This window comes from Pseudoxanthomonas koreensis, from assembly GCF_041890415.1.
GTDB classification, from domain to species: Bacteria; Pseudomonadota; Gammaproteobacteria; order Xanthomonadales; family Xanthomonadaceae; genus Pseudoxanthomonas; species Pseudoxanthomonas koreensis_A.
Map to the genome: position 1 here is coordinate 2586766 of NZ_CP169056.1, position 56779 is coordinate 2643544.

Sequence of the window (56779 nt, forward strand, 5' to 3'; positions counted from 1 at the left end):
ACGGGCCTGGCGCTCGGCCTCGCGGTCGGTACAGGCAGCGGCGGCAAGCAACCCGGCGGCGGCCAGCAGGGCAGCAGCCAGGCGGGTCGGGCGCATCACGGCTCCGGCTGCCCGGTCGTTGCCGCGGCCGGGGCCGCAGCCGCCTGCGGGGCTGGTTCGGCGGCCTTGTCCAGCAATGCCTGCACCGACGCGGTGGTGATCGGGTGGTAGCCCGGGCGCGCCCGTTCGAACACCTCGCGGGCAAATGCCCGGCCTTCGGCGGTGGTGGCCAGCGCCTGGTAGATGGGCAGGATCAGTTTGCGCCGGCCCACCCGCTGGATGAACGCGCCTGCCGCTTCCTGCGCCGGTGGATACCCGCTGCGGATCGCCAGCGGATACCAGCGCATGGCGATCTCGCCATTGGCCGTGCCGGTGAAACCGTAGGCCTGGTCCAGCTGCTCGAGCTGCTCGACCCGCAGGGTGTCGCCCATGCTCTCCAGGAACCGCACCCACGCATGGGTGCCCCACTCGCTGGTGACCTGCGCATTGGGCAGGATCGCGCTGCCGCGCCAGGCGATGCGCGCGGTATCCACATTGGCAAAGGTGCGCGACCGCGCGATCGGGGCGGTGGGCGGGATCCCGGGCTGGTTGAGCCACTGCTCCAGCTCCTCGTCGCGCACCGCGCCGGGATGGGCGGCCAGCAGGTTCTGCTTCAGGTACGCGACAAACTGGTCGCCATCCACGCTCTGGAACGCGTGGTCATCGAACCAGCTGCGCAGGAACGCGTCGAAATTGGCGCGGCCCACGCGCTCCTCGATGAACTGCAGGAACCACGCGCCCTTGGCATAGGGCACTTCGCTGAGCGCTTCGTCCGGGTCGCGCCCGGGCAGCGGCGCAAGCGCCAGCAACTGGTCCTCGGGCCGCATGCCGGCCATCTCGTCCTTCAGCGTGTCGTGGTCGATCTGGCGCTCCATCTGCGCCATCTCCTCGCCATACAGCGCCTCGGTGATGCGGCCCTGGACGTAGGTGGTGAACCCCTCGTTGAGCCAGATGTCCTTCCAGCTCGCATTGGTCACCAGGTTGCCGGACCAGCTGTGCGCCAGCTCATGGGCGATCAGCGAGACCAGCGACTTGTCGCCCACGATCACGGTCGGGGTGAGGAAGGTCAGGCGCGGGTTCTCCATGCCGCCGAACGGGAACGACGGCGGCAGCACCAGCATGTCGTAACGCTCCCACCGGTACGGCCCGTACAGCGCCTCGGTGGTGGCGATCATCTTTTCGGTGTCCTCGAACTCGGCCACCGCCCGGTCGATCATCGCCGGCTCGGCCCACACGCCGCTGCGCGCGGAGATCGGCTTGAACACCAGGTCGCCCGCGGCAATGGCCAGCAGGTAGGACGGGATCGGCTGCGGCATGCGGAAGCTGTAATCGCCGTCGCGCGGCGCGGCCGGATCGTTGTCGGCGCTCATCAGCACCATCACGTCCGGGCGGCTGGTCACGTGCGCGCTGTAGGTGAAGCGCACGCCGGGGGTGTCCTGCAGCGGCACCCAGCTGCGCGCGTGGATCGCCTGCGACTGGCTGAACATAAAAGGCTGCACGCCGCCCTCGGTCATCGACGGCTCCAGCCACTGCAGGCCCGAGGCGGTCGGCGCGGTGCGGTAGGTCACCCGCACCCTGGCATTGCGCTGCGGCACCTCGATCGCCAGGCGGCTGCCGAACGCCGGGTCGGCCGCGTCCAGCGCGTGCTGCAGCGGCGTCCAGGCGCCGTTGGCGTCCGCTTCGACCTTCTCGATCGCAAGCTCGCGGGTATCCAGCACCAGTTGGGTGGCCGCAGGATCGGTCCACTCCAGTGTGTAGGTGGCGGTCCCGGCCAATTGCCGGGCATCGAAGTCCAGGGCCAGGTCCAGGGCCAGGTCGGCGATCCGGACCTTGTCCGGCTGCGCATGCGAATGCTCGTCGTGGCGGCGCTCGGACACGGTTGCGGCCTCGGGAGACTGGACGGCGGGCGGGGCATCGCCCGGGGCGGCTGTGTCGCCGGAGCAGCCGGCGGCGATCATGGCCAGGGGAAACAGCAGGGCAGTAAGACGCATGAGGGCTTGCAATGAACCGGGGGAAGTTGCAAGTGTAACCCCGCCCCGACGCGTCCGGACCGTTGCAGCAGGCGCCTAGACCCTGTAGCCGGTGTGCACCGCCACGATGCCGCCACTGAGGTTGACGTAGCCGCAGCGCGAAAGACCGGCCGCCTCCATCATCGCGCGCAGTTGCTCCTGCGGCGGATGCTTGCGGATGCTCTCGGCCAGGTACTGGTAGCTGTCGCCGTCACCGGCGAACAACTGGCCCAGCTTCGGCAACACCTTGAACGAGTGGAAGTCGTAGAGCGGCTTGAACCACTCCGCGCGCACTTCCGAGAACTCCAGCACCCGCGCCTGCCCGCCCACCCGCAGCACCCGCGTGATCTCGCCCAGGGCGGCCGCCTTGTCGGTCACGTTGCGCAGGCCGAAGGCCATGGTCACCAGGTCGAAGCTGGCATCCGGGAACGGCAGCTTCTCGGCATTGCACTGCACGTACTCGAGGCCGGCGACCACGCCGCGGTCGGTCATCCGGTCGCGCCCCACCGACAGCATGCCGGCGTTGATGTCGCCCAGCACGATGGTGCCGGCATCGCCCACCCGCCGCTTCAGCAGCGCGGCGATGTCGCCGGTGCCGCCGGCCAGGTCCAGCACCCGGTCGCCCGGCTTGACCTGGCAGGTCGCGGTGAAATAGCGCTTCCACGCGCGGTGAATGCCCAGGCTCATCAGGTCGTTCATCAGGTCATACCTGCGCGCGACCGACGTGAACACCTGGCCCACCAGCTTCTGCTTCTCGCCCGCGGGCACGTCGCGGAAGCCGAAGTGGGTGGTGCCGCTCTCGTAGGGGGACTGCGTGTCGGGGGTCGGGCTCATGCGCCGATTATGGCACCGCCTCCCCGGCGGCGTGGTTCCATACGGCCGCGTCATCGCGGGCCACGGCATGGCTGATATCGTGCTGGTCCAGCACCGCGACCGCCCGGGCCTTCACCCCCGGGCCGCGGAACAGGAGAACGGATGATCCGGGCAGGCATCTTTGTCGGCGTCGACCGCACCGGCCACCTGCCGTTGCTGCATGACGCCGCCGAGGGCGCCCGGCGCATGCGTGACTGGGCGGTCGGCACCGGCATGGTCGCCCCGGCCCAGGCCGTGCTGCTCACCGATGCCGACGGCGCCACGGTCACCCCCGACCAGATCTACGAGGCCATCGCCGGCATCGTGGCCGGCCCCGGGGTGGACCAGTTGCTGCTGTACTTCGCCGGGCACGGGGTCAATATCAACCGTGGCGAGGTCTGGCTGCTGTCCGGTGCGCCCGAACGCACCGCTGCGGCGGTCAACGTGCGCGGCAGCGTCGAGCTGGCGCGTTACTGCGGCATCCCGCACGTGGTGATGATCTCCGATGCCTGCCGGGTGGCGGCCGAAGGCATCCAGGCCCAGAACGTGGTTGGCCAGGACGTGTTTCCGAACAACGCCGCCAGCGACCGCAGCCATCCGGTGGACCAGTTGTTCGCCTGCCGGCTGGGCCGCACCGCCGCCGAGATCCGCGACCCCGGCGAGGCCGCGGCCGGCTACAGCGCGCTGTACACCGGCGAGCTGCTGCGGGCCCTGCACGGCGACGTGCCCGAGGTGCTGGCCGCCGGCTCCGACACCGCGGGCGCGGCCCGCTTCCTGTATCCGCGGCCACTGGCCCGGCACCTGGAAACGGCGATCCCGAAAATCGTGGCCGGGCGCGGCCTGATCGCGCGGGTCAACCAGGTGCCCGACGCCATCATCACCTCCGACGACCTGTGGCTGGCGCGCCTGCCACCTGCCGATGGCAACGATATGGCAGCGCCCGTGTCCGCCACGCCACGGCGCACGCGACCGACACCGTCCGGCAGCGCCCCGCCGCCGCGCACCAAGGGCATCCTCAGCGCCACCGGCGAGCGCGCTGCCGGTCAGGCCCCGCGCCACGCGCGTGCCCGGCGCGTGCAGTTGCCGGGCACGGCGGCCGTGCCGCAGCTGCAGGACCCCGACCTGCGCCTGGCCGCGCTCAAGCGCATTTCCGCAGCGTTCGGCCCGGACCGCTTCGGCTCGCGCTGCGGCATCAAGGTGCGCGGTGCGCAGGTGGCCGCGGCGGCATCGGCCTATGCCGAGGTGCGATGCCTGGAAGGCACGCCTGCGCAGGTCGAGGTGCGCGCCATCGACGGGCCGGCGGCCAGCGTGCTGCTGCAGTTCGCCGATGGCAGCGGCGCCCTGGTGCCGGTGCTGCGCAACCACGTGAGCGCGCTGACCTTCGTGGATGGCGAGCTGGTGGACATGGCCTGGGAGCCTTCGGCCAACCATGGCCGCTGGCCCGCGTACGCCGAGCATGCGGACGCACTGCGCGCACTGCGCGCGGTGGCCGCCACCGCCACCCGCAATGGCCGCTTCCGCATGGATGCGGCCGGCGCCGACCGCCTCGCCGCGGGCATCCAGTACCGCAGGCACCTGGACCCGGGCATGGCGCTGTACGCGGCCTACGCCTTCCACGAAGGCGACCTGGACCCGGTGACCCGGATCGGTGCGATGTCGCGCCTGCTGGGCGAGGACATCGACGCCACCTTCTTCGACCTGGCCATGCTCACCCGCCAGTTGCGCGGGCGCCGGGTGGAGCCCGGCGACATGGTGGTGCCATGCGTGCCGCTGCTGGCCCAGGGCTGGACCCTGATGCGGGCACTCGGGGTGAAACCGCATCCGGCACTGGAAGGACTGCAAGCCACCGTGCGCCAGTCGCCGTGGTCGCTGTACGACCCGCGCGGCGTGGACCGGATCAGGCAGGCTTTGACCACACGGGAGATCCGATGATGAGGCAGCTGGTGTTCGTGCATGGACGCGCGCAGGAGAACAAGGATGCGGGCGCACTCAAGGAAGAATGGATCCAGGGGCTGGAGGAGGGCCTGGCCAGGAGCGGCCTGGCGCTGCCGCTGGACCGCGACCGGATCCGCTTCCCCTACTACGGCGACACCCTGGACCAGCTGTCGCGCGACATCCCGCACGGCGAGGCGGACGAGGTGATCGTGCGCGGCACCGGAGCCGACGCCGACGAGCAGGCGTTCGTGCGCGCGGTGATCGCCGAGATCGCCCAGCAGGCCGGCCTGAGCGAGGAGCAGATCGTGCAGATGGCCGGCGACGAGGTGGTCGAGCGCGGCGTGCTGAACTGGAAATGGGTGCGGGCCGCGCTCAAGGGCATCGACCGCTTCGTGCCCTATGCCAGCGGCGCCAGCATCGCCCTGGCCACCCGCGACGTGTACCACTACCTGAAAAACGAGGCGGTGCGCAACGTGATCGATACCGGCGTGGCCTGTGCCTTCGACCCGGAAGCGGAGACCGTGGTGGTGGCCCACTCGCTGGGCACGGTGGTGGCCTTCAACGTGCTGCGCCGGCTGGGCACGGCATGCAAGTGGAAGGTGCCGGTGCTGATCACCCTGGGCTCGCCGCTGGGCGTGACCCGGATCCGCGATTCGCTGGGCAAGCCCATCGTCCGCCCGGACTGCGTGGGCCGCTGGACCAACGCCATGGACGAGCGCGACGTGGTGGCGCTGTATCCGCTCAGCCCCGCGCGCTTCCCGCTGCACCCGGCGGATTTCCGGATCGAGAACATGACCCACGTGCGCAACCACACCGACAACCGCCACGGCATCGCCGGGTACCTGGATGATGCGCAGGTCGCGCGCGCCATCCACGATGCACTCACTGCCTGATCGTCGGCGCCGACTTCCCCCGGCGCCCGCACGCGTTCCGGGTCGATGGCAACAAGGCGATCTCCGAAACCGACGGCCTGTCCGGCGCGCGCGCGCAGCAACTGGTCGCGCAGATCCGTGCCGGCGGCCGGCGCCTGCTGGTAGCCGGATACGAATGGCCCTACGACTTCAGCGTCAACGCCGAGTTCACCCTGGACGGCCTGGTCGGCAAACTCGACGAGTGCCGCGACGCGGTGCGCTGAACGCAGGCATCCCTGTTGTAGGAGCCGGTCTGGCCGGCGACCACCCAGGCTGGCGGATCTGCCAGGAGGTTGCGCATGGCGGTCGCCGGCAAGGCCGGCTCTACAGCCCGGCCGGCTTGGCCACCATCAGCCAGAAGATCGCCATCACCCCGATGAAGGCCGGCCAGCCGAGGATGAACCACCAGCGCATCACCACCCGGTACTGGCGTGGCAGCGACGTGCCCTGCGCGACCGCGGCGCGCGCCAGGTCGCGCGCGCGCACCTGCAGCCACAGCACCGGCAGCCAGCAGCAGCCCACCAGCACGAACAGCCACAGCGCCGCGCGCACCCATGAGTAGTCCAGCGGCAGGCCGAGGAAGCGCACCAGCCACCAGCCGCTGAGAAACTGCACCACCACCGCCGGCGCGGTGAAGCAGGCGTCTGCGATCACCACCGTGCGCGCGGTAGCGGCGATGTGCGCCGGGTCGCCGCGCAGGTGCGCCATCCACATGAAGAAGGCGATGCCCAGGCCGGTGCCGAACAGCAGGGTCGAAGACAGGACGTGGATCCACTTCACCAGCAGGTAGGCTTCCATCTCATCTCCGGTCCGAGAGTACCCACAGCACCGCCAGGGCGGGCAGCACCACCAGGTTCTTGGCCATGCCGCCCAGCGGGTCCATCCAGGTCCCCGGCCACAGCACGCCGAGCACGCAGGTATAGGCCACCACGCATCCCATCATCACCGCAACGGCCATGCGCAGGCCGCGGCCGGAAAGCAGCCACAGCGCCAGTACCAGATCGAGCACCGCGCAGCCGCGCGCCAGTGGAATCGCCACGTTCTCCAGCGCCGTGCCTGCCGCCATCGCCACGATCTCCGCGGCCGGGGTGGCCAGGCCCACCCACGCCGACAGCAGCCACAGCAGCACCACGGCCAGGTGCAGCGCCGGGGCCAGGAAGTACAACTGCGCGTGCCAGCGGTCCTGCACCTGGCTGGGATGTGCGCCCAGCACCTCATGCAGCGCACGCGGTGCGAAGCCGAAGTCGCGTTGCAACCCAACGTGCGCATCGGCCGCGGTGACGTTGCCGCGCCGGAGCATGCGCCACATGGTCTGGCCCACCGGCCCGCTGCCCAGCCGTTCCCAGCAGGCCACCAGCCGCGACACCCAGGATTCGGGCGTCGGCCAGGCACGCACGCCGGGGGTGCGCAGCCACTGCCGCCAGGTGAGCTGGTACTCGCGCAGGCTCATCGGTCGTGGCCCGCCAACCTCGTGGATGCCACGCACCGGCGCGTCCAGCGCGCGTGCTACCAGCCTGGCCAGGTCTTCGGCCGCAACCGGCTGCAGCGGCCAGCGCCCGTCGCCCGGCAGCAGCGTCGCCACCGGCAGCGCCGCCAGCGCGCGCAGCAGCGAGGTGCCGCCATAGGAGCCGGACGGCGCATAGACCACCGAGGGCCGCAACACCACCGCGTCCAGCGGCAACTGCAGCAGGGCGTCGTCGAAGCGGTGCTTGGAAGCGAGGAAGGGGCCGTCTGCCGGATCGCCCAGCGCCGACACCTGGACAAAGCGGCGGACGCCGGCGGCCACGCAGGCGCGCGCCAGCGCCAGCGGCGCGTCGTGGTGGATGGGGTCGAACCGCTGGCTGCCGGTCTCGCGCAGGATGCCGGCCACGTTGACCACCGCATCGACGCCATCGAGCACCGGCAGCCAGTCCTCCGGCGCGAGCATCGTCGCCAGGTCGCAATGCCGCGCATCGGCGGAGGCGCCAGCCGCGCGGACCCCGCGCAGCACCGTCCAGCCAGCCGCACGCAGCGCGGCGGCGATGTAGCCGCCAAGGAATCCGCCGGCGCCGACCACCAGCACCGTCGCCCCCACCTCCCCGCCTGCTGGCTGCATGCCGCGCCCCATTGGATGACCAGGGAACGCTAGCAGATCGGCCGACGGCGCTGGGTCCGGGCTTTGTGCGATCAGAGGATGTAGCGGCTCAGGTCCGGGTCCTGCACCAGTTCGCCCAGATGTTCATCGACGTAGGCGCGGTCGATGGATACCGACTGGCCGTCCCGGTCCGGGGCCTCGTAGCTGAGCGTGTCGAGCAGGCGCTCGAGCACGGTGTGCAGGCGCCGCGCGCCGATGTTTTCCTGGCGTTCGTTGACCTGTGCGGCGATCTCGGCCAGGCGCTCGATGGCCTCGCCGGTGAACGCCAGCGTCACCCCTTCGGTCGCCATCAGCTCCACGTACTGGCGGCTGAGCGCGGCCTTGGGCTCGGTGAGGATGCGCACGAAATCCTCCTTGCTCAGCGCGGTCAGCTCGACCCGGATCGGGAACCGGCCCTGCAGCTCCGGGATCAGGTCCGAAGGCTTGGCCAGGTGGAACGCGCCGGACGCGATGAACAGGATGTGGTCGGTCTTCACCGTGCCGTACTTGGTGGAAACGGACGAGCCTTCCACCAGCGGCAGCAGGTCGCGCTGCACGCCCTCGCGCGAGACGTCGCCGCCGGATACGCCCGAATCGCCACGCTTGGCCACCTTGTCGATCTCGTCGAGGAACACGATACCGTGCTGCTCGCAGGCCTCGATCGCCTCGGCGCGCACGTCGTCCTCGTTGACCAGGCGCCCGGCCTCCTCCTCCACCAACTGCGGCCGGGCCGCCTTGATGGTGAGGGTGCGCTTGTGGGTCTTGCCGCCGCCGAGGCTGGCGAACATCTGCCGCAACTGCTGGCCCATTTCCTCCATGCCCGGCGGAGTCATGATGTCCACCGATGCGGCATGCGCCGACAGCTCCAGCTCGATCTCGCGCTCGTCCAGTTCGCCATCGCGCAGCATCCTGCGGAACTTGGCGCGGGTGGAGTCCTCCGGCCCGGACACCTGCACCTCGGCCTGCCCCGGCCCGAAGCCCATCGACGGCGCGCTACGGCGCGGCAGCAGCGCATCGAGGATGCGTTCCTCGGCGCGCTCTTCGGCCTGCAGGCGCACGCGTGCCTTGGCCTGCTCGCGGTACATCTTCACCGCGGTATCGGCCAGGTCGCGGATGATCTGTTCCACGTCCTTGCCCACGTAACCCACCTCGGTGAAGCGGGTGGCCTCCACCTTCACGAACGGCGCATTGGCCAGGGTGGCCAGGCGCCGCGCGATCTCGGTCTTGCCCACGCCTGTGGGGCCGATCATCAGGATGTTCTTGGGCATCACCTCGTTGCGCAGCTCTGGATCAAGCTGCATGCGCCGCCAGCGGTTGCGCAGGGCGATGGCGACCGCGCGCTTGGCCGCCTGCTGGCCGACGATGTGGCGGTCCAGCTCCTGCACGATCTCGCGCGGGGTCATGGTGGACGACGTGTTGTTGCTCATCACAGTTCCTCGACCACCACGTTGCGGTTGGTATAGATGCAGATGTCGCCGGCGATGCCGATTGCCTCGGTGGCAATGGTGCGGGCGTCCAGCTGCGTATGTGCCATCAGCGCACGCGCGGCCGACAGCGCATAGCTGCCGCCGGAGCCAATGGCGATGATGCCGTCCTCCGGCTCGATCACATCGCCGGTGCCACTGATGACCAGCGAGGTCTCGCGGTCGGCCACCGCAAGCAGCGCCTCGAGCTTGCCGAGGCGGCGTTCGGTGCGCCAATCCTTGGCCAGTTCCACGGCTGCGCGGGTGAGCTGGCCATGCTTTTCGAGCTTGGCCTCGAACAGCTCGAACAGGGTGAACGCATCGGCGGCCGCACCGGCAAAGCCGGCCAGCACCTGGCCATCGCGGCCAAGCCGGCGCACCTTGCGCGCGTTGCCCTTCATCACGGTGTGGCCAAGGGTGACCTGGCCGTCGCCGGCGATGGCCACCTTGTCGCCGCGACGCACGCAGACGATGGTGGTGGCGTGGAACACATTGGGGTTGCGGCTGGGGTCCATGCGGCCTCCGGGGTGATACCCCACCAGTTGGGGGCCACCGCGCCCCGGTTCAAGCGCCGGACCGAATCCGCGTGATGCCAGTCAGGAATGGTGCATTGCCTGCAGCCGGCCGTGGCCGTCCATCCAGCGGCGGTGCCGGACGATTCCGGCCACGCCGAACACCCACTCGATTGCCGCACCGGCCGCAACCACCGCCAGCACCGGCGCCCTGAACATGCCGAGCACCACGCCCGCTGCGGCCAGCGCCAGGCCCAGCACCCAGTAGAACCGCATGCCATAGAGCGTGGCGAACACCAGGTAGCGCCCGCCGATGACCAGCAGCATGGCGGCGAAGAACCACGCCGGGTCCTGCAGCCCGAGCCCGTAGGCCAGCGGCAGGCTGAAGATGAGCCAGAAGGTGCTGGCGCCGGCCAGCTGCCCGAGCGGATTGCCCCGGCTGTGCGCACCCGGCGCACCGAACACGCGGCACAGCACCAGGCCGACCGGGTGGATGAGTGCACCGCCAACCAAAAGGGTCCATATGGCGCCCTGGGTCGACATCAACGCCGCCACGCCCGCGGCCACCGACCACGCCAGCGCCGAGGCCAGGATGCCGGGCGCCCCGCTGCAGTAGCCACGACGCATGTCACCCTGCGCCCCGATCACGCTCAACTCCATGGCACCTCCCTGTCGTGGCCCCGCGCGTGCGCAAACCAGCGCGGCCATGGAGCGGCGCCGGAACGATCGGGCCACATCCTACGCCAGCGCTGCACAGCCGGTCACAGCCACGCGCGCCGCAAGCTTCCCCTTGTTCGGCGGCCTCGCCTCACCCGCACTGCCACAACAGCCTGCCTTTGGCGGCATGCGTGTCGATGAATCAGCTGGCCACCAAACCTGGTTCGCGGCACTCCGCCCGGCACAGGCTCCACGCACCTCATCATCCTCCTGATGCCCATCACGCCACCTGCGCCATGACAGATGCGGCACGATGGCTCTTGAACAGGCTGGATACGGAACTGTCAGGACTCATGGTGGGTAATGACCCTGCTTGCCTCCAGCAAAGACGCGCCCGTCTGTCGACGACACGCCCGGATTGCCCGAACCCGCTTGCCAGCCCCAAGCAGGCTCAGGACATCATCCGAGGGGGCGGGAAGATCCGGCACCCGTCTAGGCTTTGGCTGGAGCGAGACTGCGAACAGAGCCAGAACCGCCACCAGCAGCATCAGCACTCCAGTCATGTGGACTCCTCCAAGACGAAAACGAGTTGGTCACGTCGGACCAGGTCAGGTGAGAACCTGAACTCCCGGCGAAATGTCAGGCCCTGCTCTCCTCTGGACGCATCCGGAGGAAACAACGACAGATACCCGGCCTCTATTGCTCGCTGCTTCATCTGCTCGCCCACGCCTTCTGCCACTTCGATATCAACGCGGATCAGCAACACCGATCCAACAAGACCGTTTACGGAAATGCAGTCTGGCAACGCTTCGAACACCCAATCACTCTGGCGAGTGGTACCGCAACACGCGACAAACCGGTTACAGCAAACGCCTGAAGCTCAAGGCAAGAGCGTCATGTACTCGGGGTTGACGGGAAGCTCCTTACGGAATTGTTAGGCGGCACGCGCGGAGGGCAGGCCTATTTGCAGATTGCCGGACACTCTCGGCCCGTGCCTCCGGGGCCTGAGTAGCAAGGTCCGCCAGGGCCTGCATAACAGGCGCCTCCCGGACCGGAATAGGCAGGTCCACCGGGGCCGTCATACGCTGGGCCGCCCGGGCCGTTGTAGCGCGGGCCTCCCGGGCCGTCGTACGCATCTCCGCCAGGACCGTCGTACTCACGACCACCCGGACCGGCGTAGCAGGCTCCGCCTGGCCCACGGTAAGCAGGGCCGCCTGGGCCGTCGTAGGCGGGACCGCCTGGGCCCGCATAACACGGGCCTCCGGGGCCAAAATAGCCCTTGCAGTTGCAGACATTGTTTGGAGCGGCCTGCCGATATTGCGCAGCAGCGGTACTAATGGTGCCGAGCATCAGCAGAACGAGAAGGAGCTTTATCGCTTTCATTGTGATCCCCCTTTTGCGCCTAACGCCTGAATTAAGCCGACCCGCGAAGCGGGTTCGGCTTGAATGAATTGTTAGGCCGCGTCCCCATTACTTGAGCATTGGCCTTGCGGTTTCCTTTGCGGCTTGCGCTACGTCGAACGCATGACCTGAAGCAAACGTTTCCTCAGACAGCGTTATCAAATGTATCGAAGGATTAGGCTTTGCCCGCTGGACAGTCAACTCTCCAAGTAGGCGCGCCACGCCAATGTTGTCTTGGAACTCACCCTTCAACGCGCGGCGGAAAGTGGAAGCTAGGAGATCGGCCACTTGAACTCCGGGTACGTCATGTGACCGAACAAACGAAAAATCTGACAAAACCTTGCCCAGATTGGACGCAGACTTGATCTCCGTGCCCGTCTCCTCCTGCAGGTACGTTGGAATTTCGTCTTCCCTGTACCCAAACGCGCGCTCATAGTGAGTGTAGTCAAATCCTTCTACAAAAATTCCTGGCTCCCGCAAAGATTTCGATTGAAGAAGAGCTGGTGCCATATGCCGCATTGTCTCCTCAAATAGAGGACGCGTTGAATTCTTCTCATCTATGCGCCAACGAAAGGCCCCGAGAGTCGCTGGGATGCGCTGGGAGTAGTACAAGGTTGTCGATCGATAGACTTGGTCCAACAAGTCGACCTGAACCACGAGTTGGGTATACAGCTGCGGCGAGAGCCGCTTGACCCTTGAAGCAAGGTCTTCAATAAGCGCGCGGCCTTCTGCGTAAAGCATCCGCGGCATATTGACGAGGATCTTCTCGACTTGAATCGCTTGATGTTGCGCGATTGCAGCCGATTTTTGCATGCCAAGATCAATGCCGGATATGAAAAGTGTCGACTCTAGCTCGCGCAGCCTATGAAGTAGCCGTTTGAGCTGCGGTTCCTTGAGGTCTTTGAGCTTTACCTCATCAGTGTAAGAACAGCCGCAAGCGAGCTTTAGATCCCGCAGAACCAATTCCACTCGCCTCCGGTCTGCCTCTGGAACAGCGTATGCAGCCACAATGTTTCAACTACCGACCGTTGGCGATAGGACGAAGCTTCCGGATTCGTCGATATAGATGAACAAGTGGCCTAACGCCTGAATTAAGCCGTGCCGCACAGCGGCGTCGGCTTGAATGAACTGTTAGGTGAATAGTCTATCGCGGAACACCCAAACAGTAGCCAAGGCCACCAATGCTACTGGCGCAACGGCCCGAGCGACAAAGGCCTGGCGGTCACCATTGAGTTTTGCCTTAATACCTTCATAAAGGCTGAAGGCAATCATAAACCCGCATCCCAGCACGATCCATGTTGCGCCGGATTTTTTCAGCGCGCTAGGTAGTGCGAGCGCTGCCAACCACGTAAGTATTGTGATGCGCCAAAAGCTGTAAGTCTGTGCATCCGTGCGATCTCTTTTCATGGTCACCTAACGCCTGAATTAAGCCGACCCGCGAAGCGGGTTCGGCTTGAATGAACTGTTAGGGCGCATCCGGAACGAGCCTAATCATATCTAGCACGCGCCATGCAATAAATGCCGCTACACCCAACGCTAGAAACCAGAACTGGGAACGGTAGTACCTGCTTGCAGAATTAGAGTTGTTCTCTATTGCTTTGCGAACGCCAGACATGGCGGCATGTGCAAGATGCGGGGGCGGTTGCTCGGGATGGAGGCCGTACTGCATTTGAAGAAGTGCGAAGTTGGCGTACATGGTTGATTGAGTCCAGGTAATACGCTTGCAGCCGCAGAAGAAGCTGATGAGCCAGCATCCGACAGCGAGTAGACCCGGAGCAGCCTGCCAAGACAATGGCAAGCCATCGAGTTTTTGCAGCGCGTATCCCATGGCAGCTCCCGCCGCTGCCAATAGAAAGTAAACATACTTGGACTGACTGTCCGAGTACTGACGGTGGAGTTCATGGAGTTCGGGGTGATCTGTCATGCGCTCTAACGTTTGAATGAAGCGGCCGGTACTCCGGTCCGCTTGCATGCTGGGTTAGACATCGCTGCTCCTCTGAACGCCATACGTTTGCATAGCAGACGCTACCTGCGATTTCTCTGTTGTTTCGGCGGTATAGAGGCGATAACTCGGGGCAATGATTGGCTCCACTGAGACGGCCTGAATGACGAAGACGGAGCGAATAGGAAACTTCGCACCGGCCATAGCTTCCAGCGGCGTAGACCACTTAGAGAAATCGGCGTCGGATCTTCTTATATTCCGCGCGGTACCGATGACCTTGAATCCCTTTTGAACAAAGATATCGACGAAGCTGATGCAAACACGAGAATTGACTTCGATGTTGCGTTCACTCGTTGGCGATGCAATGTTTGCAACTACGATGTGCTGAGAGTCGAAGGCAGCAAATATCTCCTTCGGGGAGACGTTCGGCTGACCCGTTTCGTCGACGGTGGCAAGCCAGCACAGCACGCTGCGACTGGTGTAATCCAGGACTTCAGAGGTGAGCATGAGGCGGCCGGATGTTTGGATTTGTGATGTCTAACACCTGAATTAAGCCGACCCGCGAAGCGGGTTCGGCTTGAATGAACAGTTAGGCCGCAGCATGCGACGACAGGGAGGGACCACGCAAGCCTCTGCTCTGGATGCCGCCGCAAGCTAGGAGCGCCGGCGCGCGGCGACGACCTGTCCGCCGGAACCCTGCCGAAGCCAGGGCTTGCCCCACGATGCCGGCCAGCCCACTGCATGGCCGGCGGCCCAGCACCCCAAGACGAGCAACCGGCCGGCGGATCTATCTCGCGCGGCGATCGACTGACCGAAGCAAGGATGCTGCGCGACGCCATGAGCCAGACGACCAAACGCAAGCACTACGGATTGCTCTTGCTCTTTGCGGCCTAACACCATTGCTCACGCGCGCGGGTCTCCCGCGTCGCGTGCAGCAATTTGTTAGGTCCTCCGGTCTCTAGAAACATAGCGCTCCGGTATCCATTGCGTCTCGGTTTGCCCATCCGTGTACCTAGCGTAGCATCCAAGGTCGTATAGGAACTGTGCAGGATCAGTGACTATGCGCTCGAGCAACTCGTTGAAAGAGTGCGCAAGCGGGGTGTCATCACCACCATCATGATCCGAATAGTAGACCGCACCCTTGTATAGAAATAAGTGATTGCCAGAGAAGGCCGGTTCACCGAATACAACACCTTCCCTCTCGAAGTCGTAGGCGTCATCGAGGCTCCGGCCCCAATCCGCCAACTCTTCTCTGAAGCGGTGAGTTGCCGATTCCCATTCGCTGATCGGCAGCCACACCAAACCGACATGCTCCGGAGACTGAACATATAAGTCGAAGCCATCGTGCTTCGCGTATAGCTCTTCAACCTCCACCGCATGCTGGCCGAGCAAGCTACGTAGCTTTTTAAGATAGGAACGTTCCGCTGGCGCGCCCAAGGCGTGCTGAACCGGTACTTCGATTCGCTTCGCGCTATCCGGACCCGCTGCGTAGCAGATGAACTTAGGGTCCAGTTCATGCAAGTGCGCTAGAAACCGAGTGACTGACACCGTTTCTCTCCCGACCTAACGCCAGAGTTAACGCGAGCCGCGAAGCGGCTTCGCGTTGAACGACTTGTTAGACCGCAGCCTAACCGGAGTGACGAAATGCTCGAACTGAACATGTGCTGGTGGATTGTTTCGCTGGCTGTGCTGGCGCTTTGCGGATTTGGCCTTGGTCTGATCTGTGAGCGCGCCAACCGGAAGGCGGAAATGCGCGCACTGCACCGCTATCAAGTTGCGTGTGCGTTGGCATGGCGTTGGAACGGCCAGTTGCCGAACTCTGCCGAGACCGCGGAATGGATACTGCAAGTCGGCGAAGGCGAGCGCGGCATGGACATTGAACAGTTCCGCGAACGACTGCGGTCTAACGCTTAAGTTAAGCCGAGCAGCGTAGTGGAGCCAAGCACATGGCAAGCTATACCTGCCATGTGCTTGGCGGAACGAAGCGGATTCGGCTTGAACGCATTGTTAGGCCCCGCCCCCTTATGTCCAGCCCAAGCATCATTGGTGGAAAGACGTGTCTAAGCGTCAGGGTAGGGCCGGTGCTAAGAACAAGGTCAAGCGCTGAAAGCGTGCCGTCACCCATTGAATCCCAGACCCGCAAATCATTGATCACCGCGGGAAGGAACCCATCTAGCTCCTTGGGCATTGCTACAGAATACTCCTCACCCTCTCCCCAGCGCTGAACTCCTGGCGAGCCTAACCAGTCACGTAGTTCGATGCCCAAAGCTGGGTATTTTCCCGCGATCGGCACCTCGCACGGGCAAACCTGTACGCAGGTAGCGTCCGCAAGTTCCAGGTTTGCCGCGTACGTCGCGATCTGGGGGGAAGAACTGTCTACCCAAGCAGGATGAGTTCCAACGCTCAGCAAGCGTATCGAGAGCAGCTTCTTCCCGGCGAGTGACTCGAACTGCATAGGCCTAACGCCTAGTAGACCCCAAAAGCGGGGTGTAGCACCGAGTATATTCATGCCGGCAAACCGGAGCAAGCAGGCCGGTTTCGGCACTGAACCACCTACCTTACGCGACGATGCCGTCATCCCCTGCCTTCTCCGCGCCCGGTGTTATCCGACACTTCCGCACCTTCCCGGCGATATCAGGCAGATTCGCCCGATAGCACGCCCACTTACTCCCCCCCACCCTTCCCCTTGCGCCTGGCCCGTGGGTGGGCGGCGTCGTACACCTTGGCCAGGTGCTGGAAATCCAGGTGGGTGTAGATCTGGGTGGTGGCGATGTCGGCGTGGCCCAGCAGTTCCTGCACGCCGCGCAGGTCGCCGGAGGATTCCAGCACGTGGCTGGCGAAGCTGTGGCGCAGCATGTGCGGGTGCACGTGCTTGAACAGGCCCTGGCGTGCGGCGAGCTGGCGCACGCGCACCTGCACGGCGCGCTGGCTGATGGGCCCGCCGCCGCGGCCGGGAAACACGGGGTCGTCGCTGCCGGCGCCGGTGGAGGCACGCCACTGGTCCAGCGCCTGGCGGGCATGCGAGCCCACCGGCACGTTGCGCTGCTTGCCGCCCTTGCCCAGCACCGTCACCAGGCCCGGCTGCGCCTGCAGGTCGCGCCAGCGCAGGGTGCACAGTTCGCTCAGGCGCAGGCCAGAGGAATAGAACAGTTCCAGCAGGGCGCGGTCACGCAGGCCCAGGGGTGCGTCGGTGGGCACTTCGACCAGGCGCACCGCTTCGTCCACGTCCAGCACCTGCGGCAGCTTGCGCGGGGCCTTGGGCGCGCGCAGGCCTGCGGCGGGGCTGGCCGGGATCAGGTTGTTGCGCAGCAGCCAAGTGTAATAGCTGCGGCAGGCCGACAGGCGCCGCTGCAGGCTCTTGGGTGCCAGCCCGCGGCGGTGTTCGGTGGCGATGAAGTCGCGCAGGTGGCTGGCATCCAGCCGGGCAAGGTCATCCATGGCGTGGTGTTGCGCCCAGTCGCGCAGCGCCTGCAGGTCGCGCCGGTAGGCATCGAGCGTGTGCGCGGAGACGGCACGCTCCACCTGCAGGTGTTCGAGGAAGGCCTCGATGCCGTGCTTCATGATCGCGGGTGCGGCGTGCCATCCATGCGGCGATGATGCGCGAATCGCGCCGCGTGCGCGAACCCGTGTCCGGGGCGGCCCGGCTCAGTCGGCGAAGCGTTCCACCGCCGCGACCAGGGCCTCGCCCATCATCCGCAGGAACAGGGTGCCCATGCCGGGATAGAAGCGGTTCGGGTCGTGGCTGCCCACGGCCACCAGGCCGGTGCCGGCCAGCGGCAGCAGTGCGCTGGATTGCACTTCGTCCTGGCGCTCGCCGTAAAGCAGTGCGTTCTTGTCCGCCTGCAGGCGCCCGCACAGTGGCTCGCCGGCGGCCAGCGCATCGCGGAACGCGGAAAGCTCCGGCGCATCCTCGGCAATCACCCGCAGCCACTCGGCATCGTCCAGCCCGTCCACCGGGCGGAACGCGATGATGCGCACCAGGTCGCCGTCGAAATCCTCGGCCAGCGAGGCGGCCATCGCCTGCAGGGTGGCGGCAAGGCTGTCCTGGCGCATGAGTGCCAGGGTGAGCTGGTGGGTGCGCACCGCCAGGCGCTCGTTGCCCAGCGCGGTGGCCGACAACTCGGCCAGGCGCCGCGACAGCTCGCGGTTCTTGTCGCGCAGCACTTCCAGCTGGTAGCTGGCCAGCGAGGCGGCCGGGCCATCCTCGCGCGGCACCACCAGGCTCAGGGCCAGGTCGGGGAACTGCTTGAGGAACTCCGGGTGCCGCCGCAGCCAGGCCGCGACCTCATGCGCACCCTGCCTGCCTTGCTGATCAGTCATGCCAACGTCCTTCGAACACGAATGCGGCCGGGCCGGCCATGGTGACGCCTGCGTCGTCGGACGGCCAGTTGATGCGCAGGTCGCCGCCGGGCAGCGACACGGTGGCCTGGCGCCCCAGCCGGCCGCGCCGCACCAGCGACACCACGGCCGCACAGGCGCCGCTGCCGCAGGCCAGGGTCTCGCCGGTGCCGCGCTCGTACACGCGCAGCTTGATGTGGTCCGGTGCCAGCACCTGGGCGAAACCGACGTTGCACTGCTGCGGGAATGCCGGGCTGCGCTGCAGCGCAGGGCCGAGCACGGCTACCTCGGCGGTGTCCACGTCGTCCACCTCGATCACCGCGTGCGGGTTGCCCATCGACACCGCGCCGAAGGCGACCTGCCGGCCGCCCAGGTCCAGCGTGTACTGGGCCTGTTCGTGCACGAAGCCGGACAGGGGGATCTGCGCCGGCGCCCAGCGGGGCTGGCCCAGGTCCAGGGCAAACCCGCCGTCATCCAGCCGCTCCACGGCGTGGGTGCCGGCGGGGCTGTCCACATGGAAGTGGCTGCCGGTCGCGGTGCCATCGCGCACCAGCCACGCGGCCACGCAGCGCGCGCCGTTGCCGCACTGGATCGCGCGGGTGCCATCGGCGTTCCAGATGCGGTAGGCGGCCACCGCCTGCGCGGTCTGCGCAGGTTCGATGGTGAGGATCTGGTCGCAGCCCACGCCCATGCGGCGGTCGGCCAGGCGCGCGGCCAGCGCGGCGTCCGGCGGCGGCATGCCAGCACGCAGGTCGAGCACGACGAAGTCGTTGCCCGCGCCATGCATCTTGCTGAAGCGCAGCGGCTCAGCCATCCGCGTCGGCCGGGGCGGCAGGCGCGGCAGGGGCCGGCTCGTCGGTGTCGGGCGCGGCCTGATCGGGCGCGGCCGGCGTGGTGGCGCCCGGCGGCGGGGCCGGCGTGGGCAAGGACATCGGCACCGGCTTCTGCGGCATCACCAGCGGGCCCTTGTTGCCGCAGGCGGCCAGCAGCAGGGCGGCGGCGATGGTGGCGGTGAGGCGGAATGTCGTGTTCATGCGTGGGAGTATAGCGAGGCGGTGGGGGCCGCCGCGCGCGGGCGGTTCGGCGTTGGCTTGGGCGTATGGAGTGCCGCGGTCGCCGGCCGGAGCAATGGATGCGTGGGGCGCACCGGGTCGCCGCAAGACGGGCTCCTGCAACGGGCGGGGCCTGCGTTTACGGGGCGGGCGGAGGCTCGGGGCGCAGCCACAGCCAGGTGCCGACCACCGCCATGCAGCCGATCGGCAGGGCCACCATCCAGCCTCGATGCGAGGGCACCATCAGCATCACCACCAGCAGGACCGCCGCGCAGGCCAGCATGGTCCACGTTGCGGCCCACTTGGCCCGGCGCGGCACCGCGCGGTGCGCGCGCCAGGCGTGGATCATCGGGCCGAAATACGGATGCGCCAGCAGGCGCTGCTCCAGCCGCTCGGAGCCGCGCGCCGCCGCCCAGGCTGCCACCAGTACGAACACGGTGGTCGGCAGCACCGGCACGAAGATGCCGATGATGCCCACGCCCAGGCTGGCGTAGGCCAGCAGCCACCATGCCCAGCGGAAGCGGTTGCGGTCTGCCATCGCCGCCATGATAGGCGTCCGGCCGCGGTGGCGCGCATCCCTACGACGCGATGGCGACTGTGATTGCCGTCATGCCAGGCGCCCACCGTCGCATGCAGGAGCCGGTCTTGCCGGCGACCGAGGCCGCCGGCCGGAGCCACGGATGCGCGGGGCGCACCAGGGTCGCCCGCAAGACGGGCTCCTACAACGGGCGGGCCGGGTGGGTGCGGCCGGTCACGGGGTGGCGGGCACGCCCAGCTGGTCCAGCACGAAGGCGTAGTACTCGGCCTGCTCGCGGAAGCGGCGGAAGCGCCCGGACTTGCCGCCGTGGCCGGCTTCCATGTTGGTGCGGAACACGATCGGCGCGCTGCCGGTGTTGAGGTCGCGCAGCCTGGCCACCCACTTGGCCGGCTCCCAGTACTGCACCTGCGAGTCCCACAACCCGGTGCCGACGAACATCGCCGGGTAGGCCTGCGCCTTGATGTTGTCGTAGGGCGAATAGGACAGCATGTACTCGTAGTATTGCTGCTGCTCCGGGTTGCCCCACTCGTCGTACTCGTTGGTGGTCAGCGGGATGGAGGTGTCGAGCATGGTGGTGACCACGTCCACGAACGGCACCTGCGACACCATCACCCGGTAGTCGCCGGGTGCCTGGTTGGCCACCGCGCCCATCAGCAGGCCGCCGGCGCTGCCGCCCATCGCCGCCACCCGCTCCGGCGCCGCGTAGCCCAGCTTCACCAGCCCACGGGTCACGTCGATGAAGTCGTTGAACGTGTTCTGCTTGTTGAGCAGCTTGCCGTTGTCGTACCACTGCCGGCCCATCTCCTGGCCGCCGCGGATGTGGGCGATGGCGTACACCACGCCGCGGTCGAGCAGGCTCACCACCGGGGCGTTGAAGCCCGGGTCGATGGAGATGCCGTAGCTGCCGTAGGCGTACTGGAACAGCGGCGCGGTTCCATCCCGTGGCACGTCCTTGCGGTACACCAGCGAGACCGGGACCTTGACTCCGTCGCGTGCATCGATCCACACCCGTTCGGTGACGTAGCGCGACGGGTCGTAGCCGGGCACCGGCTGCTGCTTGAGCTGGCGGCGCTCGCCGCTGGCCACGTTGAGTTCGTAGGTGGTGGCCGGCGTGGTCAGCGAGGTGTAGCCGTAGCGCAGCCACTGCGAGTCCGGCTCGGCATTCATCGACAGGCCCATCGAATACGCCGGCTCGTCGGCCGACACGTACTGCTGGCTGCCGTCGGCGCGCAGCACGCGCACCCGCTCCAGGCCGCCGGAACGCTCGCCCACGGCGGTGAAGCCGTCGAACAGCTCGTACTCCTCGATGAACACGTCCGGGTCGTGCGCCAGCCAGTCGCTCCACTGGGCGCGCGAGGTGGCATCGCTGGGCGCGGTGACCAGCTTGAAGTTGGTCGCGCCATCGGCATTGGTGCGGATCACCCAGCGCCCGCCGTGGTGGTCGGCGTCGTATTCCACGTCGCGCTGGCGCGGGGCCAGCACGGTGAACGTGCCCGGGTCGGCGGCCGGCGCATAGCGCAGCTCCGAGGCCACCGTGCTTTCCACGCCGATGACGATGTAGCGATCGTCGCGGCTGCGGCCGATGCCCATGTAGAAGCTGTCGTCGTGCTCTTCGTACACCAGCACGTCGTCGGCCACCGGGGTGCCGAGCACGTGCTTCTTCACCCGCACGGTGAGCAGGGTTTCCGGGTCGTTCTCGACGTAGAACAGGGTGCGGTTGTCATCGGCCCACACCAGGTTGGCCGAGACTCCGGTGATGGATTCGGGGTGGACCTTGCCGCTGTCCAGGTCGCGGAAGCGGATGGTGTACTGGCGGCGGCCGACGCCGTCCTCGGCCCAGGCCAGCAGCCGGTTGTCCGGGCTGACTTCGTAGTCGCCCACGCTGAAGTAGCCCTTGCCCTCGGCCATGGTGTTGACGTCCAGCAGCACCTGCTCGCCGGCGAAATCGCCGCGCGCGTTGGCGGCCTGGATCGAGATGGCGTCCACGCCGGGGCCGTCCGCGCGCCGCGCATGCACCGGGTAGTCCTTGCCGGCCTCGAAGCGCGAGTAGTACCACCAGCCGCGCTCGCGGTACGGCACCGAGCTGTCGTCCTGCTTGATCCGGCCGACGATCTCCCCGTACAGCGCGTCCTGCAGCGGCCGCAGCGGTTCCATCACTGCATCGGCCCAGGCGTTCTCCGCTTCCAGGTAGGCCAGCATCGACGCATCCTTGCGCGTGTCATCGCGCAACCAGTAGTACGCGTCGTCGCGGCTGGCGCCGAACGGCGTGGTCACCGTGTGCGGCTTGCGCTCCACGTCGGGCGGGACGGCGGTGGCGGCGGAAACGGACGGAATGGGCGTGGTCATCAGCACGGCAACGAGGAGGGGAAGGGACATTCTCATGGATGGGGCTTCCGTCGTGGGAAATCCAGATCAACGATGGGGCGCGCCGGGGAAGCCGGCGGCTGCCGGGTGATGCATTGAAGCGGCGCCCCGGCAGGACCGGGGCGCCGCGTATCGGCTCACGTCACTCGGGTGCGTGCGCCTTGTCGGACAGGCGCTGCCACAGGAACGCATAGGCCAGTGCGTTCATGTGCGCGGCCTGGGCGTTGTTGGCTGCACCGCCGTGGCCACCTTCGATGTTCTCGTAATAGGTCACGTCCTTGCCGGCATCGATCATCCTGGCCGCCATCTTGCGCGCGTGGCCCGGGTGGACGCGGTCATCGCGGGTGGACGTGGTGAAGATCACCGGCGGGTATTCCTTCGCCGGGTCGAACAGGTGGTAGGGCGAGAAGGTCTTGATGTAGTCCCAGTCGTCGGTGTCCGGGTTGCCGTACTCGGCCATCCACGAGGCACCGGCCAGCAGCTTGTTGTAGCGCTTCATGTCCAGCAGCGGCACCTGCACCACCACCGCACCGAACAGCTCCGGGTACTGGGTGAGCATGTTGCCGGTGAGCAGGCCGCCGTTGCTGCCGCCCTGCACGCCCAGGTGCTGCGGCGAGGTGATGCCGCGCGTCACCAGGTCGCGGGCGACCGCGGCCATGTCCTCGTAGGCGCGGTGGCGGTTGGCCTTGAGCGCAGCCTGGTGCCAGCGCGGGCCGTACTCGCCGCCGCCGCGGATGTTGGCCACCGCGTACACGCCGCCGCGCTCCAGCCAGGCCCGGCCCATGCCGCCGGAGTAGCCGGGCGTGAGCGAGATCTCGAAACCGCCGTAGCCGTACAGCAAGGTGGGGGTGCGGCCGTCCATCTGCAGGTCCTTCGGCCGCACCAGGAAGTACGGCACGCGGGTGCCGTCCTTGCTGGTGGCGAAGTGCTGCTCGATCACGTGCCTGGAACTGTCGAAGAACACCGGCATCGCCTTGAGCTGCTCGGGGGCCTGGCCGATGGTGGCCAGCGACAGCGTGGTCGGGGTCAGGTAGTCGGTGGCGGTCAGCCACACCGCGTCGGATTCGTCGCTGTCCACCGCCGACACGCCAAGCGTGCCGAACGCGGGCGCACCGGTGAATGCGCCGCGGGTCCAGCCATCCTCGCCCGGGGTGAGCACGGACAGGCGGTTCTTCACGTCCTCCAGCACGTTCAGCACCAGGTGCGAGCGGGTCCAGGCGAAGCTGGCCAGCGAGCTGCGTTCGGTCGGCTCGAACAGCACCTCGAACTCGCGCTTGCCGGCCATGAAGTCGTCGAAGTTGGCCGCCAGCAGCGCGCCGGCTGCATGGGTCCTGCCGCCCACGGTCCATGGCTCGCGCAGCTCCAGCACCAGCCACTGGCGCTTGACCGACTTGTTGGCCGAGTTGGGCGCATCGATCTTGGCCAGCGCGCCGTCCTTGCCGACCACGTACAGCTCGTCGTTGTAGAAGGCGATGGTGCGGCTGACGAAGTCGCGCTCGAAGCCGGGCGTGTCGTCGTGGTAGGCGGCGATGTACATGTCATCGGGCTTGCCCGCGTACACCACCTGCGCCGATTCCAGCGGCGTGCCGCGGGTCCAGCGCTTGACGATGCGCGGGTAGCCGGACTCGGTCATCGAGCCGTCGCCGAAGTCGCTGTAGACGTACACCGTGTCCTGGTCGATCCAGCCCAGCCCGCCCTTGGCTTCGGGGCGGAAGAAGCCGCCTTCGATCCAGGTCTTGTCCTCCAGGTTGAACTCGCGGGTGACGTCGGCATCGGCGCCGCCGCGCGACAGCGCGATCAGGCAGCGCCGGTAGGCCGGGCGCAGGCAGTCGGCACCGTGCCAGACCCAGTTCTCGCCCTCGGCCTTGTTCAGCGCATCCAGGTCCAGGATGGTTTCCCAGGCCGGCGCGGGCTTGCGGTATTCCTCCAGGGTGGTCCGCCGCCAGATGCCGCGCTCGTGGTTCCGGTCCTTCCAGAAGTTGTAGTAGTAGTCGCCGATCTTCTGCACGCCGGGGATCTTGGCGTCCGAATCGAGCACCTCGCGGATGCCGGCCTCCATGGCCTTGAACCCGGCGGTGGCGGCCAGCGCCGCGTCGGTCTTCGCGTTCTGGGCGCGGACCCATTCAAGTTGCGTGTCGCCGGTGACGTCCTCGAGCCACTGGTAGGGGTCTTCGGACACGGCGGGCTCCTGGGCATGGGCCGCACCGGCGGCGATGAGGCCGGCGAACAGGCAGGCCTGGGCAAACTGCGACATCGGTTACTCCTGAAACCGGAACAATCGCTGACGCTAGCACAGCCTGCCCAGGACCTCCCCTGCCGATGGTCAGGCCCGGGTCGGCGAAACCGGCGCCGCTGCCGTCCAGGCCCTGCGCTGGCTGCGGCTGCAGGGCCTGGCGGGGGCGCGCCAGCGTGCCTGGCGACGCGGACGCAGGTGCCGCAGGGCCGCGGCCCACCCGGCGGCCGGCGGCAGCCGGAAGCGGTGCAGCGCCCACCACGCCACCGCCGGCATGCCCACCAGCCACAGCGGCAACCAGCCCAGCCAGTCGCTGGAACCACGCAGGGCCGGCACCAGGATGACCGCCATCACGCCCAGCGCCAGGCCGCGGCGCAGCCATCGTGCCAGGTGCGGGTCCGGCCCTGGCCGGCGGTCATTTCGATGATGCGCGGCGGCGAACGCGAACGCGGCGGGGGTCGGCAACCAGGTCGTCATGGCAGGCTCCTCGGGTCGGGAGCCGCAGGGTGCGCAGCCGGCTTCTCACCGGCTGCGATCCGGGCGACGGATCGGCGTCTCAGCGGTCGTACTGCGACAGCGCCAGCGACAGCAGCGACTTGGCCTGCTCGCGCAGCGAGGCCGGCTCGATGATTTCCGCGTCGGCGCCGTAGTGCAGCACGTCCATCAACAACTCGCGCGGCACGCTGTAGGGCAGTTTCAGCTCGTAGCGGCCATCGGGCAGGAGGCGCCCCTGCTGGCGCGAATGCCAGTGTTCGTCGGCCACCCAGCGCGCGACCTTGGCACTGAACACGATGGTTGCCCAGCCCTTCGGCTCGCCGGAAAAAATGCCGTAGCTGGAGGCCAGGTGCTGGTCCAGCACCCCCTCTTCCACGTCCTGCGCCGGTTCATCCTGCGCGCGCGCCTGCACGATCCTGTCCACCGCGAAACTGCGCAGTGCCTCGCGCTCGTGGTCCCATGCGTCCAGGTACCAGTTGTCGCGGTAGTGGGTGATGCGTTGCGGCGATACCTTGCGCCGGGTGGTCTCGTCGGTGGAGCGCGCCCGGTACTCGAACGCCAGGCGCCGACGCTCCAGCACCGCCGAGGCCACGGCGCGGAACGCCGCCTCGTCCACGCGGCGGCCACGGTGCGGGATCACCCGCACCCGCTCCACCGGCCAGCGGCTGGTGCCGGCCTGGGCCGCGAGCAGCGCTTCGATGCGCTGCTGCAGCGGCGCCAGCACGCTGGACAGCACGCCCGCGCCGGTGCGCCGCAGCAGCTGCTGCGAGGCCAGCAACGCGTAGAGTTCCTCGGAGCTGAGCCACAGCCCCGGCAGCTCGAAGCGCTCGCTCTCGGCGGCGGCATAGCGGAAGCCGGCGTCGCCGTCGCCCTCGACCGGGGCCATCAATGCATCGCGCAGGAAGGCCAGGTCGCGGTACACGGTGGCGCGCGAGCAGCCCAGTTCGTCCTGCAACCGCGGCACGGTCACCGGGTAGCGTGCCGCCTTGAGGATGCGGTGCAGGGTATTGATGCGTTCGTAGCGGTCCATGGCCCGATTATGGCGGTTTGCAGCGCCGGCGCGATGACCGGCGCAGCGCCCGGCCGACCAGCGCGACCCGCGGGCTGGCCGGGCGATGGCAGAATCGCCAGGCAGGGGGAGCGACGGCGCCTGGCGCCATCCGGGGACACGCACATGCATGCAGACCAATACGCGGCCACACCCATAGCCGCACCGGCAGCACCGGCCTGGCCGCCGGCCGTCGCCAGCGTCCTGGGCGCCACCGGACTGGGACTGCTGGTCTGGCTGTCGGTCAGCAGCCTGCTGCTGCCCGCGCCCGGCGGCCAGTTGCAGTCACTGGCCGCGCTGAGGATGGGCGCGATCTGCCTGGCGTTGCTGCTGGCGGTGTTCGCGCTGCCGGCCTTGCTGTGGCCCACGGCGCGACGCGCTCCGGGCCGCGGCCGCGGCCTGCTCGCCTGCGGTCTTGCGCTGCTGGCCGGTGGCGCGATGCTGGGCACGCAGGTGCACCCACTGCCGGGAGCCACCTTGCCGGTGGCGCTGGTCACCGGCCTGTGTGCACTGGCGGCCATCGCCGCGCTGGCCGTGGCTGGCGATGCGCACGGCGCGCCGGCCGGATTGCGGCTGCCCACGCGCCTGGCCGTTGGCCTGCTTGCGGGCGCGGCGGTGCTGTTTGCGCTGATCGCGCTGCGCTGGCCCGGCGACGGCATCGGCACCGGGCCACTGCCCTCGCTGCTGGTGCTGGGCGCTGCGGTGGGGGCGCTGCTGCTGGCCGGCTGGCATCGCGACGGCGGGCTGCGCCGCAGCGGGCGCTGGCTTGCGCTGGTGCTGCTGGTGTTGCTGCCCTGGCTGCTGGCCATGCTGCTGCATGTCGTGCCCGGCTGGGCGGCGGCGGTGTGGCCGCTGGTCGCAGGATCGGTGCTGGCAGGTGCGCTGCTGGAACAGCGCCTGGGTCTGGCGCCGACGCCTGCCCACCGCGCAGCCGCGCAATAAGCCCACGCGGGCGGTTGCCGGCGACGCCGCTGCGTCGCCCAGGCCGTTACAGGAACTGGCCTGCGCCGCGGTCGAGAAGATCGGCGGCCAGCCGGCGGCCGAGCGCGGCCGGGTCGCTGGCCGGGCCGCTGCCTTGCGCACGCACGCTGCGGCCATCGGCCGCCGAGCCCACCAGCGCCAGCATCGACAGTTGTGATCCATCCAGTTCGGCGTAGGCGGCCACCGGCACATGGCAACTGCCATGCAGGGCCAGGTTCAACGCGCGCTCGGCCTCGATCACGGTGCGCGTGGGCGCATGCTCCAGCGCCGCCAGCAGGCCGATGACGCGCGCGTCGCCGGCCAGGCATTCGGCCGCCACCACGGCCTGGGCGGGGGCCGGCAGCCAGGCCGGCGGTGCCAGCCGCGCGCCGATGCGGTCGCCCAGGCCAAGCCGTTGCAGGCCGGCACAGGCCAGGACGATGGCGTCATAGGCGCCCGCATCGAGCTTGGCCAGGCGCGTGTTGACGTTGCCGCGCAGGTCGAGCAGTTCCAGGTCCGGCCGCAGCGCGCGCAGTTGCGCCTGCCGCCGCAACGAGGACGTGCCCACGCGGGCGCCGTGCGGCAGTGCATCCAGGTTGTCGAACGCATTGCTGATGAAGGCGTCGGCCGGATCGGCGCGCTCCAGCACCGCCGGCAGGATGAAGCCGGGCTCCAGCTCCATCGGCACGTCCTTGAGCGAATGCACCGCGCAATCGGCCTGGCCGCGCTCCATCGCCAGTTCCAGTTCCTTGAGGAACAGGCCCTTGCCGCCGATGGCGGCCAGCGATCGGTCCAGCACTTCGTCGCCGCGGGTACTCAGCGGCACCAGCGCCACCTCCAGCCCGGGATGGGCCGCGCGCAGGCGGGCGGCGACGTGTTCGCTCTGCCACAGGGCGAGCGGGCTCTTGCGGGTGGCGATGCGCAGGGTATCCATGCGTGCATTATCGGCGATGCACGTCTGCTGCGCGTGGGCCGCATGGAGTGGTCGCCCGCGAGACGGGCTCCTACACAGGCCGGGTCGCTGCGCGCGTCGGCGATCGATATCGCCGGAGATCGACTGCCAAGCGGGCGAAGCCGGCGAGGCCGGCCCCTGCAGGGGGCGGCGATGGCGACGCGGGGAAGGGATCAGAGGTGGCGCAGGGCCTGGCGCAACTGCGGCACGCAGCGGCGGCTCACTTCCAGCAGCGGGCCGCCGTGGCGCAGCACTGCATGCACCTGGCCATCGGCGCTGCGGCGCAGTTCCACCAGCTCGCTGCGCGCGACCAGGCAATTGCGGTGGATGCGCACGAACAGGTCGCCGAACTCTTCCTCCAGCGACTTGAGCGATTCTTCGATCAGGTCCTCGCCGCGCGCGTGGTGGACCACCACGTATTTTTCCTCGGCCTGCAGGTAGCGCACGTCCTCCAGCGGAATCACCCGCAAGCTGCCGCGCAGGCGCGCGCACAGCCGGGTCCGGCGCTGCGCGCCATCGGCCGGTGGCCGCCCGGCCAGGAACGTGCGTACCCGAGCCAGTGCCGCCGACAGGCGCTCGGGACGCACCGGCTTGACCAGGTAGTCCAGCGCGGCGGCCTCGAACGCGGACAGCGCATGGGCGTCGTAGGCGGTGCAGAACACCACGGCGGTGGGCGGGCTGGCCTGGGCCAGGTGGCGCGCGGTTTCCAGGCCGTCGATGCCGGGCATGGCGATGTCCAGCAGCACCGCATCGGGGACGTGCAATGCGCAGGCATCGAGTACCTGCTGGCCATCGCCGGCCTCGGCCACGACCTCCACCCCGGCCTCGTCGGCCAGCAGCATCCGCAGGCGCTCACGCGCCAGCGGCTCGTCGTCGGCGATCACCAGTTTCAAGGTCGGCATCATGGCAACGGCAGCACCACTTCACATGCATAGTAGCCATCGCTCCAGCCCGCCGTCACCCGGGCCTGCGGGCCGAAGCGCCAGGCCAGGCGGTGGGCGATGCTGCGCAGGGCGTGGCCGCTGCCGCGATGCAGCGGGGCACTGGCCGCCTGCGGCGGTGGCGCGGGGTTGCGCACGCGCAGATGCAACGCCTGGCCCTCGCTCCACAGGGCGATGGCCACGGTGCCGCCCTGCGGCAGGCGCGAGATGCCGTGCAACACGGCGTTCTCCACCAGCGGCTGCAGGGTCAGGCGCGGCAGCGGCAGTTCCCACGGCAGGGGGTCGCGCTTGTCCCACTGCACCTGCAGCCGCTCGCCCAGGCGCAGCGATTCGATCGAAAGATATTGCGCGGCCAGTTCGCACTCGGCGGCCAGGGTGGAGTCGCCTTCGCCGGCACCCAGTGCGGCGCGGAACAGGTCGGACAAGTCCAGCACCGCGCGCTCGGCCACCACCGGGTCGCGGCGCAGCAGGCTGGCGATCAGGTTCATGCTGTTGAACAGGAAGTGCGGGCGGATGCGTGCCTGCAGCGCATCCGCTTCGGCGCGGGCGTTGGCCTGGGTCTGCGCCGCCCAGCGGTCGATGACATAGAAGTGGCGCAAGGCCAGTGCGGTGATCAGTGCGGTGACCGCGGCCGCGCCGCTGGCGAAACGCCACAGGCCCAGGCCCAGCAACTGGGTGCCAAGCGCTGCGTACAGCGCATGCACAATGCCGGCGCCGAGCAGGGCCACCGCGGTGGCCACGGCCACCGCCAGCAGCGCGCCCAGCCGCTGCGGCAGACGCGAGATCGGCGCGCGCAGCTTGCACAGCAGCACCGCCACCGCCAGCGCCAGCCACAGCACCAGGCCACTGGCCGAGAAGAAGCGCATCAGGGTCCAGGTGCCAGCCGCTTCCGGCGCCAGCGCCAGCACCACCACCACCAGCTCGGCGATGCCCAGCAATGCCACCAGCCGCGGCAGCCGGCACAGGTCCGGCAACCAGGGCGCATCGTGGCGCGGGTCGCGCATGTCAGCCAAGCAGGCGCTTGTCCAGCCACTGGCCCAGGTCGGCGATTTCCTGCGCGCAGACCTGGTGGGCCATCGGATACCGGTGCCAGGCCACGTCGAAACCGACCTGTTGCAGCGCCTGCGCGCTGGCCAGCCCGTGCTGCACCGGGATCACCTGATCACCATCGCCATGGGCGAAGAACACCGGCTGGGCCACCGCGTTGTGATGCCGCTGCGCGGCCACCGCGGCGCCGCCGGGCAGGTAGGTGGACAGTGCCACCAGCCCGGCCAGCGGCTGCTCGCGGCGCAGGCCCGCGGCCAGGGTTACCGCGCCGCCCTGGGAGAAGCCGGCCAGGATCAGGCGCGAGGCCGGCACGCCGCGCTCGGCCTCGCGTGCGATCAGCGCTTCAACCTGCGTCACCGACTCGGCAATGCCCGCCCCTTCGGCACGGGTGGCGAAATCCATGCCGACGATGTCGTACCAGGCGCGCATCGGCACGCCGTTGTTGATGGTCACCGGGCGCACCGGCGCGTGCGGGAACACGAAGCGCAACGCCGGCCAGTGCGGCCGCAGCAGTTCGGGCACGATCGGGGCGAAGTCGTGGCCGTCGGCGCCGAGGCCATGCAGCCACAGCACGGTCCACTGCGGCGAGGGTCCGGTTTCCTGTTCGACGGTCTGCAACAGCATCGGGCCTGGGCTCCTGCGGGGGATACCGCATTATGCCCATTGCCCGCCGTTGCGCCGGATGCGTGCGCAACGCGGGCCGGCGCCACTCCCGCTAGGTTGTGCGGGCGGCGCGCAGTTCGGCCGCGCGGCGCAGCACCGGCGGCGGGTCCAGCTCCTCGGGGATGCACAGGATGCGATGCCGGCGCAGCCACAGCCCGGGCCTGCGCCCGGAGGTGAGCCACACCGTCGGGATCGACAGCACCATGCCCGCCACCACCGGCAGCATCCACAGCGCCAGCCCCGGCGACACACCCCACGACAACGCCCCCATGAACAGGCCGAACGCGGTCATCCCCGCATAGCCTCGCACCAGGCTGGAGAACGGCACGCTGCCGTCGTCGCGGCACTGCGCCTCCCAGCCCGAATCGCGCCCGGCCAGCACTTCGGCCACGCCGCGCGACTGCCGGTACATCACGATCGGCGCCATCAGCGCGGCCAGCACGCTTTCGATCAGCACGCCCAGCAGCGCCCGCAGCCCGCCACCGGCACCGCGCCGGGCAGCCGGATCCAACAGCATCGCCACATACCCCAGCACCTTGGGCAGGAACAGCACGCCCATGGTGGCGGCGAACAGCCAGGTGACCCGGTCGGCGTCGGCCTGGCGCCAGTAGGCCAGCGGCGAGAAGCCGGGCAGGCGGAAGCCATCCCAGGCCAGGTCGGCCTGGTACAGCGGAATGGCCAGGCCGACCAGCATCAGCATCGCCCACATCGGCGCGGTGAAGTAATGGCCGACGCCGACCAGCATGTGCACCCGGCTGATCCAGTGCAGGCCGGCACTGTCGACCACCTTGGCGTGCTGCAGGTTGCCCTGGCACCAGCGGCGGTCGCGCACCAGCAGGTCGGACAGGGTGGGCGGTCCTTCCTCGTAGCTGCCGTCCAGCGCCGGCACCAGGTGGATGGCCCAGCCACCGCGCCGCATCAGCGCCGCCTCGACGAAATCGTGGCTGAGGATGTGCCCGCCAAATGGCTTGCGCCCGGGCAGTTCGGGCAGGCCGGCGTGCTCGGCGAAGGCGCGGGTGCGCAGCATCGCGTTGTGGCCCCAGTAGTTGCCCTCGCTGCCGTGCCACCAGGTGACGCCGCGCGCGATCACCGGCCCGTACACGTGGCCGCCGAACTGCTGCATGCGTGCGAACAGGGTCTGGCCGTTGACCACCCGGGGCATGGTCTGGATCACGCCCACGCCGGGGTTGCGCTCCAGGGCCGCGGCCAGGTGCACCAGGGTGGAGCCGCTCATCACGCTGTCCGCATCCAGGATCAGCATCTGCGGGTAGGCGCCGCCGAACCGCTGCACCCATTCGCCGATGTTGCCGGCCTTGCGCCCGCGGTTGTCGGTACGGCGGCGGTAGAACAGGCGGCCGTGACCGCCGGTGCGCGCCAGCAGCGCGGCGAACTCCGCCACCTCGGCGGCGGCCAGCTCTTCGCGGCGGCTGTCGCTGAGCACGAAGAAGTCGAAGGCCTGCAACTGGCCGGTGGCGGCCACCGATTCGTACACCGCCTGCAACCCGGCCATGATCCGCGCCGGGTCCTCGTGGTAGGTCGGCATCAGCAAGGCGGTGCGCGTGTGCAGCGTCGGCAACGGGCCGTGCGGGTCGATGCCCAGGGTGCGCGCGGAGCCGGACAACTGCAGCACGAAGCCCGCCATCGCGCTGACGCACGACAGCGCGATCCATGCGAACAGGAACACGAACAGCACCAGCAGCACGCCATCGAGCAGGCTCAGCCCGCCGACGCGCAACACCTGCAGCATGCCCATCGCCGCGGCGGCGGTGAGCGCGGCGGTGCTGCCCACCACCAGGGCGCGGCGCAGGCCGACGTGTGGCGGCGAGGTCGCCGGCCGGGCCGCAGCCAGGTGGCCCTCGCGCAGGGATTGGCCGGGCATCGGCAACGGCGAGGCTGCGGGGAGCCAGCCGGCTGCCGCGGACTCTGCGTTCGCTGCCATGCCCCGCACCGGAGCGGGAAGATCGGACACTGGGGACACCCGCACTCTCCCGAACGACGCCACGGCCCTGCCCCACGGCAAGGCGCCGGTCGCGTTCACGTTATTGTGCGGCGCGCCACCACCCCGGCCGCAAGAGGTGTCCCGATGGTCCGTTCGCCCGCGTTCACATCGCGCGAAGGGCGGCGGGTCCGGCTCAGTCCAGCCCGTCCGGCGGCACGCTGACCCGGTCCGGGTCCACCGCCAGGCGCCCGGCCATCAGCACTGCCTGGGTGCGGTTGCCGACCCCCAGCTTGCGCAGCACCGCGGTGACGTGGGCCTTGATGGTGGCCTCGGACACGCCCAGGTCCGCGGCGATCTGCTTGTTGAGCCGGCCCTCGCCCAGCAGCTGCAGTACCCGGAACTGCTGCGGGGTCAGGTCGCGCAGGCGCTGGGCGACATCGTGTTCGGCGTGGCCCACCGCCGGTGCCGTGGCCGCCGCGGCCGGTGCCCAGCGCTCGCCGGCCAGGACCTGGCTCAGCGCCTGGGCGATGGTCGCCGCGTCGGCCGACTTGGGGATGAAGCCCAGTGCGCCGTGGTCCAGCGCGCGCCGCATCACCTCCGGCTCCTCGCGCGCGGACACCACCACCACCGGCAACTGCGGGTGCTGCGCGCGCAGGTGCACCAGCGCGCTGAAGCCGTGCGCGCCGGGCATGTTGAGGTCCATCAGCAGCAGGTCGGCATCGGCATTGGCGTCCACCAGTGCGTACAGCGCCTCGACACTGCCGGCTTCATGCAACGCGATGCCCGGCAGGATCCGCTGGACCGCGCCGCGCAGGGCCTCGCGGAACAGCGGATGGTCGTCGGCGATGAGGATGCTGGACATGCGCGCGTGGTCGGCCTCACTTCACCTTGCGCTCGTTGACCAGCGACTCGACCACGCCCGGGTCGGCCAGGGTGGTGGTGTCGCCGAGCTGGTCGGGCGCGTTCTCGGCGATCTTGCGCAGGATCCGGCGCATGATCTTGCCCGAGCGGGTCTTGGGCAGGCCAGGCGCCCACTGCAGGTGGTCGGGCGTGGCGATCGGGCCGATCTCCTTGCGCACCCAGGCCACCAGTTCCTTGAGCAGGTCGTCGCTGGGCGACTCGCCGGCCTTGAGGGTGACGTAGGCGTAGATGCCCTGGCCCTTGATCTCGTGCGGGAAGCCGACCACGGCCGCCTCGGCCACCTTCGGGTGCAGGACCAGTGCACTTTCGACCTCGGCGGTGCCGATGCGGTGGCCGGAGACGTTGATCACGTCATCGACCCGGCCGGTGATCCAGTAATAGCCGTCCGCATCGCGGCGGCAGCCATCGCCGCTGAAGTAGGTGCCGGGGTAGGTGCGGAAATACGTGTCGATGAAACGCTGGTGGTCGCCGTGCACGGTGCGCGTCTGCCCCGGCCAGGAATCGAGCATCACCAGGTTGCCTTCGGCCACGCCCTCCAGGATGTCGCCCTCGGCGCTGACCAGGGCCGGCTGCACGCCGAAGAATGGCACGGTGGCCGATCCGGGCTTGAGGTCCACGGCCCCGGGCAGCGGCGAGATCAGGATCCCGCCGGTCTCGGTCTGCCACCAGGTGTCCACCACCGGGCAGCGGCCGTCACCGACGACGTCGTAGTACCAGCGCCAGGCCTCCGGGTTGATCGGCTCGCCGACGCTGCCAAGCAGGCGCAGCGAGGTGCGCGCGGCCTTCCTCACCGGGTCGTTGCCTTCGCGCATCAGCGCGCGGATCGCGGTGGGCGCGGTGTAGAAGATGGTGACCTGGTGCTTGTCGATCACTTCCCAGAAGCGCGACATGCTGGGATAGCTGGGCACGCCCTCGAACACCACCGAGGTGGCGCCGTTGGCCAGCGGGCCGTAGACGATGTAGCTGTGGCCGGTGACCCAGCCCACGTCGGCGGTGCACCAGTAGATGTCGTCCTCGCGCAGGTCGAACACCGCCTCGTGGGTGTAGGCGGCGAACAGCAGGTAGCCGGCGGTGGTGTGCAGCACGCCCTTGGGCTTGCCGGTGGAACCGGAGGTGTAGAGGATGAACAGCGGGTCTTCGGCGTTCATCCGTTCCGGCTCGCACTCGGCCAGCTGGCCATCGACCACGTCGTCGAACCAGCGGTCGCGCGGGGCCTGCATGTCCACCGCACCGCCGGTGTGGCGCACCACCAGTACCGTTTCCACGGAGTTGGTGCCCGGCATCTTCAGCGCGGCATCGACATTGGCCTTGAGCGGGATCTTCTTCGAGCCGCGCAGGCCCTCGTCGGCGGTGATCACCAGCTTGCTCGCGCAGTCGGCCACCCGGTCGGCGATCGAGTTGGGGGCAAAGCCGCCGAACACCACCGTATGCACCGCGCCGATCCGGGCGCAGGCCAGCATCGCCACCACCGCATCGGGAATCATCGGCAGGTAGATGGTGACCCGGTCGCCCTTGCCCACGCCCAGGTTGCGCATCGCGTTGCCGAGCCTGCACACGCGCTCGTACAGCTGCCGGTAGCTGATCTTCTGCGCGGGCGTGTCCGGGCTGTCGGGCTCGAACAGGATCGCGGTCTTGTCGCCGCGGGTGGCGAGCTGGCGGTCAAGGCAGTTGACGCTGGCATTGATCTCGCCATCGGCGAACCAGCGGATCCGGAAATCGTCCAGGTCGAAGCTGACATCCTTGATGACGGTCGGCTTGCGGAACCAGTCCAGGCGCTCGGCGGCCTTGCGCCAGAACCCCTCCGGGTCCTCCACCGACTCGCGGTACAGGCGCTGGTAATCGTCCTTGCCGATGCGCGCGTGCGCGGCAAATTCGGGCTTGACGGGGTACAGGTCGGACATGGCGTCTTCCTTCTTGCTGGATGCCGGGCGGTCCACCGCGCATGCGCGGGCGGACGGAATCCCGAGTTTGCCGCATCTGCCATGACGCATTGCAACAGGATGGCTACGACCTTGGTCGCAGCCGAGCCTGCGCAGCGGGCTGCAAGTGCGCGCAACGCCTGCCGTGGCGCGGCGCCCGGCCACCGCGCCACGGCAGCTTCGACCAATGGCCAATAGGCACCGGAGCGGGACGGTGCGCAACCTGCGCGGTCACCGCGGCGGCCGGGCGTGGTCCGGCCGCGCCCGGGCAGCCGCTGCACACCCGTTTGATGGCCAGCACGACAAGGGAACCCGATGAGCTCGACCACCAGCAACGACGTACCGGCGGCCAAGCTGTCCGGCGGCCACAAGCGGGTCATCTTCGCCTCCAGCCTGGGCACGGTATTCGAGTGGTACGACTTCTACCTGTACGGATCGCTGGCGGCGATCATCGCCCGCCAGTTCTTCAGCGGCGTCAACGAAACCACCGGCTTCATCTTCGCCCTGCTGGCGTTCGCCGCCGGCTTTGCGGTGCGCCCGTTCGGCGCGGCGTTCTTCGGCAGCCTGGGCGACCGCATCGGGCGCAAGTACACCTTCCTGGTGACGATCGTGCTCATGGGCCTGTCGACCTTCGTCGTCGGCCTGCTGCCTTCCTACGCCAGCATCGGCATGGCCGCACCGGTGATCCTGATCGGGCTGCGCCTGGCCCAGGGCCTTGCCCTGGGTGGCGAGTACGGCGGCGCGGCCACCTACGTGGCCGAGCATGCACCGCACGGCAAGCGTGGCCTGTACACCAGTTTCATCCAGACCACGGCCACGCTGGGCCTGTTCCTGTCGTTGCTGGTGATCCTGGGTTGCAGGCTGTGGCTGGGCACCGAGGCGTTCGAAGCCTGGGGCTGGCGCATTCCATTCCTGGTGTCGATCGTGCTGCTGGGCGTGTCGGTGTGGATCCGCCTGCAGTTGAGCGAGTCGCCGCTGTTCCAGCAGATGAAGGCCGAGGGCAAGGGTTCGAAGAAGCCGTTCCGCGACTCGATGAAGGGCGGCAACCTGAAACTGATGCTGCTGGTGCTGCTGGGCGCCACCGCCGGCCAGGCCGTGGTCTGGTACGGCGGCCAGTTCTATTCGCTGTTCTTCCTGACCCAGTCGCTCAAGGTCGACGGCACCACCGCCAACCTGCTCATCGCCGGCGCGCTGGTGCTGGCCACGCCGTTCTTCGTGTTCTTCGGCTGGCTGTCGGACAAGATCGGGCGCAAGCGGATCATCCTGGCCGGCTGCCTGCTGGCGGCGCTGACCTATTTTCCGATCTTCAAGGGCCTGACCCACTTCGCCAACCCGGCCGTGGAAGAGGCGCGCAGGAATGCGCCGGCCCATGTGATCGCCGACCCGGCCACCTGCAGCTTCCAGTTCGATCCGGCCGGCGTGCGCAACTTCACCAGCTCCTGCGACATCGCCACCGCCGCGCTGACCAAGTCCGGCGTGCCGTACACGGTGCAACGCGCGCCGGCCGGCTCGCTGGCGCGGGTGGAGGTGGGCGGCATCACCGTCGATTCCTACGAGGCGGCCGGACTGCCCAAGGATGAGGCGCGCGCCCGCGCCGCCGAGCTGGGCACCACCCTGAAGGCGGCGCTGACCGCGGCCGGACACCCGGAAAAGGCCGACCCGGCGCGGATCAACAAGCCGATGACGCTGCTGCTGCTGTGGCTGCTGGTGATCTACGTGACCATGGTCTACGGCCCGATTGCCGCCTACCTGGTGGAGCTGTTCCCGACCCGCATCCGCTACACCTCCATGTCGCTGCCGTACCACATCGGCAACGGCTGGTTCGGCGGCTTCCTGCCCGCAATCTCGTTCGCCCTGGTCGCAGGCACCGGCAACATGTACTACGGGCTGTGGTACCCCATCAGCGTGGCCTTGATGACCGTGGTGGTCGGCCTGCTGTTCCTGCGCGAAACCAAGGACTCGGACATCACCACGTAGCGCGGGGCGAAAGCGGCGAAGGCATCGGCTGCGGAGCGCGCCGCGGCCGTGCGGGTGTGGCGCAGCGTCACCCTGAGCTGGCATCCGGCCGAATGGGGCGAGGATTCGCCGTGGATGCGGACATTCCGCAACGCGCGGATGTGGGTGGGCTGATGACGCGCGCGGACCAGGAAGCCAGAGCCGAAGCCGTGTGTTTGGCCTTCTCCGGAAGGAGCCGCGGACGTGCGGGTGTGGTGTGTCGGTGTCCTGCCCCTTTTTGTAGGAGCCGGCCTTGCCGGCGACCGCGGCACGGGTCGGGTCATTGCTGGACGCCGCACGGCATCGCGTCACGTGACGCACGCATGCGTGTCACGCACCCCGCGGTCGCCGGCAAGGCCGGCTCCTACACGAACGAGGCAGCGCACACATCGGTGATGGGATGCGCGATTTGCGGAAGCCGTTGCCACCGCAAACGAAGGCATTCCATCGATGCACCGATGGACGTCGTCCGGCCGGGGGGATGGGGCAAGTGGCACAGGGATGTGCCACGGCCCCGAGTGCGCACATGGATGTGCGCCCGAGGGGTGCACCATCTCCCCGGCCGGGCGGCGGCCCCGTCCGGAGCCTCACGCATCAAGCGCACTTGCTCATGCGCCCGAGGAGTGCACCATCTCCCCGGTCGGGCGACGGCCCCGTCCGGGGCCACGGATCTTCCGCCATTGACCTGGCGTCGTCGAACCACACCGTGTCACGGTCATCGGCCACCGCATGCAGGAACCGGCCTTGCCGGCGACCAGGCACGGGCCGGGTCCGGGTCATTGCTGGACGCCGCACGGCATCACGTCACGTGACGCACGCATGCGCGTCACGCACCCCGCGGTCGCCGGCAAGGCCGGCTCCTACACAGGGGCTTCGTCCGCGACGCGGGGGCCGGGTGGCCAGCGGGCCTCGCGCAGCGCCAGCCCCAGCAGGATGCCGGTCAGGCCCGCGTAGAGGCTGGCACTGGTCTGGTGGGCGAACATCGACTGGGTCAGCCCGCACAGCACGTACACCGCCACCACCATCGCACCGGCCGCCGCCGCCCCGCGCAACGGATCGGCCACCGCTGCGCGCCGCAGCCACAGGAACAGCCACAGCGGGACGCCATACAGCAACGCCAGGGCCACGATGCCCGGCACGCCCATGGTCGCGCCCCACTCGGCCAGGTCGTTGTGCGCGTGGCCCAGGTGGCAGCGATCGGCCGCCGCGTCCTGCCGGCATTCGGGCAAGGCCTGCTCCATGGCCTGGTCGAAATGGCCGAAGCCCACCCCGGTCCACGGACGCGCCACGAACACCTGCGCGGCCACCTGCAACCGCTCCAGGCGCGCGCCGGCCGATGAGTTGTGGTCGCCCCGGTCGATCCGGACGATGTCCTGCTGCAGCTCGGACAGGCGCATGCGTTCGGTCAACCCGGGCACCGTACCGACCAGCGCGACCACCACCGCCGCCGCCGCACCCAGCAGCAGGATCCGGCTGCGCCGGCTCTTCCAGCCGCTGCCCAGCACCAGCACCACCAGCAGCAGCCCCAACCCGGGCCAGGCACCACGGGTACCGCTGAGCAGGATCGCCACGGTGCCGCAGGCCAGGCCGACAGTGGCCCAGCGCCAGCGTTGCGGCGGCCGGCAGAACATCGCCAGCACCATCAGCGCCAGCACCGCGTCGGCGAAGACGATGGCGTTGCCCCAGCCCGAGGCCCTCTCGGCACCGGCGATCACCTGGTAGCTGGCCAGCAGCGCAGCGGCGATCAGCCCGAACAGGGCACCACGCCACAGTTGGGTGCGCGAAGGCGCCAGCGCGTAGGCCCATGCCATCGTCCATGGCAGCCCGAGCAGGCGGTCCAGGTTGTCGGCCTTGCCCGGGGTCACCCCGGCCACCCAGCCGGAAGCCAGGGCCACACCCAGGACCAGCACCGCCACCAGCGCCATCAGCAGCAGCGGACGGGCGATCACATCGGCGGCAGCCCGCAGCTGCCCTGGCACCAGCAGGGTGGACGCAAGCAACAGCGCGGCGAAGGGCACCAGGCCCTTGGGCAGGGTCAGGGCCAGCGCCGGCAGGCACCAGAGCGCGGCCGAGGCCCACGCCCGGGCCAGGCGCAACCGCCTGGTCCCCGCGTCATCGCTTCCCGTCACACCCACTCCAGCCACCCATCCTTTATCGGACGGGGGATGTTCCGTCCTGCTGCCCCAACTCTGCCTGAGCCGGCGCCGCCGGGCCGGCTGCAGGTCCATCGCGCGGTGCGTCCCACGCCGGCGCCTACGGGCACTTGCGCACGCGCGCGTAGAAGAAGCCATCCATGCCGTCCTCGCCGGCCAGGCGCTGGCGCCCGGGGCCGGCCAAATGGCCAAAGGTGTCCGGCAGCGGCTCGGCAATCGCACCGGGTGCGCGCGCCAGGAACGCAGTCACCTGATCGGCGTTTTCGCACGGCAGGATCGAACAGGTCGCGTACAGCAAGGTGCCGCCAGGACGCAGCAGCGGCCATACCGCATCCAGCAGCCGCGCCTGGGCCTGGACCAGGGCGTCGATGTCGGCCGGGCGCCGGTGCAGCAGGATGTCCGGCTGGCGCCGGACCACGCCGGTGGCCGAGCACGGGGCATCCAGCAGCACCGCATCGAAGCTGAAGCCGTCCCACCACTGTGCAGGCAGGGTTGCATCGGCCGCGCGCACCTGCACCCGGCCGCTGGCTGCGTCCTCCAGCAGGCCGCAGCGGCGCAGGGTCTCCTCGATCCGCGGCAGCCGGCGCGGGTCCAGCTCCAGTGCCAGCAGTTCCAGTGCCGGGTCGCGTTCGAGCAGGTGGGCAGCCTTGCCGCCGGGCGCGGCGCAGGCATCGAGTACCCGTGCCCCGGGCTCGGCACCCAGGGCATCGACAGCCTGCTGGGCCGACCCGTCCTGGACCGAGACCAGGCCCTGGTCGAACCCCGGCAGCGTGGCCACCGGCACCGGCGTGTCCAGCCGCAGCGCGTCATCCAGGCGCGGATCGATGGCGCTGGCCACGCCGGCCTCGTCCAGCATCAGGCGATACGCATCGCGGGCGATCCTGCGCCGGTTGACCCGCAGCCACATCGGCGCCGGCTGCGCGCTGGCGGCAAACATCGCCGCCGCCTGCGCCGGCCAGGCCGCCTCCACCCGGGACCGCAACCATTGCGGCCAGGCACCGGCCGGATCGGTGGGCGGGAAGCCATCGCGCTGGGCCCGGCGCAGCAGCGCGTTGACCAGCCCGGCCTGGTGGGGCCGGCCCAGCGCACGCGCCGCCTCCACCGTTGCATCCAGCGCCGCGTGCGCGGGAAGCCGCAGCGCGTCGAGCTGGGCGCTGCCGGCCAGCAGCAGCGCCAGCAGCGGGCCGTCGCTGGCGCCGGGTGGCTTCTGCAGCCAGCCGCGCAGCGCCGGCTCGTAGCGGTAGCGCCCGCGCAGCGCGGCAAACACGATCGCCTCCAGCAGCGCGCGGTCGCGCGGGTCGGGCAGGCGCGGCAGCACCGGCGCCAGTTCCGACTTGAGCGAGCGGCCGCGGTGGACCACCGCATCCAGCACCTGGGCGGCGTCCACGCGCACCTGCACGCCTGGCGCCAGTGGCCGGGCCGGGCGCGCGGCGCGCGGCGCGCGCGCGGGTGGACGCGGGGCCTGCATCACTCGGCCCGGGGCAGGTCGCGACGGGCGTTGAGCCAATCGGCCGCGGTAATGGCGCGACCGCCTTCGCGCTGGACCACGCGCAGGCGCAGCGCGCCCTGGCCGCAGGCGATGTCGATGCCCTCGCGACCGGCCGCCAGCAGCGTGCCGGGGACGGCCGCATGCGCCAGTGGCAGGGCCACGGCGGCATGGATGCGCAGGCGCTCGCCGGCCACCTGGGCCTCGGCCACCGGCCACGGGTTGAACGCGCGCACGGTCCGCGCCAGTTCCTCGGCCGGGCGGCTCCAGTCCAGCCGCGCCTCGGCCTTGTCCAGCTTGCGCGCGTAGGTGACGCCCTGCTCCGGCTGCGGCTGCGGCACCGGGCGGATGCCGGCCCGCAGCAGGCCCAGGCCATCGCCAAGCACCTGCGCACCCAGCTCGGCCAGGCGGTCGTGCAACTGCCCGCCGGTCTCGTCATCGGCAATCGTGGTGCGCTGCTCCAGCAGCACCGGGCCGGTGTCCAGCCCGGCCTCCATCTGCATCAGGCATACCCCGGTCTGCGTGTCGCCGGCCTGGATCGCCCGCTGGATCGGCGCGGCGCCGCGCCAGCGCGGCAACAGCGAGGCGTGCACGTTCCAGCAGCCGAACCGGGGGATGTCCAGCACCGCCTGCGGCAGGATCAGGCCGTAGGCCACCACCACCAGCAGGTCCGGGGCCAGTTCACGCAGCGCCTGGCGGGCGTGGGCGTCGCGCAGGGTGGGCGGCTGGTGCACCGCAATCCCCATGGCCAGCGCCTCGCGCTTCACCGGCGACGCCGCCAGGCCACGGCCGCGCCCGGCCGGGCGGTCGGGCTGGGTGTAGACGGCCACCACCTGGCCGCGCGCGCCGGCCGCGCGCAGCGAAGGCACGGCGAACTCCGGGGTGCCGGCGAACACGATCCTCATCAGGTCAACGACTCCAGCCGGTCCGCGTGGCGGACCACGCTAACGGCACGCACCGGCGCAACCGGCCGATGGGGTGGGAACGGGGGAAACGGACCCGGCGCGGCGACCTGCGCCGCCCGGCTCATGCCGCGTGCTTGCGCTGCTTGGCCAGCTTCTTGCGCACCATCTCGCGCTTGAGCGGCGACAGGTAGTCGACGAACAGCTTGCCTTCCAGGTGATCGATCTCGTGCTGGATGCACACCGCCAGCAGGCCGTCGGTGGACAGCTCCTGCTCGCGGCCCTGGCGGTCCAGGAAGCGCACGCTGATGGCCCCGGCCCGGGTCACGTCGGCAAAGATCCCGGGCACCGACAGGCAGCCTTCCTGGTAGACCTGCTCGCCGTCGCGTGCGGTGATCTGCGGGTTGATGAACACCAGCGGCGCGTCCTTGCCCTCGCTCACGTCGATCACCATGAAGCGCAGGTGCTGGTCGACCTGGGTGGCCGCCAGGCCGATGCCCGGCGCGGCGTACATGGTTTCGAACATGTCGTCGAGCAGGCGCTGGAAATCCGGCGTGGGCACCTGCGCAGGGTCGACCGGCGCAGCCTTGGTGCGCAGGCGTGGATCGGGGAATTCGAGAATGGGCAACAAGGCCATGACGCAGCTCCTGGGGGGGCCGGGCTAACCCGCCGGCCGTCGCAATTCTACCGTGGATGCTTGCGCAATCTCCCGGATTCTGGACTATAGTCGCGAACCTGTTGGGGAATCAGGCGGAACGCAACCATGCTTAAGCGCCTTCGTACGGTCTTGGCCGTCACCATGCTGACTGTCGCCAGTTATGCGGTGGCAATTGAATCCAGTGGCAGCCACCCGGACACCTATGTCGTCCGCAAGGGCGACACCCTCTGGGATATCGCAGCCCGCTTCCTGGACAAGCCCTGGCTCTGGCCGGAAATCTGGCAGGCCAACCCGCAGGTCGCCAACCCGCACCTCATCTATCCCGGTGACGTGCTCAGCCTGGCCTACCTGGACCGGGTCGGGGTGCAGGCCGGTCCGCGCCAGGAGGCCCCGATCGGCGCGATCCCGCTGTCCGAGATCGAGCCGTTCCTGAAGAACCTGCGGGTGACCGACGACTTCGGCCACCTGCCGTACGTGGTCGGGTTCGAGGACAACCGCCTGCGCGGCAGCGCCGGCCAGGCCGCCTACGTGAAGGGCCTGGACGGCACCCAGGCCGGCCAGCGCTACGCGGTGGTACGGCCGACGGTGCGCTACGCGCTGCCGCGGACCTTCCGCGACCTCAAGCCCGATGGCCGGATCACCCCCGGCGACGGCAACCTGTGGAAGCAGTACGTGCCGCCGAGCGACCGCAACGTGTTCCTCGGCCACGAGCTGGCCCAGGTCAACGTCGGCACGGTCACCCGGGTGGCCGGCGGCCAGGCCACCGTGGCCACCCTGCAGCTGGAGGACAGCGGCCATGAGGTGCGTGCCGGCGATCGCCTGATCCCGGTGGAGGCGCAGCCCTACGACCTGCAGTTCTTCCCGCATGCCCCGGCCAACCTGCCGGCCGGCGTGCGCGTGCTGGCGGTGGCCGATTCCTTCAGCACCGCGGGGCCGCGCGACGTGATCGCCCTGTCGGCCGGCAGCCTGGACGGCATGGACAACGGCACGGTGGTCTCGCTGTGGCGCGAAGGCAGCCACATCAACAACCCCCTGCGGCGGGTCGAGACCTCGCGCCAGAACGACCGCTTCCGCGGCGGTGGCGAGGTCCTGCCGGACGAGTACGCCGCCCACGCCATGGTGTTCCGCACCTTCGACAAGGTCAGCTATGCGCTGGTGATGGACGGCATCAAGCCGGTCCGGGTCGGGTACGAGGCACTGCATCCGGACGCGCGCTGAGCAGCTGCGGAACATTCCTACAGTTGCATGCGACGGCGCCCGAGGGCGCCGTCGCTGTTTCCGGGCCAGGATCGGCGCATGCCCGCCCTGTCCGCCGCCACCCAGTCCGACCCCCTGCCACTGCTGCGGCTGCTGCTGGCAGGCGGCCCGTCCGCCAGCCGCCGCGCGCGCCTGGAGCGGCCTGACGCCGCCAGTACCCACACCGACCCGCTGCTGGACGCACGCCTGGAGCGCGTGCCCACGCACGAGCTGGACCGCTGCCTGGCCTGGCTGGCGCAGCCACGCCACCACCTGATCGGCTGGAACGATCCGCGCTATCCGCCGCTGCTGCGCCAGCTCCCGCAACCGCCTCCGGGGCTGTTCGTCGCGGGCGACCCGGACCACCTGTGGCGGCCGGCATTGGCCGTGGTCGGCTCCCGCGGCGCCAGTGCCGGTGGCCGCGACAATGCCCGCCATTTCACCCGCCGTTTCTGCCGCGCAGGGCTGGCGGTGGTCAGTGGCCTGGCGGCCGGCATCGACGCGGCCGCCCATGCAGCCGCCCTGGAATGCGATGGCAGTACCGTGGCCGTGCTCGGCACCGGCCCGGACCGCGCCTATCCCGCCGCCCACGCCGGCCTGCTGGAACAGGTGGCCGAGCGCGGCGCGGTGGTCAGCGAGCATGCCCCCGGCACCCCGCCACGCTCGAGCCACTTCCCGGGGCGCAACCGGATCATCGCCGGCCTGTCGCTGGGCACCGTGGTGGTCGAGGCAGCGCTGCGCTCAGGTGCGCTGATCACCGCGCGGCTGGCGGCCGAGGCCGGGCGCGAGGTGTTCGCCCTGCCCGGCTCCATCCATCACCCGCTGGCGCGCGGCTGCCACCGCCTGATCCGCGACGGTGCGCAACTGGTGGAAAGCCCCGAGGAGGTGCTGGCGGGGGTCGCCACCCTGGCCGGGCGGCTGGCGGCCGAGCTGGCCGGCCCGCACAGGGCCGGGCCGTCCGACCCTGCCCCCGCCACCGCGCCGGCCGATGCCGGCGCCCACAGGCTGTGGCGCGCCCTGGGCCATGATCCGGTGCCGATGGACCTGCTGGCCGAACGCACCGGATTGACGACCGCTACCCTGTCATCCATGCTGCTGGCCATGGAACTGGACGGGCGCATCGTGGTCGAACACGGCCGCTACGCACGCCGGCCCACCGGCGGCGGCACAGCCACCTGACGGCGCACCAGCACGCGCCGAGCCCGTGGTTCCCCACCCCACGGCGCCCCTTTTCGGGGCGCAGGCCGAGGGCAATGAAAGAAAGCATCCTGGATGTCCTGCTTTACCTGTTTGAACACTACATCGCCGATGACGCGGACACCCTGCACGACCGCGACCCCCTGCAGGAAGGCCTGATCGAGGCCGGCTTCACCCCCAGCGAGATTGCCAAGGCCTTCGACTGGCTCGATGGCCTGGCCGCGCAGCGCCCGGCATCCGGCCATGCCAGCGTCAACGGGCCCGTGCGCGTGTTCCACGGGCCGGAACTGGACAAGATCGACGTCGAAGCCCGGGGTTTCCTGCTGTTCCTGGAACAGCACGGCGTGCTGGATGCGCACCGGCGCGAGCTGGTGCTGGACCGGGCCATGGCCCTGGACCAGGACGAACTGGACCTGGACGACCTCAAGTGGGTGGTGCTGATGGTGCTGTTCACCCAGCCGGGCGCCGAGGCTGCCTACGCCTGGATGGAGACCCAGATGTTCGGCGACGAGCCCGAGCCGGTGCACTGAACCACCCGATCAGGACCCGCCGCACCACCCCCGCAAAGCCGGCCCCGTGCCGGCTTTCACGTACCCGGGCGTTGGGGTAACGTGGCAGCCGAGTCTGGGGAAACCGAATGCACTCCTGGTACTACGCCGCTGCCGGTGGGCAGCAGCATGGCCCGCTGTCGGCCGACGAACTGGCCGCGCTGGCACGCTCTGCGGCGATCGGCCCGCAGACCCTGGTCTGGCGCGAAGGACTGGACCAGTGGACCGCCCTTGCCCAGGTGGCGGCCGAACTGGGCCTGCCGGCAATGGCTGCGCCGCCGCCGGTGGCGTTCGCGCCTGGCCCCTACGCGGCCCCGTACAGCCATGCGGGCAGCGGCCCGGCACCGATAAGCCAGCCCATACCGACCCACCTGGTCTGGGCGATCCTCAGCACATTGCTGTGCTGCTGGCCGCTGGGCGTGGTGTCCATCGTCTATGCGTGCCGGGTGGATCGCCACCGCGCCGAGGGCGACCTGGACGGGGCGCTGGAGGCATCGCGCAAGGCCGGCCTGTGGGCGCTGTGGTCGGCGCTGTCGGTGGCGATCATCTTCGGGCTATTCGTCCTGTTCGCGCTGCTGGGAGAGCTGTTGAAATGACGAACTGGTACTACGCCACTGCCAACGGCCAGCAGCACGGCCCGCTGCCAGCCGAACAGCTGCGCGTGCTGGTCGCGGCCGGCACGATCAGCCCGCAGACCCTGGTCTGGCGGGAAGGCCAGCAGCAGTGGCAGCCACTGCACCAGGTCCAGGCCGAACTCGGGCTGCACGACCTGCCGCCGCCCCTCCCGTCCGCCGCCTACGTGCCGCCGCGTACCGGCATGTCCGGCTGCATGATCGCGGTGCTGCTGGGCGTGGGCGTGATGGTGGTGATCGCAGTGCTGGGCATCCTGGCCGCCATCGCCTTGCCGGCCTACCAGGATTACACCGTGCGCAGCCATGTCAGCCTGGCCCTGGTCCAGGTCCAGGCCCAGCGGCTGGCGGTATCGGAGTTCGTGGCCGAGCACGGGCGTTGCCCGGAAAACGGCGACCCGGGCTTCGACCAGGCCGACGACTACGCCGCCGGGGAGCTGGCCTCGCTGGTGTTCGGCCGTTTCCAGGAAAGCGGGTACTGCGGGCTGGAAGCCACCATCGCCGCACCCGGCAAGCCCTCCGTCGACGGCAAGGTCATCTGGCTGGAAATGGATCCGGAAACCGGCACGTGGACCTGTTCCTCGAACGCGGCCGACAAGCACCTGCCCGCCTCCTGCCGCGGCTGAGCCGCGCCCTCTGCAGACCCCAAGGAAACGATCGCCATGACCGACTGGTACTACGCCGACCGCCAACGCCAGCAGCAAGGCCCGGTGGACGCACAAACCTTGGCCGGGCTGTACCGGGCCGGGCAGATCGATGCCGACGCCCTGGTCTGGCGCGATGGCCTGGGCAACTGGCAGTCACTGACCAGCCTGGGCGATGAGCTGGGCCTGGAACCCCCGCCGACCCTGGATTTCCGCACGCCCCCGGCCGCGCCCGTCGTCGCCACCGAGGCTGCGGCCGCCGCACCGGAAGCGGCAGGCACTGCCGCGGACATGGAATATTCGGCACCCGCCGCGCCGGAGGAGGCCTACAGCCCGTACACGGCGCCCGGCGCCGCGCTGCCTGCCCATGCCGACGTGGTCCAGGGCGGGGAAATCGTCCTGGCCGGCTTCTGGAAGCGGGTGGCCGCCAACCTCATCGACAGCCTCGTCGTGGGCGTGGCCGGCGGCGTCATCGGCATGGTGCTGGGCATGGTGGCGGTCCCGCTGGCGGCGGCGGCGGGCGACAGCAGCGCGGTCATGATGATCGGGGTGCAGGTGGTGATCCAGGTCATCTCCATCGTCATCACCGCGGCCTATTACGCCTGGTTCCACGCCTCGCACTCCAAGGCCACCCTGGGCAAGATGGCCATCGGCATCAAGGTCGTGCGAACCGACGGCAGCCGGATCACCCTGGCCCGCGGCTTCGGCCGCTACTTCGCGATGATACTCAGCGCGCTGATCCTGGGCATCGGCTTCCTGATGGCCGCCTTCACCGAGCGCAAGCAGGCCCTGCACGACATGCTCTGCGACACCCTGGTGGTGGACAAGTGGGCATTCACCGACCGCCCGGACTGGCAGCGGCGCGAACTGGGCGGCGTGACCATCGCCGTACTGGCCATCTACGCCGTGCTCCTGGTGCTGATGGCTGCGGCGGTGGTGGCCCTGATCTTCATGCTGGCCTCGATCGGGTCCGCATGGTGAGTGCCGGCCGCCGGGCTTGACAGCCCCTCCCGGGGCGTGATTCACCTATATATAAGGTAAAGTTGCCGCGCGCCCGGGGGCTCTCCTCCGGGCGTCGGCATCTCTGGCGGCCCGCGCGCGGCTGCCCGTTCCGGTCCCGGATGGACCGCAGTCCCCTTTGGTCCCCGCACCGCCATGCCCAAGCACCTGCTCATCGTCGAATCGCCAGCCAAGGCCAAGACGATCAACAAATACCTCGGCAAGGACTTCACCGTCCTGGCCTCCTACGGGCATGTGCGCGACCTGGTCCCCAAGGAAGGCGCAGTGGACCCCGCGCACGGCTTCGCCATGCGCTACGACCTGATCGAGAAGAACGAAAAGCACGTGGAGGCCATCGCCAAGGCCGCGCGCAGTGCCGACGACATCTGGCTGGCCACCGACCCGGACCGCGAGGGCGAGGCCATCAGCTGGCACATCGCCGAGATCCTCAAGGCCCGCGGGCTGCTTGAGGGCAAGCCGCTGCACCGGGTGGTGTTCACCGAGATCACCCCGCGCGCGATCAAGGAGGCCATGTCCCAGCCGCGCGCCATCGCCGGCGAGCTGGTGGACGCGCAGCAGGCGCGCCGGGCGCTGGACTACCTGGTCGGCTTCAACCTCTCCCCGGTGCTGTGGCGCAAGATCCAGCCGGGCCTGTCGGCCGGGCGGGTGCAGTCGCCTGCGCTGCGCATGATCGTCGAGCGCGAGGAGGAGATCGAGGCGTTCAGGGCGCGCGAGTACTGGAGCATCGGCGCCGCGCTGGCGCATGCCACCCAGGCGTTCGCCGCCAAGCTGATCAAGCTGGACGGGCAGAAGTTCGAGCAGTTCACGATCACCGACGGGCAGACCGCCGAAGCGGCGCGCCTGCGCATCCAGCAGGCCGCGGCCGGCGCACTGCACGTCACCGACGTGGCCAGCAAGGAGCGCAAGCGCCGCCCTGCCCCGCCGTTCACCACCTCGACCCTGCAGCAGGAGGCCTCGCGCAAGCTCGGCTTCACCACCCGCAAGACCATGCAGGTGGCGCAGAAGCTGTACGAAGGCGTGGCCCTGGGCGATGAAGGCACGGTCGGCCTGATCAGCTACATGCGTACCGACTCGGTCAGCCTGTCGCAGGAGGCGGTGGCCGAGATCCGTGACGTGATCGCGCGCGATTACGGCACCGCCTCGGTGCCGGACAAGCCCAACGTGTACCAGACCAAGTCCAAGAACGCGCAGGAAGCGCACGAGGCGGTGCGCCCGACCTCGGCCCTGCGCACGCCGGCCTCGGTCGCCCGCTTCCTCACCGACGACGAGCGCAAGCTCTACGAGCTGGTGTGGAAGCGCGCGGTGGCCAGCCAGATGGTGCCGGCCACGCTCAACACCGTCTCGGTGGACCTGGCCGCCGGCAGCGAGCACGTGTTCCGCGCCAGCGGCACCACCGTGGTGTTTGCCGGCTTCCTGGCCGTGTACGAGGAAGGCAAGGACGTGAAGTCCTCCGAGGACGAGGACGAGGGCCGCAAGCTGCCGGCGCTCAAGCCGGGCGAGCGGGTGCCGCTGGACCGCATCCACGCCGACCAGCATTTCACCCAGCCGCCGCCGCGCTTCACCGAAGCGGCCCTGGTCAAGGCGCTGGAGGAATACGGCATCGGCCGCCCGTCCACCTACGCCTCGATCATCCAGACCCTGCTGTTCCGCAAGTACACCGAGATGGAAGGGCGCGCGTTCCGCCCCACCGACGTGGGCCGCGCGGTCAGCAAGTTCCTGTCCGGCCACTTCACCCGCTACGTGGACTACGACTTCACCGCCAACCTGGAGGACGAGCTGGACGCGGTCTCCCGCGGCGAGGAGCAGTGGGTGCCGTTGATGGAGAGGTTCTGGGCGCCGTTCAAGGAACTGGTCGAACTCAAGAAGCAGTCGCTGGACCGGATCGACGCCGGCAGCGCGCGCACGCTGGGCACGGACCCGGTGTCGGGCAAGGAAGTCAGCGCACGCATCGGCCGCTTCGGGCCGATGGTCCAGATCGGCACCGTGGACGACGAGGAGAAGCCGAAGTTCGCCTCGCTGCAGCCGGGCCAGAGCATCTACTCCATCTCGCTGGAGGACGCGCTGAAGCTGTTCGACATGCCGCGCATGCTCGGTGAACACGGCGGCCAGCAGGTCAGCGTGGGGATCGGCCGCTTCGGCCCGTTCGCCAAGCGCGGCAGCACCTACGCCTCGCTGACCAAGGAGGACGATCCGTACAAGATCGACCTGGCGCGCGCGGTGTTCCTGATCGAGGAAAAGGAAGAGATCGCGCGCAACCGGATCATCAAGCAATTCCCGGACAGCGACATCCAGGTGCTCAACGGGCGCTTCGGCCCGTACATCAGCGATGGCAAGCTCAACGGCAAGATCCCCAAGGACCGCGAACCGGCCTCGCTGACCCTGGAAGAGGTCCAGACGTTGCTGGCCGAGACCGGCAAGCCGGCGCGGCGCGGCTTCGGCGCCAAGAAGGCAGCGGCCAAGAAGGCGGCCACAAAGAGCACGGCCGCCAAGGCGCCGGCCAAGAAGGCGGTGAAGAAGGCGGCGAAGAAGGCCACCGGCAAGACCGCCGCGAAGAAGGCACCGGCCACCAAGGCGGCCAAGAAGACCGTGGTGAAGAAAGCCGTGGTGAAGAAGGCTGCGGGCGCGACCGGCAGCGCCGGGGACGACGCGCCGCCGTTCTGAGCACGCACCGGCGCGCCTGCGGTGCCATGCCGGCCCATTGGGACTACCATGGGCCATGCCTGCCGCACTCACACCCGCCGCCGCCGCCGCGCTGCTCCGGGATGGCGGCGTGCTCGCCTATCCGACCGAAGCGGTCTGGGGCCTGGGCTGCGATCCGGAAAACGAGGCCGCCGTGCAGCGGCTGCTGGCGCTCAAGCAGCGTGCGGTGGACAAGGGCCTGATCCTGGTCGCCGCCGATTTCGACAGCCTGCGTCCTTGGCTGGACCTGCCCGCCCTGCCCGCCCAACGCCTGGCCGCAGTACAGGCCCACTGGCCCGGCGCCCATACCTGGGTGATGCCCGCGTCGGCACGCGCACCACGCTGGATCACCGGCGCCCACGATGGCATTGCCGTGCGCGTCAGCGCCCATCCCGACGTGGCGGCCCTGTGCCGGGCCTTTGCCGGCGCGCTGGTGTCCACCAGCGCCAACCGCAGCGGCCTGCCGCCAGCGCGCACGCGCGCGGAACTGGATCCGTTCCTGATGGCCGCGGTCGATGGCCTGCTGGCCGGCGAGACCGGCGGGCTGGACCAGCCCACCCCGATCCGCATGGCGCTGGATGGACGCGTGCTGCGCACCTGAGCCGGCGTCCATGCAGCCAACGCCCTGCACACGCAGGGGACGCTAGGATGGCGGCGTGGCCTGAGGACTGCATCGTGACCGAAGCCCCGTTCCCTTCCGCCGGCGCCCGCGCCGCAACCGGACCCTGCATCACCCGGCATACGCCGGTTGCGGCATCCGGCGACACGTTCGGCCAGCCAACGCGCGCCCACGGCGCAGGTCCGGCCGCGCACCGGCTTGCGGCAGTGCTGCTGCCGCTGCTGCTGTACGCACCGGCGGCGCCGGCCGCGGAACCGGCCGCGGTCACCATCTACCGCTGCACCGACAGCCGTGGCCAGCTCGCCGCATTGCGCGATTCACCCTGCCTGGCCGGCGAGCGCCAGGAAGTCCTGCAGATGCAGCGCCCGCAGGATCCGCCGCTGCGGCCCGCGCCACCGCCTGCCGCAGCGGCAACGCCACCGGCCCCGGTGCGCGAGGTGCGCGTGGTCACGGTGCAACCACCGCAACCGATGTACGCATGCACCACGCCGGAGGGCGAGCGCTACACCAGCGAGGATGGCGAAGGACACCCGCGCTGGGTTCCGTTCTGGACCCTGGGCCATGGCTATCCCGGAAGCCGCCCGCACTGGCCGCGTCCATCCGGCCCACGCCCGCCGGACGCCGGGCCTGGTCCCGGCATGAGTCCCGGCGGCCCGCGCCCGGGCATGCTTCCCACGCGCCCGGGCCACGTGGTGGTTCCCGCCGGCGGCACCTGGGTGCGCGACACCTGCGTGCGACTGTCGCAGCAGGAAGTGTGCACGCAGCTGTCCGACCGCCGCTATGAAATCCTGCGCCTCTATCATGCAGCCATGCCCAGCCAGCGCCAGGCGCTGGACCGCGAGCAGCGCCAGATCGACGCACGCATGGGCAATGACTGCCCCGGTTATTGAACATGATGATGACCCGCCTGTTGCTCCTCCCCTGCGTGCTGCTGGCCGGCCTCCTGGCCGGCGTCGCCACCGATGCACCGGCGCAGCCGGTCACCATCTACCGCTGCACCGATGCGACCGGGCAACTCACCGTGCAGAACCAGCCATGTCCTGCCGGCTCCAGCCAGCAGGCGCAGGCGATCCAGGGCGTGCCCAGCGCGCCGATGCCGGCGCCGCGCGCCGCCGCTCCGTTCCCTTCGGCGCCGGAACCACCTGCCCCCGCGGCGCCCGCCATGCCCGAGCCTGCGACCGCGCCGCGCATCCTCGACAGCGCGGCCGTAGCGCAGCCGGCACCGGCCGCGTCCGCGGACGCCCGGTTGCCGCCACCGCCGCTGTTCACCTGCCACACCTACGACGGCGACAGCTACCTGGCCGAAGACACCGAGCAACCACCGCGTTGCGTGGCGCTGAACACCGTCGGCCTGGACGGCAACCCGGGCACGAGTGCAGGCCAGGCCTGCGAGGTCGTGCACGACCGCTGCGTGCGTGTCGCCGACGGCGCTGCCTGCGAAGCGTGGCGCCGCTACGCGCGCCAGGCCGAATCACGCTGGCGCTTCGCCCACCCGGACAACATCCAGCGCCGCAACGACGAGTACCAGCGGCTGCTCCGGATCGTGGCCGAGACCGGCTGCAGCCACTGACCCGGCGCGCGACGGTTCATTCGCGGTCGATTGGCCGCTATCCTGCATCCGACCCGCGCATCGATGGACAACCGCCGCGCCGCGGGGACGGCGCGCGGAACCGTCGGCCGCACTGCGGCCGGCCACTGCCGATGCCGGGCCTACCGGGGAGCTTTCCAGCATGTGTGATACGCACGTCCATCGTTGCACCCGCGCGCCCATCGATGCCGCCCTGGCGGCCTGCCGCCGCCGGCCGCGATCGGCAGCCCTCGCCGCGGGAGCCGGCTGACCGTGGCCACCGCGCTTCTGCCCCGCCACGACCCGCGCACCGGCCCGGGCTGGATGCTGGAGCGGCTGGGCACCGCGGTGTGGATCTTCGATATCGATGACGGCTGCGTGGTCTGGGCCAACACCGCCGCGCTGGAGATCTGGAACGCCGCCGGGCTGGAAGAACTGCGCGCCCGGCGAATGAACGAGACGATGTCGCCGGCGGTGCAGCGCCGCCTGCGCCAGTACCAGGCCGACTTCGCCGCGCGCAACACCGTGTTCACCGAGCTGTGGACGCTGTACCCGCGTGGCGTGCCGCGGCCGATGCGGGTCCGCTTCAGCGGCGTGCGCCTGGTCGGTGGCCGGGTCGGCATGCTCTGCGAGGGCGCTCCCGAAGAAGGCATGGAGCCGGAGATGATGCGCAGCGCCGATGCGCTGCTGCACACCCAGCTGATGATCTCGCTGCACCGGGACGACGGCCGCGCGCTGTATCTCAACCCGGCCGCGCGGGCCGCGTTCGAAGGCCGCCACGAACGCCTGGTGGACCGCTTCGCCCAGGCCGAGGACCACGCCCGCCTGCTCGATGCACTGGTCGGCCACGGCGAGGCGCGGCTGACCGCTCCGGTGCATACCTGCGACGGCGTGCGCTGGCACGAACTCACCGCCCGCACCTGCCTGGACCCGGCCACCGGCGATCCGTCGCTGCTGGTCAGCGCCACCGACGTGAGCAGCCTCAAGCAGGCGCAGGCGCTGGCCCAGGACATGGCCCACCACGACCCCATGACCGGGCTGCCCAACCGGCTCATGCTCTCGCCGCTGTTCGACCGGCTCAGCGCGCACGCGCGGGCGGCCGGCAGCGGGCTGGGGATGTTCTTCATCGACCTGGACCAGTTCAAGTCGATCAACGACACCCTTGGCCACCAGCACGGCGATGCCTTCCTGGTGGAAGTGGGACGACGCCTGTCGGCGCTGCGCGGTGCGCAGGACGCCGTGCTGCGGCTGGGTGGCGACGAGTTCCTGTTCCTGGCCATCGAAGACCCCGCGCAACCACGGCTGGAGGCATTGGCCACGCGGATGCTGGAGCAACTGTCGATGCCGGTGGGCAGCGGCGGCCGGCGGGTGGTGGTCACGCCCAGCATCGGCCTGGCCCGCTTCCCGGACCACGGCCAGGACGCACAGTCCCTGCTGCGCTGCGCCGATTGGGCCATGTACGAGGCCAAGACCCAGGGGCGTTGCCAGTACCGGCTGTTCCACGACCAGTCCCGCACCCGCATGGAGACCCAGCTCGAACTGCTGGCCGACCTGAAGGAAGCCATCGACGGCCAGCAGTTCGACGTGCACTACCAGTTGCGGCATTCGGTGGCGCGCGGCCGCACCGTGGCGGTAGAGGCACTGGCGCGCTGGCACCACCCGGTGCACGGCACCGTGCCTGCGGCCCAGTTCATCCCCCTGTGCGAGCGCGCCGGCCTGATCAACGCGCTGGGTACCCTGGTGATGCAGCGCGCGCTGGGCCAGCAGCGCCAGTGGCAGGCGCGTGGCCTGGACGTGGGCGTGTCGATCAACGTCTCGCTGCGCCAGCTCAGCGACCCAGGCTTCGGCGCGCATGTGGCGCAACTGCTGGAAGATGCCGGCTGCCAGGGCGACCGCATCGAGCTGGAGCTGACCGAAACGGTGCTGGTGGAAGGCAGCCGCACCGTCCACGAAAACCTGGAACGGATCCGCGCGCTGGGCATGCGCATCGCCATCGACGACTTCGGCACCGGGTATTCCAACCTGGCGCGGCTCAGCGAAACGGCCATCGACTGCATCAAGATCGACCGCAGCCTGATCTTCGGCCTGCCACGCAACGCCGCCATCGTGGAGACCATCGTCGCCATGTGCCGGCTGATGCGGGTCACCATCGTGGCCGAGGGCGTGGAAACGGCCGAGGTCGCCGAGTGGGCCGGCCGCCACGGCTGCCACGAGCTGCAGGGCTTCCACTTCGGCCGGCCGATGCCGGCTGCCGAGATGGAGGCGCGGCTGGCGGCCGAGCACGCCGCCGCACCCTAGCCGCTCAGCCCGAGGCCGGCACGCTCGCGGCCACCGCCAGCAGGAACAGTGCGAAGACCCGGCGCAGCGCCTGTGCGCTGAGCCGGTGCGCCAGCCGCGTGCCCCATGGCGCGGCCAGCACCGAGGCCGCCGCCACGCCAATGGCCGCCGGCAGGTAAACGTAGCCGATGCCGTGCTGCGGCAGCACCCCGGCCGGCGCATGCACCGCATAGCCCAATGCGCTGGCCAGGCCGATGGCCACGCCGCAGGCGCTGGACGTGCCCACCGCGCGCACCGGCACCACACCGCGCCAGACCAGCAATGGCACGGTCATGCTGCCGCCGCCGATGCCCACCACCGCCGACAACGCGCCGATGCCGCCGCCGGCCGCGCTCATCGGCCAGCCGCGCGGCACAGGCGCCTGGCCGCCGCCGGGCACCGCGACCGTGCGCCCGAACCCCACCTGCCACGCCGCCAGCAGGCAGTAGCCGCACACGATCCAGCGCAGCACGCCGCCATCCAGCGCAACCGCAACGCCGCTGCCCAGCCAGCCACCCAGCAACAGGCCGGGCACCATCCACGCCACCGTCGGCCACAGCACGCTGCCGCGGCGTGCATGGGCGCGCGCAGAGGACGCGGCGGTGAGCACGATGCTGGCCAGCGAACTGGCCAGGGCCACATGCATCGCCACCTCCTGCGGCACCCCGAACAGCGGCAGCAGCCAGGCCAGCGCCGCCACCAGCACCAGCCCGCCGCCGACCCCGAGCAGGCCGGCCAGCACGCCCACGGCCACGCCGAGCAGCGGAAACAGCAGGTACATCGTCAATGGCACGTCCAGCAAGGCATCCACTCCGTGATGCCGCCCTTGCGCAACACGCAAACCAGGCGCGCGGACATCACGGCCATTCAGGCGGATTGGGTATATTCGGGCACATGTCGCATTCCACCAACCACCCCACTGCGCCACGCGCGCCACGCCCTCCCTTCCTGCTGTTGCCGCTGCTGCTGCTTGCCGCAGCCGCCGGCCATGCACAACCGGCCGGGACCACGACCGACGCGGCGATGAAAACCGCGCTGGCCGCCGCCCAGCGCGGGCAACTGGGCCAGGCCCAGGCCGATGCCCTGCGTGGCGACCCGCGCTGGCCGTGGCTGGAATCCACCCGCCTGTCGCGCAATCTCGATGCGGCGGCCGATGCCGGCCAGGTGCGTGCGTTCCTGCAACACCACGACGGCCAGGCGGCCGCCGATGCATTGCGTGAACGCTGGCTGGCGGCACTGGCACGTCGCCAGGACTGGAGCGGACTGCTGGCGGACTGGCGCCCGCAGACCGATGCCGGCCTGCGCTGCGCGCGCCTGAATGCACTGCAGGCGCTTGGCCGCACCGATGCCGGCTGGACGACCGAGGCACAGGCACTGTGGCGCACCGGCAAGTCCATGCCCGATGCATGCGACCCGGTATTCGCCACTTTGGCCTCGCGCGGCGGGCTGGATGATGCGTTGCGCTGGGAGCGCTTCGACCTGGCGCTGGCCGAGTCCGACCCGGCGGTGATGCGCGCGGCGGCCAGCGGGCTGCCGGCCGCAGCCAGGGCCCTGGCCGAGGACTACGCCGCCTTTGTCCAGGCCCCGCATGCGCGCACCGGCCAATGGCCGCGTGACACGCGCAGCCGCAAGGTGGCATCGGCCGGGTTGACCCGGCTGGCGCGCAATGCGCCCAGCGCGGGCGAAGCACAGCTGGCGCGGATCAGCCCCGCCCTGGGCATGACCGACGCCGAACGCGGCCCGGTGCTCTACCAGATCGCCCTGCAGACCGTAGCGTCCTACCTGCCGGATTCGGCCAGGCGCCTGGCGGCGGTGCCCGAATCGGCCTACGACGAGCGCCTGCACGA

General features: G+C 69.6%; 52 protein-coding genes and 1 pseudogene (2 of these 53 running past the window's edge). 18 read left to right on the forward strand and 35 right to left on the reverse strand.

Features of this window, described 5'->3' with window-relative positions:
- The 3 genes from ACEJ41_RS11790 to ubiE form a co-directional block, all read right to left on the reverse strand.
- Positions 1–96, reverse strand: partial view of a hypothetical protein gene (locus tag ACEJ41_RS11790; protein ID WP_374012460.1) — the beginning only. Its footprint begins 639 nt before the window's first position; 96 of the gene's 735 nt are visible here — the first part of the coding sequence; it begins with the start codon at positions 94–96; its stop codon lies off the left edge, out of view.
- On the reverse strand, positions 96–2069 hold the full coding sequence (locus ACEJ41_RS11795; RefSeq protein ID WP_374012461.1) for a M1 family metallopeptidase: 1974 nt from the start codon (positions 2067–2069) through the stop codon (positions 96–98). Before ACEJ41_RS11795 ends, ACEJ41_RS11790 begins: the two co-directional genes overlap by 1 nt.
- 75 nt (positions 2070–2144) lie before the next feature.
- Positions 2145–2921 (reverse strand): bifunctional demethylmenaquinone methyltransferase/2-methoxy-6-polyprenyl-1,4-benzoquinol methylase UbiE, encoded by a 777-nt coding sequence (gene ubiE, locus ACEJ41_RS11800; RefSeq protein ID WP_374012462.1) that lies wholly within the window; start codon positions 2919–2921, stop codon positions 2145–2147.
- A gap of 141 nt (positions 2922–3062) precedes the next feature.
- Between ubiE and ACEJ41_RS11805 the strand changes: the two genes are divergently transcribed.
- Positions 3063–4871, forward strand: coding sequence for a hypothetical protein (locus ACEJ41_RS11805; protein WP_374012463.1), 1809 nt, complete (start codon positions 3063–3065; stop codon positions 4869–4871).
- Entirely contained in the window at positions 4868–5767 is a 900-nt protein-coding gene (locus tag ACEJ41_RS11810; RefSeq protein WP_374012464.1) for a hypothetical protein, read from the forward strand. The genes ACEJ41_RS11805 and ACEJ41_RS11810 overlap by 4 nt, the downstream gene beginning before the upstream one ends.
- Before the next feature lie 342 nt (positions 5768–6109).
- Here the strand turns inward: ACEJ41_RS11810 and ACEJ41_RS11815 are convergent, their stop codons facing one another.
- The 11 genes from ACEJ41_RS11815 to ACEJ41_RS11865 all read right to left on the reverse strand — a co-directional run bounded on the left by ACEJ41_RS11815 (position 6110) and on the right by ACEJ41_RS11865 (position 15394).
- A complete protein-coding gene (locus ACEJ41_RS11815; RefSeq protein ID WP_374012465.1) occupies positions 6110–6583 on the reverse strand; it encodes a DUF2269 family protein in 474 nt (157 codons plus the stop codon).
- A gap of 1 nt (position 6584) precedes the next feature.
- Positions 6585–7880, reverse strand: coding sequence for an NAD-dependent epimerase/dehydratase family protein (locus ACEJ41_RS11820; protein WP_374012466.1), 1296 nt, complete (start codon positions 7878–7880; stop codon positions 6585–6587).
- Between the two features lie 71 nt (positions 7881–7951).
- Positions 7952–9325, reverse strand: a complete 1374-nt coding sequence (hslU, locus tag ACEJ41_RS11825; protein WP_374012467.1) for an ATP-dependent protease ATPase subunit HslU — start codon at positions 9323–9325, stop codon at positions 7952–7954.
- Positions 9325–9876 carry an ATP-dependent protease subunit HslV gene (gene hslV, locus ACEJ41_RS11830; protein ID WP_374012468.1) on the reverse strand — a complete coding sequence of 184 codons (552 nt, stop codon included), beginning with the start codon at positions 9874–9876 and terminating at the stop codon, positions 9325–9327. The genes hslU and hslV overlap by 1 nt, the downstream gene beginning before the upstream one ends.
- Positions 9877–9957: 81 nt before the next feature.
- Positions 9958–10533: a hypothetical protein gene (locus ACEJ41_RS11835; RefSeq protein WP_374012469.1), complete on the reverse strand. Its 576-nt coding sequence runs from the start codon at positions 10531–10533 to the stop codon at positions 9958–9960.
- Between the two features lie 556 nt (positions 10534–11089).
- A complete protein-coding gene (locus ACEJ41_RS11840; RefSeq protein WP_374012470.1) occupies positions 11090–11347 on the reverse strand; it encodes a hypothetical protein in 258 nt (85 codons plus the stop codon).
- Positions 11348–12000: 653 nt separating this feature from the next.
- Entirely contained in the window at positions 12001–12900 is a 900-nt protein-coding gene (locus ACEJ41_RS11845; protein WP_374012471.1) for a DUF3800 domain-containing protein, read from the reverse strand.
- A gap of 162 nt (positions 12901–13062) precedes the next feature.
- Positions 13063–13338 (reverse strand): hypothetical protein, encoded by a 276-nt coding sequence (locus ACEJ41_RS11850; protein ID WP_374012472.1) that lies wholly within the window; start codon positions 13336–13338, stop codon positions 13063–13065.
- A gap of 58 nt (positions 13339–13396) precedes the next feature.
- Complete coding sequence (locus ACEJ41_RS11855) at positions 13397–13855, reverse strand: hypothetical protein (RefSeq protein ID WP_374012473.1); 459 nt, start codon at positions 13853–13855, stop codon at positions 13397–13399.
- A gap of 54 nt (positions 13856–13909) precedes the next feature.
- Positions 13910–14380, reverse strand: a complete 471-nt coding sequence (locus ACEJ41_RS11860) for a pyridoxamine 5'-phosphate oxidase family protein (protein WP_374012474.1) — start codon at positions 14378–14380, stop codon at positions 13910–13912.
- A 435-nt stretch (positions 14381–14815) separates the two neighbouring features.
- Positions 14816–15394: a hypothetical protein gene (locus ACEJ41_RS11865; RefSeq protein WP_374012475.1), complete on the reverse strand. Its 579-nt coding sequence runs from the start codon at positions 15392–15394 to the stop codon at positions 14816–14818.
- Positions 15395–15517: 123 nt separating this feature from the next.
- On the opposite strand from ACEJ41_RS11865, the gene ACEJ41_RS11870 reads away from it, so the two are divergent.
- Positions 15518–15787 carry a hypothetical protein gene (locus ACEJ41_RS11870; protein WP_374012476.1) on the forward strand — a complete coding sequence of 90 codons (270 nt, stop codon included), beginning with the start codon at positions 15518–15520 and terminating at the stop codon, positions 15785–15787.
- A gap of 750 nt (positions 15788–16537) precedes the next feature.
- Here the strand turns inward: ACEJ41_RS11870 and xerC are convergent.
- The 9 genes from xerC to ACEJ41_RS11915 all read right to left on the reverse strand — a co-directional run bounded on the left by xerC (position 16538) and on the right by ACEJ41_RS11915 (position 25923).
- On the reverse strand, positions 16538–17434 hold the full coding sequence (xerC, locus tag ACEJ41_RS11875) for a tyrosine recombinase XerC (RefSeq protein ID WP_374012477.1): 897 nt from the start codon (positions 17432–17434) through the stop codon (positions 16538–16540).
- Between the two features lie 84 nt (positions 17435–17518).
- Positions 17519–18193 (reverse strand): DUF484 family protein, encoded by a 675-nt coding sequence (locus tag ACEJ41_RS11880; protein ID WP_374012478.1) that lies wholly within the window; start codon positions 18191–18193, stop codon positions 17519–17521.
- The gene (gene dapF, locus ACEJ41_RS11885; RefSeq protein WP_374012479.1) at positions 18186–19025 is read right to left on the reverse strand and encodes a diaminopimelate epimerase; all 840 of its coding nucleotides are present in this window, start codon (positions 19023–19025) and stop codon (positions 18186–18188) included. The genes ACEJ41_RS11880 and dapF overlap by 8 nt, the downstream gene beginning before the upstream one ends.
- Positions 19018–19245, reverse strand: a complete 228-nt coding sequence (locus ACEJ41_RS11890; RefSeq protein ID WP_374012480.1) for a lipoprotein — start codon at positions 19243–19245, stop codon at positions 19018–19020. Before ACEJ41_RS11890 ends, dapF begins: the two co-directional genes overlap by 8 nt.
- 157 nt (positions 19246–19402) lie before the next feature.
- Positions 19403–19801, reverse strand: coding sequence for a YbaN family protein (locus ACEJ41_RS11895; RefSeq protein WP_374014136.1), 399 nt, complete (start codon positions 19799–19801; stop codon positions 19403–19405).
- A 213-nt stretch (positions 19802–20014) separates the two neighbouring features.
- A complete protein-coding gene (locus ACEJ41_RS11900) occupies positions 20015–22183 on the reverse strand; it encodes a S9 family peptidase (protein WP_374012481.1) in 2169 nt (722 codons plus the stop codon).
- A 124-nt stretch (positions 22184–22307) separates the two neighbouring features.
- A complete protein-coding gene (locus ACEJ41_RS11905; protein ID WP_374012482.1) occupies positions 22308–24419 on the reverse strand; it encodes a prolyl oligopeptidase family protein in 2112 nt (703 codons plus the stop codon).
- A 69-nt stretch (positions 24420–24488) separates the two neighbouring features.
- Positions 24489–24875 carry a hypothetical protein gene (locus ACEJ41_RS11910; protein ID WP_374012483.1) on the reverse strand — a complete coding sequence of 129 codons (387 nt, stop codon included), beginning with the start codon at positions 24873–24875 and terminating at the stop codon, positions 24489–24491.
- 79 nt (positions 24876–24954) lie between these two features.
- Positions 24955–25923, reverse strand: coding sequence for a helix-turn-helix transcriptional regulator (locus ACEJ41_RS11915; protein ID WP_374012484.1), 969 nt, complete (start codon positions 25921–25923; stop codon positions 24955–24957).
- Between the two features lie 144 nt (positions 25924–26067).
- Between ACEJ41_RS11915 and ACEJ41_RS11920 the strand changes: the two genes are divergently transcribed.
- Entirely contained in the window at positions 26068–26883 is an 816-nt protein-coding gene (locus tag ACEJ41_RS11920) for a hypothetical protein (protein WP_374012485.1), read from the forward strand.
- A 46-nt stretch (positions 26884–26929) separates the two neighbouring features.
- On the opposite strand, the gene hemC is transcribed toward ACEJ41_RS11920, so the two are convergent.
- From hemC to acs, 7 genes are all read right to left on the reverse strand, one after another.
- Positions 26930–27835 carry a hydroxymethylbilane synthase gene (gene hemC / locus ACEJ41_RS11925; RefSeq protein WP_374012486.1) on the reverse strand — a complete coding sequence of 302 codons (906 nt, stop codon included), beginning with the start codon at positions 27833–27835 and terminating at the stop codon, positions 26930–26932.
- A 191-nt stretch (positions 27836–28026) separates the two neighbouring features.
- Positions 28027–28755, reverse strand: a complete 729-nt coding sequence (locus ACEJ41_RS11930; RefSeq protein ID WP_374012487.1) for a LytR/AlgR family response regulator transcription factor — start codon at positions 28753–28755, stop codon at positions 28027–28029.
- Positions 28755–29798, reverse strand: a complete 1044-nt coding sequence (locus ACEJ41_RS11935) for a sensor histidine kinase (RefSeq protein ID WP_374014137.1) — start codon at positions 29796–29798, stop codon at positions 28755–28757. The genes ACEJ41_RS11930 and ACEJ41_RS11935 overlap by 1 nt, the downstream gene beginning before the upstream one ends.
- A 1-nt stretch (position 29799) precedes the next feature.
- The gene (locus tag ACEJ41_RS11940) at positions 29800–30465 is read right to left on the reverse strand and encodes an alpha/beta hydrolase (protein WP_374012488.1); all 666 of its coding nucleotides are present in this window, start codon (positions 30463–30465) and stop codon (positions 29800–29802) included.
- 91 nt (positions 30466–30556) lie between these two features.
- Positions 30557–32443, reverse strand: a complete 1887-nt coding sequence (gene mdoH, locus ACEJ41_RS11945) for a glucans biosynthesis glucosyltransferase MdoH (RefSeq protein ID WP_374012489.1) — start codon at positions 32441–32443, stop codon at positions 30557–30559.
- A gap of 193 nt (positions 32444–32636) precedes the next feature.
- Positions 32637–33305: a response regulator gene (locus ACEJ41_RS11950; RefSeq protein ID WP_374012490.1), complete on the reverse strand. Its 669-nt coding sequence runs from the start codon at positions 33303–33305 to the stop codon at positions 32637–32639.
- 16 nt (positions 33306–33321) lie between these two features.
- Positions 33322–35265 carry an acetate--CoA ligase gene (gene acs / locus ACEJ41_RS11955; RefSeq protein ID WP_374012491.1) on the reverse strand — a complete coding sequence of 648 codons (1944 nt, stop codon included), beginning with the start codon at positions 35263–35265 and terminating at the stop codon, positions 33322–33324.
- A 333-nt stretch (positions 35266–35598) separates the two neighbouring features.
- Between acs and ACEJ41_RS11960 the strand changes: the two genes are divergently transcribed.
- Positions 35599–37260, forward strand: a complete 1662-nt coding sequence (locus tag ACEJ41_RS11960) for an MFS transporter (protein ID WP_374012492.1) — start codon at positions 35599–35601, stop codon at positions 37258–37260.
- A gap of 878 nt (positions 37261–38138) precedes the next feature.
- On the opposite strand, the gene ACEJ41_RS11965 is transcribed toward ACEJ41_RS11960, so the two are convergent.
- From ACEJ41_RS11965 to def, 4 genes are all read right to left on the reverse strand, one after another.
- Positions 38139–39407: an O-antigen ligase family protein gene (locus ACEJ41_RS11965; protein WP_374012493.1), complete on the reverse strand. Its 1269-nt coding sequence runs from the start codon at positions 39405–39407 to the stop codon at positions 38139–38141.
- A gap of 124 nt (positions 39408–39531) precedes the next feature.
- Positions 39532–40899 carry a 16S rRNA (cytosine(967)-C(5))-methyltransferase RsmB gene (gene rsmB, locus ACEJ41_RS11970; protein ID WP_374012494.1) on the reverse strand — a complete coding sequence of 456 codons (1368 nt, stop codon included), beginning with the start codon at positions 40897–40899 and terminating at the stop codon, positions 39532–39534.
- Complete coding sequence (gene fmt, locus ACEJ41_RS11975; RefSeq protein ID WP_374012495.1) at positions 40899–41822, reverse strand: methionyl-tRNA formyltransferase; 924 nt, start codon at positions 41820–41822, stop codon at positions 40899–40901. The genes rsmB and fmt overlap by 1 nt, the downstream gene beginning before the upstream one ends.
- A 121-nt stretch (positions 41823–41943) precedes the next feature.
- Positions 41944–42456, reverse strand: a complete 513-nt coding sequence (def, locus tag ACEJ41_RS11980) for a peptide deformylase (protein WP_374012496.1) — start codon at positions 42454–42456, stop codon at positions 41944–41946.
- Between the two features lie 126 nt (positions 42457–42582).
- Here def and ACEJ41_RS11985 point away from each other — a divergent pair, with 126 nt between their 5' ends.
- The 12 genes and pseudogenes from ACEJ41_RS11985 to ACEJ41_RS12040 all read left to right on the forward strand — a co-directional run bounded on the left by ACEJ41_RS11985 (position 42583) and on the right by ACEJ41_RS12040 (position 54914).
- Entirely contained in the window at positions 42583–43695 is a 1113-nt protein-coding gene (locus tag ACEJ41_RS11985; protein WP_374012497.1) for a LysM peptidoglycan-binding domain-containing protein, read from the forward strand.
- A 78-nt stretch (positions 43696–43773) separates the two neighbouring features.
- On the forward strand, positions 43774–44892 hold the full coding sequence (dprA, locus tag ACEJ41_RS11990) for a DNA-processing protein DprA (protein ID WP_374012498.1): 1119 nt from the start codon (positions 43774–43776) through the stop codon (positions 44890–44892).
- A gap of 74 nt (positions 44893–44966) precedes the next feature.
- The gene (locus tag ACEJ41_RS11995; protein ID WP_374012499.1) at positions 44967–45440 is read left to right on the forward strand and encodes a DUF494 family protein; all 474 of its coding nucleotides are present in this window, start codon (positions 44967–44969) and stop codon (positions 45438–45440) included.
- A 107-nt stretch (positions 45441–45547) separates the two neighbouring features.
- Positions 45548–45643, forward strand: a pseudogene (locus ACEJ41_RS12000) (GYF domain-containing protein); the annotation flags it as partial.
- Between the two features lie 162 nt (positions 45644–45805).
- Complete coding sequence (locus tag ACEJ41_RS12005) at positions 45806–46054, forward strand: CD225/dispanin family protein (protein ID WP_374014138.1); 249 nt, start codon at positions 45806–45808, stop codon at positions 46052–46054.
- Positions 46051–46713, forward strand: a complete 663-nt coding sequence (locus tag ACEJ41_RS12010; protein WP_374012500.1) for a GYF domain-containing protein — start codon at positions 46051–46053, stop codon at positions 46711–46713. The genes ACEJ41_RS12005 and ACEJ41_RS12010 overlap by 4 nt, the downstream gene beginning before the upstream one ends.
- 36 nt (positions 46714–46749) lie before the next feature.
- Complete coding sequence (locus ACEJ41_RS12015) at positions 46750–47712, forward strand: RDD family protein (RefSeq protein WP_374012501.1); 963 nt, start codon at positions 46750–46752, stop codon at positions 47710–47712.
- 174 nt (positions 47713–47886) lie between these two features.
- A complete protein-coding gene (locus ACEJ41_RS12020; RefSeq protein WP_374012502.1) occupies positions 47887–50412 on the forward strand; it encodes a DNA topoisomerase I in 2526 nt (841 codons plus the stop codon).
- Positions 50413–50467: 55 nt separating this feature from the next.
- Positions 50468–51031, forward strand: a complete 564-nt coding sequence (locus ACEJ41_RS12025) for a Sua5/YciO/YrdC/YwlC family protein (protein WP_374012503.1) — start codon at positions 50468–50470, stop codon at positions 51029–51031.
- 74 nt (positions 51032–51105) lie between these two features.
- Positions 51106–51939, forward strand: a complete 834-nt coding sequence (locus ACEJ41_RS12030) for a hypothetical protein (protein ID WP_374012504.1) — start codon at positions 51106–51108, stop codon at positions 51937–51939.
- 2 nt (positions 51940–51941) lie between these two features.
- Positions 51942–52619 (forward strand): DUF4124 domain-containing protein, encoded by a 678-nt coding sequence (locus ACEJ41_RS12035; RefSeq protein ID WP_374012505.1) that lies wholly within the window; start codon positions 51942–51944, stop codon positions 52617–52619.
- 270 nt (positions 52620–52889) lie between these two features.
- Positions 52890–54914 carry a putative bifunctional diguanylate cyclase/phosphodiesterase gene (locus tag ACEJ41_RS12040; RefSeq protein ID WP_374012506.1) on the forward strand — a complete coding sequence of 675 codons (2025 nt, stop codon included), beginning with the start codon at positions 52890–52892 and terminating at the stop codon, positions 54912–54914.
- Positions 54915–54918: 4 nt separating this feature from the next.
- Here the strand turns inward: ACEJ41_RS12040 and ACEJ41_RS12045 are convergent, their stop codons facing one another.
- Positions 54919–55743, reverse strand: a complete 825-nt coding sequence (locus ACEJ41_RS12045; RefSeq protein ID WP_374012507.1) for a sulfite exporter TauE/SafE family protein — start codon at positions 55741–55743, stop codon at positions 54919–54921.
- 83 nt (positions 55744–55826) lie between these two features.
- Between ACEJ41_RS12045 and ACEJ41_RS12050 the strand changes: the two genes are divergently transcribed.
- A protein-coding gene (locus ACEJ41_RS12050; protein WP_374012508.1) for a transglycosylase SLT domain-containing protein crosses the window boundary here: on the forward strand, positions 55827–56779 show its 5' portion. 1030 nt of this gene lie beyond the right edge of the window; the window shows 953 of its 1983 coding nt (coding positions 1–953); the start codon lies at positions 55827–55829; its stop codon lies off the right edge, out of view.

Excerpts from the sequence above, each read along its gene's own strand:
- ACEJ41_RS11795 (WP_374012461.1), bottom strand. The coding sequence starts at position 2,069 with ATGCGTCTTACTGCCCTGCTGTTTCCCCTGGCCATGATCGCCGCCGGC.
- ubiE (WP_374012462.1), bottom strand. The coding sequence starts at position 2,921 with ATGAGCCCGACCCCCGACACGCAGTCCCCCTACGAGAGCGGCACCACC.
- ACEJ41_RS11805 (WP_374012463.1), top strand. The coding sequence starts at position 3,063 with ATGATCCGGGCAGGCATCTTTGTCGGCGTCGACCGCACCGGCCACCTG.
- ACEJ41_RS11810 (WP_374012464.1), top strand. The coding sequence starts at position 4,868 with ATGATGAGGCAGCTGGTGTTCGTGCATGGACGCGCGCAGGAGAACAAG.
- ACEJ41_RS11815 (WP_374012465.1), bottom strand. The coding sequence starts at position 6,583 with ATGGAAGCCTACCTGCTGGTGAAGTGGATCCACGTCCTGTCTTCGACC.
- ACEJ41_RS11820 (WP_374012466.1), bottom strand. The coding sequence starts at position 7,880 with ATGCAGCCAGCAGGCGGGGAGGTGGGGGCGACGGTGCTGGTGGTCGGC.
- hslU (WP_374012467.1), bottom strand. The coding sequence starts at position 9,325 with ATGAGCAACAACACGTCGTCCACCATGACCCCGCGCGAGATCGTGCAG.
- hslV (WP_374012468.1), bottom strand. The coding sequence starts at position 9,876 with ATGGACCCCAGCCGCAACCCCAATGTGTTCCACGCCACCACCATCGTC.
- ACEJ41_RS11835 (WP_374012469.1), bottom strand. The coding sequence starts at position 10,533 with ATGGAGTTGAGCGTGATCGGGGCGCAGGGTGACATGCGTCGTGGCTAC.
- ACEJ41_RS11850 (WP_374012472.1), bottom strand. The coding sequence starts at position 13,338 with ATGAAAAGAGATCGCACGGATGCACAGACTTACAGCTTTTGGCGCATC.
- ACEJ41_RS11855 (WP_374012473.1), bottom strand. The coding sequence starts at position 13,855 with ATGACAGATCACCCCGAACTCCATGAACTCCACCGTCAGTACTCGGAC.
- ACEJ41_RS11860 (WP_374012474.1), bottom strand. The coding sequence starts at position 14,380 with ATGCTCACCTCTGAAGTCCTGGATTACACCAGTCGCAGCGTGCTGTGC.
- ACEJ41_RS11870 (WP_374012476.1), top strand. The coding sequence starts at position 15,518 with ATGCTCGAACTGAACATGTGCTGGTGGATTGTTTCGCTGGCTGTGCTG.
- xerC (WP_374012477.1), bottom strand. The coding sequence starts at position 17,434 with ATGAAGCACGGCATCGAGGCCTTCCTCGAACACCTGCAGGTGGAGCGT.
- ACEJ41_RS11880 (WP_374012478.1), bottom strand. The coding sequence starts at position 18,193 with ATGACTGATCAGCAAGGCAGGCAGGGTGCGCATGAGGTCGCGGCCTGG.
- dapF (WP_374012479.1), bottom strand. The coding sequence starts at position 19,025 with ATGGCTGAGCCGCTGCGCTTCAGCAAGATGCATGGCGCGGGCAACGAC.
- ACEJ41_RS11890 (WP_374012480.1), bottom strand. The coding sequence starts at position 19,245 with ATGAACACGACATTCCGCCTCACCGCCACCATCGCCGCCGCCCTGCTG.
- ACEJ41_RS11895 (WP_374014136.1), bottom strand. The coding sequence starts at position 19,801 with ATGGCAGACCGCAACCGCTTCCGCTGGGCATGGTGGCTGCTGGCCTAC.
- ACEJ41_RS11900 (WP_374012481.1), bottom strand. The coding sequence starts at position 22,183 with ATGAGAATGTCCCTTCCCCTCCTCGTTGCCGTGCTGATGACCACGCCC.
- ACEJ41_RS11905 (WP_374012482.1), bottom strand. The coding sequence starts at position 24,419 with ATGTCGCAGTTTGCCCAGGCCTGCCTGTTCGCCGGCCTCATCGCCGCC.
- ACEJ41_RS11910 (WP_374012483.1), bottom strand. The coding sequence starts at position 24,875 with ATGACGACCTGGTTGCCGACCCCCGCCGCGTTCGCGTTCGCCGCCGCG.
- ACEJ41_RS11915 (WP_374012484.1), bottom strand. The coding sequence starts at position 25,923 with ATGGACCGCTACGAACGCATCAATACCCTGCACCGCATCCTCAAGGCG.
- ACEJ41_RS11920 (WP_374012485.1), top strand. The coding sequence starts at position 26,068 with ATGCATGCAGACCAATACGCGGCCACACCCATAGCCGCACCGGCAGCA.
- hemC (WP_374012486.1), bottom strand. The coding sequence starts at position 27,835 with ATGGATACCCTGCGCATCGCCACCCGCAAGAGCCCGCTCGCCCTGTGG.
- ACEJ41_RS11930 (WP_374012487.1), bottom strand. The coding sequence starts at position 28,755 with ATGCCGACCTTGAAACTGGTGATCGCCGACGACGAGCCGCTGGCGCGT.
- ACEJ41_RS11935 (WP_374014137.1), bottom strand. The coding sequence starts at position 29,798 with ATGCGCGACCCGCGCCACGATGCGCCCTGGTTGCCGGACCTGTGCCGG.
- ACEJ41_RS11940 (WP_374012488.1), bottom strand. The coding sequence starts at position 30,465 with ATGCTGTTGCAGACCGTCGAACAGGAAACCGGACCCTCGCCGCAGTGG.
- mdoH (WP_374012489.1), bottom strand. The coding sequence starts at position 32,443 with ATGGCAGCGAACGCAGAGTCCGCGGCAGCCGGCTGGCTCCCCGCAGCC.
- ACEJ41_RS11950 (WP_374012490.1), bottom strand. The coding sequence starts at position 33,305 with ATGTCCAGCATCCTCATCGCCGACGACCATCCGCTGTTCCGCGAGGCC.
- acs (WP_374012491.1), bottom strand. The coding sequence starts at position 35,265 with ATGTCCGACCTGTACCCCGTCAAGCCCGAATTTGCCGCGCACGCGCGC.
- ACEJ41_RS11960 (WP_374012492.1), top strand. The coding sequence starts at position 35,599 with ATGAGCTCGACCACCAGCAACGACGTACCGGCGGCCAAGCTGTCCGGC.
- rsmB (WP_374012494.1), bottom strand. The coding sequence starts at position 40,899 with ATGCAGGCCCCGCGTCCACCCGCGCGCGCGCCGCGCGCCGCGCGCCCG.
- fmt (WP_374012495.1), bottom strand. The coding sequence starts at position 41,822 with ATGAGGATCGTGTTCGCCGGCACCCCGGAGTTCGCCGTGCCTTCGCTG.
- def (WP_374012496.1), bottom strand. The coding sequence starts at position 42,456 with ATGGCCTTGTTGCCCATTCTCGAATTCCCCGATCCACGCCTGCGCACC.
- ACEJ41_RS11985 (WP_374012497.1), top strand. The coding sequence starts at position 42,583 with ATGCTTAAGCGCCTTCGTACGGTCTTGGCCGTCACCATGCTGACTGTC.
- dprA (WP_374012498.1), top strand. The coding sequence starts at position 43,774 with ATGCCCGCCCTGTCCGCCGCCACCCAGTCCGACCCCCTGCCACTGCTG.
- ACEJ41_RS11995 (WP_374012499.1), top strand. The coding sequence starts at position 44,967 with ATGAAAGAAAGCATCCTGGATGTCCTGCTTTACCTGTTTGAACACTAC.
- ACEJ41_RS12010 (WP_374012500.1), top strand. The coding sequence starts at position 46,051 with ATGACGAACTGGTACTACGCCACTGCCAACGGCCAGCAGCACGGCCCG.
- ACEJ41_RS12015 (WP_374012501.1), top strand. The coding sequence starts at position 46,750 with ATGACCGACTGGTACTACGCCGACCGCCAACGCCAGCAGCAAGGCCCG.
- ACEJ41_RS12020 (WP_374012502.1), top strand. The coding sequence starts at position 47,887 with ATGCCCAAGCACCTGCTCATCGTCGAATCGCCAGCCAAGGCCAAGACG.
- ACEJ41_RS12025 (WP_374012503.1), top strand. The coding sequence starts at position 50,468 with ATGCCTGCCGCACTCACACCCGCCGCCGCCGCCGCGCTGCTCCGGGAT.
- ACEJ41_RS12035 (WP_374012505.1), top strand. The coding sequence starts at position 51,942 with ATGATGATGACCCGCCTGTTGCTCCTCCCCTGCGTGCTGCTGGCCGGC.